The organism is Cyanobium sp. PCC 7001 (genome assembly GCF_000155635.1).
In the GTDB taxonomy this organism is placed as follows: Bacteria; Cyanobacteriota; Cyanobacteriia; order PCC-6307; family Cyanobiaceae; genus NIES-981.
This window is the reverse complement of sequence record NZ_DS990556.1, coordinates 1928670-1984864: the sequence shown is the minus strand read 5'-3', so window position 1 is coordinate 1984864 and position 56195 is coordinate 1928670. Positions and strand designations below refer to the sequence as shown.

Annotated in this window: 51 protein-coding genes and 2 pseudogenes (1 of these 53 only partly in view); 24 read left to right on the top strand and 29 right to left on the bottom strand. The window is 69.1% G+C overall.

Going from position 1 to position 56195, the window contains the following annotated elements; genetic code table 11:
• From thrC to CPCC7001_RS09795, 3 genes are all read right to left on the bottom strand, one after another.
• Positions 1 to 33: the beginning of a threonine synthase gene (gene thrC, locus CPCC7001_RS09805; protein WP_006909109.1), read on the bottom strand. Its footprint begins 1026 nt before the window's first position; only the first 33 of its 1059 coding nucleotides appear in the window; its start codon is at positions 31 to 33; its stop codon lies off the left edge, out of view.
• 86 nt (positions 34 to 119) lie between these two features.
• Entirely contained in the window at positions 120 to 740 is a 621-nt protein-coding gene (locus CPCC7001_RS09800; protein ID WP_006910030.1) for an alpha/beta hydrolase, read from the bottom strand.
• Between the two features lie 20 nt (positions 741 to 760).
• Positions 761 to 2836: an AarF/ABC1/UbiB kinase family protein gene (locus tag CPCC7001_RS09795; protein WP_006909112.1), complete on the bottom strand. Its 2076-nt coding sequence runs from the start codon at positions 2834 to 2836 to the stop codon at positions 761 to 763.
• 82 nt (positions 2837 to 2918) lie between these two features.
• Here CPCC7001_RS09795 and recN point away from each other — a divergent pair, with 82 nt between their 5' ends.
• From recN to CPCC7001_RS09780, 3 genes are all read left to right on the top strand, one after another.
• Positions 2919 to 4625: a DNA repair protein RecN gene (gene recN, locus CPCC7001_RS09790; protein WP_006910817.1), complete on the top strand. Its 1707-nt coding sequence runs from the start codon at positions 2919 to 2921 to the stop codon at positions 4623 to 4625.
• 130 nt (positions 4626 to 4755) lie between these two features.
• On the top strand, positions 4756 to 5697 hold the full coding sequence (locus CPCC7001_RS09785; protein ID WP_043369899.1) for an oxidoreductase: 942 nt from the start codon (positions 4756 to 4758) through the stop codon (positions 5695 to 5697).
• 9 nt (positions 5698 to 5706) lie between these two features.
• Entirely contained in the window at positions 5707 to 6234 is a 528-nt protein-coding gene (locus tag CPCC7001_RS09780) for a rhodanese-like domain-containing protein (RefSeq protein WP_006909319.1), read from the top strand.
• Between the two features lie 34 nt (positions 6235 to 6268).
• On the opposite strand, the gene CPCC7001_RS09775 is transcribed toward CPCC7001_RS09780, so the two are convergent.
• Positions 6269 to 6772: a hypothetical protein gene (locus CPCC7001_RS09775; RefSeq protein ID WP_006910863.1), complete on the bottom strand. Its 504-nt coding sequence runs from the start codon at positions 6770 to 6772 to the stop codon at positions 6269 to 6271.
• Between the two features lie 119 nt (positions 6773 to 6891).
• On the opposite strand from CPCC7001_RS09775, the pseudogene uvrA reads away from it, so the two are divergent.
• From uvrA to CPCC7001_RS09745, 5 genes and pseudogenes are all read left to right on the top strand, one after another.
• Positions 6892 to 9871: pseudogene (gene uvrA / locus CPCC7001_RS09770) on the top strand (excinuclease ABC subunit UvrA).
• Between the two features lie 462 nt (positions 9872 to 10333).
• On the top strand, positions 10334 to 12280 hold the full coding sequence (locus tag CPCC7001_RS15950; protein ID WP_156796743.1) for a calcium-binding protein: 1947 nt from the start codon (positions 10334 to 10336) through the stop codon (positions 12278 to 12280).
• Positions 12281 to 12426: 146 nt separating this feature from the next.
• Complete coding sequence (locus CPCC7001_RS09755) at positions 12427 to 13614, top strand: phospholipase D-like domain-containing protein (RefSeq protein ID WP_006909658.1); 1188 nt, start codon at positions 12427 to 12429, stop codon at positions 13612 to 13614.
• A 120-nt stretch (positions 13615 to 13734) separates the two neighbouring features.
• A complete protein-coding gene (locus CPCC7001_RS09750) occupies positions 13735 to 14094 on the top strand; it encodes a hypothetical protein (RefSeq protein WP_006911091.1) in 360 nt (119 codons plus the stop codon).
• 115 nt (positions 14095 to 14209) lie between these two features.
• The gene (locus tag CPCC7001_RS09745; RefSeq protein ID WP_006909314.1) at positions 14210 to 15694 is read left to right on the top strand and encodes an alpha/beta fold hydrolase; all 1485 of its coding nucleotides are present in this window, start codon (positions 14210 to 14212) and stop codon (positions 15692 to 15694) included.
• A gap of 42 nt (positions 15695 to 15736) precedes the next feature.
• Here CPCC7001_RS09745 and CPCC7001_RS09740 read toward each other — a convergent pair whose 3' ends face one another.
• Positions 15737 to 16609, bottom strand: a complete 873-nt coding sequence (locus CPCC7001_RS09740; protein ID WP_225867223.1) for an LCP family protein — start codon at positions 16607 to 16609, stop codon at positions 15737 to 15739.
• Between the two features lie 100 nt (positions 16610 to 16709).
• Here CPCC7001_RS09740 and CPCC7001_RS15915 point away from each other — a divergent pair, with 100 nt between their 5' ends.
• Positions 16710 to 16835: a hypothetical protein gene (locus tag CPCC7001_RS15915; protein WP_255347432.1), complete on the top strand. Its 126-nt coding sequence runs from the start codon at positions 16710 to 16712 to the stop codon at positions 16833 to 16835.
• 80 nt (positions 16836 to 16915) lie between these two features.
• On the opposite strand, the gene purT is transcribed toward CPCC7001_RS15915, so the two are convergent.
• The gene (gene purT / locus CPCC7001_RS09735) at positions 16916 to 18130 is read right to left on the bottom strand and encodes a formate-dependent phosphoribosylglycinamide formyltransferase (RefSeq protein WP_156796902.1); all 1215 of its coding nucleotides are present in this window, start codon (positions 18128 to 18130) and stop codon (positions 16916 to 16918) included.
• 121 nt (positions 18131 to 18251) lie between these two features.
• Between purT and CPCC7001_RS09730 the strand changes: the two genes are divergently transcribed.
• A complete protein-coding gene (locus CPCC7001_RS09730; RefSeq protein ID WP_006910360.1) occupies positions 18252 to 18413 on the top strand; it encodes a hypothetical protein in 162 nt (53 codons plus the stop codon).
• Between the two features lie 19 nt (positions 18414 to 18432).
• On the opposite strand, the gene CPCC7001_RS09725 is transcribed toward CPCC7001_RS09730, so the two are convergent.
• From CPCC7001_RS09725 to CPCC7001_RS09715, 3 genes are all read right to left on the bottom strand, one after another.
• On the bottom strand, positions 18433 to 18708 hold the full coding sequence (locus CPCC7001_RS09725; RefSeq protein WP_006909999.1) for a hypothetical protein: 276 nt from the start codon (positions 18706 to 18708) through the stop codon (positions 18433 to 18435).
• A gap of 68 nt (positions 18709 to 18776) precedes the next feature.
• Positions 18777 to 19880, bottom strand: coding sequence for a phospho-N-acetylmuramoyl-pentapeptide-transferase (gene mraY / locus CPCC7001_RS09720; RefSeq protein ID WP_006910843.1), 1104 nt, complete (start codon positions 19878 to 19880; stop codon positions 18777 to 18779).
• Between the two features lie 49 nt (positions 19881 to 19929).
• Positions 19930 to 20205: a DUF3134 family protein gene (locus CPCC7001_RS09715; protein ID WP_006911657.1), complete on the bottom strand. Its 276-nt coding sequence runs from the start codon at positions 20203 to 20205 to the stop codon at positions 19930 to 19932.
• Positions 20206 to 20338: 133 nt separating this feature from the next.
• Here CPCC7001_RS09715 and CPCC7001_RS09710 point away from each other — a divergent pair, with 133 nt between their 5' ends.
• Both CPCC7001_RS09710 and CPCC7001_RS09705 read left to right on the top strand, forming a co-directional pair.
• Positions 20339 to 20593 carry a hypothetical protein gene (locus CPCC7001_RS09710; RefSeq protein ID WP_006910960.1) on the top strand — a complete coding sequence of 85 codons (255 nt, stop codon included), beginning with the start codon at positions 20339 to 20341 and terminating at the stop codon, positions 20591 to 20593.
• An 18-nt stretch (positions 20594 to 20611) separates the two neighbouring features.
• On the top strand, positions 20612 to 21820 hold the full coding sequence (locus CPCC7001_RS09705; protein ID WP_043368908.1) for an argininosuccinate synthase: 1209 nt from the start codon (positions 20612 to 20614) through the stop codon (positions 21818 to 21820).
• Positions 21821 to 21858: 38 nt separating this feature from the next.
• On the opposite strand, the gene CPCC7001_RS09700 is transcribed toward CPCC7001_RS09705, so the two are convergent.
• The 4 genes from CPCC7001_RS09700 to CPCC7001_RS09685 all read right to left on the bottom strand — a co-directional run bounded on the left by CPCC7001_RS09700 (position 21859) and on the right by CPCC7001_RS09685 (position 24210).
• Positions 21859 to 22260: a hypothetical protein gene (locus CPCC7001_RS09700; protein ID WP_006911304.1), complete on the bottom strand. Its 402-nt coding sequence runs from the start codon at positions 22258 to 22260 to the stop codon at positions 21859 to 21861.
• A 90-nt stretch (positions 22261 to 22350) separates the two neighbouring features.
• Entirely contained in the window at positions 22351 to 22710 is a 360-nt protein-coding gene (rpsF, locus tag CPCC7001_RS09695; RefSeq protein ID WP_006909366.1) for a 30S ribosomal protein S6, read from the bottom strand.
• A 116-nt stretch (positions 22711 to 22826) separates the two neighbouring features.
• Positions 22827 to 23294, bottom strand: coding sequence for a Tic20 family protein (locus CPCC7001_RS09690; RefSeq protein ID WP_006909962.1), 468 nt, complete (start codon positions 23292 to 23294; stop codon positions 22827 to 22829).
• A 28-nt stretch (positions 23295 to 23322) separates the two neighbouring features.
• Positions 23323 to 24210 carry a shikimate dehydrogenase gene (locus CPCC7001_RS09685; protein ID WP_006911099.1) on the bottom strand — a complete coding sequence of 296 codons (888 nt, stop codon included), beginning with the start codon at positions 24208 to 24210 and terminating at the stop codon, positions 23323 to 23325.
• 127 nt (positions 24211 to 24337) lie between these two features.
• Here CPCC7001_RS09685 and dnaK point away from each other — a divergent pair, with 127 nt between their 5' ends.
• Entirely contained in the window at positions 24338 to 26251 is a 1914-nt protein-coding gene (gene dnaK, locus CPCC7001_RS09680; protein WP_006909232.1) for a molecular chaperone DnaK, read from the top strand.
• Between the two features lie 207 nt (positions 26252 to 26458).
• On the opposite strand, the gene pstS is transcribed toward dnaK, so the two are convergent.
• From pstS to psbQ, 3 genes are all read right to left on the bottom strand, one after another.
• Positions 26459 to 27466, bottom strand: a complete 1008-nt coding sequence (gene pstS / locus CPCC7001_RS09675; RefSeq protein WP_006909187.1) for a phosphate ABC transporter substrate-binding protein PstS — start codon at positions 27464 to 27466, stop codon at positions 26459 to 26461.
• 83 nt (positions 27467 to 27549) lie between these two features.
• Complete coding sequence (locus tag CPCC7001_RS09670; protein WP_006910905.1) at positions 27550 to 28677, bottom strand: FAD-binding oxidoreductase; 1128 nt, start codon at positions 28675 to 28677, stop codon at positions 27550 to 27552.
• A gap of 24 nt (positions 28678 to 28701) precedes the next feature.
• Positions 28702 to 29223 (bottom strand): photosystem II protein PsbQ, encoded by a 522-nt coding sequence (psbQ, locus tag CPCC7001_RS09665; RefSeq protein ID WP_006910760.1) that lies wholly within the window; start codon positions 29221 to 29223, stop codon positions 28702 to 28704.
• 112 nt (positions 29224 to 29335) lie between these two features.
• Between psbQ and CPCC7001_RS09660 the strand changes: the two genes are divergently transcribed.
• On the top strand, positions 29336 to 29596 hold the full coding sequence (locus CPCC7001_RS09660; RefSeq protein ID WP_043368905.1) for a sulfiredoxin: 261 nt from the start codon (positions 29336 to 29338) through the stop codon (positions 29594 to 29596).
• Between the two features lie 20 nt (positions 29597 to 29616).
• Positions 29617 to 30513, top strand: a complete 897-nt coding sequence (gene purU / locus CPCC7001_RS09655; protein ID WP_043369887.1) for a formyltetrahydrofolate deformylase — start codon at positions 29617 to 29619, stop codon at positions 30511 to 30513.
• Between the two features lie 47 nt (positions 30514 to 30560).
• On the opposite strand, the gene CPCC7001_RS09650 is transcribed toward purU, so the two are convergent.
• The 4 genes from CPCC7001_RS09650 to acnB form a co-directional block, all read right to left on the bottom strand.
• On the bottom strand, positions 30561 to 32126 hold the full coding sequence (locus CPCC7001_RS09650) for a radical SAM protein (RefSeq protein ID WP_006909271.1): 1566 nt from the start codon (positions 32124 to 32126) through the stop codon (positions 30561 to 30563).
• 131 nt (positions 32127 to 32257) lie between these two features.
• Positions 32258 to 32617, bottom strand: a complete 360-nt coding sequence (locus tag CPCC7001_RS09645; RefSeq protein WP_006910883.1) for a hypothetical protein — start codon at positions 32615 to 32617, stop codon at positions 32258 to 32260.
• A 60-nt stretch (positions 32618 to 32677) separates the two neighbouring features.
• Positions 32678 to 34120, bottom strand: a complete 1443-nt coding sequence (locus CPCC7001_RS09640; protein WP_225867222.1) for a chloride channel protein — start codon at positions 34118 to 34120, stop codon at positions 32678 to 32680.
• Between the two features lie 85 nt (positions 34121 to 34205).
• Complete coding sequence (acnB, locus tag CPCC7001_RS09635) at positions 34206 to 36821, bottom strand: bifunctional aconitate hydratase 2/2-methylisocitrate dehydratase (RefSeq protein WP_043368902.1); 2616 nt, start codon at positions 36819 to 36821, stop codon at positions 34206 to 34208.
• Positions 36822 to 36958: 137 nt separating this feature from the next.
• On the opposite strand from acnB, the gene CPCC7001_RS09630 reads away from it, so the two are divergent.
• Entirely contained in the window at positions 36959 to 38041 is a 1083-nt protein-coding gene (locus CPCC7001_RS09630) for a 3-deoxy-7-phosphoheptulonate synthase (protein ID WP_006911569.1), read from the top strand.
• A 204-nt stretch (positions 38042 to 38245) separates the two neighbouring features.
• Positions 38246 to 38569 carry a hypothetical protein gene (locus tag CPCC7001_RS09625; protein ID WP_006910516.1) on the top strand — a complete coding sequence of 108 codons (324 nt, stop codon included), beginning with the start codon at positions 38246 to 38248 and terminating at the stop codon, positions 38567 to 38569.
• Positions 38570 to 38608: 39 nt separating this feature from the next.
• Here CPCC7001_RS09625 and CPCC7001_RS09620 read toward each other — a convergent pair whose 3' ends face one another.
• The 4 genes from CPCC7001_RS09620 to CPCC7001_RS09605 all read right to left on the bottom strand — a co-directional run bounded on the left by CPCC7001_RS09620 (position 38609) and on the right by CPCC7001_RS09605 (position 43868).
• The gene (locus tag CPCC7001_RS09620) at positions 38609 to 39280 is read right to left on the bottom strand and encodes a diacylglycerol/polyprenol kinase family protein (RefSeq protein WP_006909793.1); all 672 of its coding nucleotides are present in this window, start codon (positions 39278 to 39280) and stop codon (positions 38609 to 38611) included.
• Positions 39281 to 39285: 5 nt separating this feature from the next.
• The gene (locus CPCC7001_RS09615; protein WP_050757105.1) at positions 39286 to 40269 is read right to left on the bottom strand and encodes a sigma-70 family RNA polymerase sigma factor; all 984 of its coding nucleotides are present in this window, start codon (positions 40267 to 40269) and stop codon (positions 39286 to 39288) included.
• 167 nt (positions 40270 to 40436) lie between these two features.
• Positions 40437 to 42584, bottom strand: coding sequence for a polyphosphate kinase 1 (ppk1, locus tag CPCC7001_RS09610; protein ID WP_006909896.1), 2148 nt, complete (start codon positions 42582 to 42584; stop codon positions 40437 to 40439).
• Between the two features lie 30 nt (positions 42585 to 42614).
• On the bottom strand, positions 42615 to 43868 hold the full coding sequence (locus CPCC7001_RS09605) for a tetracycline resistance MFS efflux pump (protein ID WP_043369883.1): 1254 nt from the start codon (positions 43866 to 43868) through the stop codon (positions 42615 to 42617).
• 142 nt (positions 43869 to 44010) lie between these two features.
• Between CPCC7001_RS09605 and CPCC7001_RS09600 the strand changes: the two genes are divergently transcribed.
• The 4 genes and pseudogenes from CPCC7001_RS09600 to CPCC7001_RS09590 all read left to right on the top strand — a co-directional run bounded on the left by CPCC7001_RS09600 (position 44011) and on the right by CPCC7001_RS09590 (position 48801).
• Positions 44011 to 46209: an HAD-IIB family hydrolase gene (locus CPCC7001_RS09600; RefSeq protein ID WP_006910259.1), complete on the top strand. Its 2199-nt coding sequence runs from the start codon at positions 44011 to 44013 to the stop codon at positions 46207 to 46209.
• A pseudogene (locus CPCC7001_RS15565) lies at positions 46190 to 47008 on the top strand (HAD-IIB family hydrolase); the annotation flags it as partial. The gene CPCC7001_RS09600 and the pseudogene CPCC7001_RS15565, both read left to right, overlap by 20 nt.
• 36 nt (positions 47009 to 47044) lie before the next feature.
• Entirely contained in the window at positions 47045 to 47554 is a 510-nt protein-coding gene (gene moaC / locus CPCC7001_RS15820) for a cyclic pyranopterin monophosphate synthase MoaC (protein ID WP_255347446.1), read from the top strand.
• The gene (locus CPCC7001_RS09590; RefSeq protein ID WP_006909391.1) at positions 47551 to 48801 is read left to right on the top strand and encodes a molybdopterin molybdotransferase MoeA; all 1251 of its coding nucleotides are present in this window, start codon (positions 47551 to 47553) and stop codon (positions 48799 to 48801) included. The genes moaC and CPCC7001_RS09590 overlap by 4 nt, the downstream gene beginning before the upstream one ends.
• Before the next feature lie 55 nt (positions 48802 to 48856).
• Here CPCC7001_RS09590 and CPCC7001_RS09585 read toward each other — a convergent pair whose 3' ends face one another.
• Together CPCC7001_RS09585 and CPCC7001_RS09580 are read right to left on the bottom strand one after the other, a co-directional pair.
• Complete coding sequence (locus CPCC7001_RS09585) at positions 48857 to 49309, bottom strand: molybdenum cofactor biosynthesis protein MoaE (protein WP_006910782.1); 453 nt, start codon at positions 49307 to 49309, stop codon at positions 48857 to 48859.
• 2 nt (positions 49310 to 49311) lie between these two features.
• Positions 49312 to 49602, bottom strand: a complete 291-nt coding sequence (locus CPCC7001_RS09580) for a MoaD/ThiS family protein (RefSeq protein ID WP_006910230.1) — start codon at positions 49600 to 49602, stop codon at positions 49312 to 49314.
• Positions 49603 to 49635: 33 nt separating this feature from the next.
• On the opposite strand from CPCC7001_RS09580, the gene moaB reads away from it, so the two are divergent.
• The gene (gene moaB, locus CPCC7001_RS09575) at positions 49636 to 50142 is read left to right on the top strand and encodes a molybdenum cofactor biosynthesis protein B (protein ID WP_043369877.1); all 507 of its coding nucleotides are present in this window, start codon (positions 49636 to 49638) and stop codon (positions 50140 to 50142) included.
• Positions 50143 to 50167: 25 nt separating this feature from the next.
• Here the strand turns inward: moaB and CPCC7001_RS09570 are convergent, their stop codons facing one another.
• The gene (locus tag CPCC7001_RS09570; protein WP_006909504.1) at positions 50168 to 51238 is read right to left on the bottom strand and encodes a GTP 3',8-cyclase MoaA; all 1071 of its coding nucleotides are present in this window, start codon (positions 51236 to 51238) and stop codon (positions 50168 to 50170) included.
• Positions 51239 to 51356: 118 nt separating this feature from the next.
• Positions 51357 to 52106, bottom strand: coding sequence for a molybdenum cofactor guanylyltransferase (locus tag CPCC7001_RS09565; RefSeq protein WP_083782621.1), 750 nt, complete (start codon positions 52104 to 52106; stop codon positions 51357 to 51359).
• Between the two features lie 61 nt (positions 52107 to 52167).
• Here CPCC7001_RS09565 and CPCC7001_RS09560 point away from each other — a divergent pair, with 61 nt between their 5' ends.
• Complete coding sequence (locus CPCC7001_RS09560; RefSeq protein WP_006910816.1) at positions 52168 to 53733, top strand: MFS transporter; 1566 nt, start codon at positions 52168 to 52170, stop codon at positions 53731 to 53733.
• Positions 53734 to 53931: 198 nt separating this feature from the next.
• Entirely contained in the window at positions 53932 to 56040 is a 2109-nt protein-coding gene (locus tag CPCC7001_RS09555) for a molybdopterin oxidoreductase family protein (protein ID WP_369699346.1), read from the top strand.
• Here the strand turns inward: CPCC7001_RS09555 and CPCC7001_RS14490 are convergent.
• On the bottom strand, positions 56019 to 56195 hold a 177-nt coding region (locus CPCC7001_RS14490; RefSeq protein WP_225867294.1), incomplete at its 5' end, for a nitrate reductase associated protein. The two genes, CPCC7001_RS09555 and CPCC7001_RS14490, sit on opposite strands and share 22 nt — an antisense overlap.

The window sequence follows — 56195 nt, the reverse complement described above, 5'->3', positions numbered from 1 at the left end:
GTAGGCCTCGATCAGGCCCGGCCAGTCCTGCATCACAGGACCACCGGAGCCAGGCCCCAAGCCCAGGCGTCGCAGGGATTGGAGCAGGGGCAAGGGGGAAGGGAGTGGCTGGAACGAATCTACGGCTCTGCAGTCGGCGGCGGGTCGCCGGAGGGGGGCTGGGCCGCCTCCTCACCGTTGTTGCCCCGCAGGCCATCGAGGGGCGACTCCGAGAAGAAGCGCACGAGTTCGCTGATCGAGCTGGCCTTCTGCATCACGGCCAGCAGGGCCGGGATGTTCACCTCCAGTTCCTGGGTGGGGTAGGCCTGGAGGAAACTGATCGCCGAGAGGGATCCGTCGCCATCGACCAGGCCCATCACCAGGGCCGAGCGCAGGGCTGGAATCCCCTGGTTCTGAGCCTTCAGCGGGTACACCACCTGGGCCAGACGCTGCAGCAGCGCCTCACCGATGCGCGTGTTGAGCAGCCGGCTCACCAGCGTGATGGGCAGGGCGATCGACTGGTTCAACAGCGAGGACACCGTCTGCGGGTCCTGATTGCTGATGCGGAGCACGTCGGAGAGCAGGCCCCGGGCTTCGCCGGTGGTGGCCAGATGCTCCAGATCGGCAACCGGGATGGAGCGGCGGAATGCGCCGCTCACGAACACCAGGTTCTCGGCTGCGAAGGCGGCAGGGGATCCAAGGCTGAGGCCGAGCCCCATCAGGGCCGCCAGCAGCTGGTTGCGGAGTGAGCGTGATGGCATCGGCCCACCCTAGGGGGATTTCAGCCCGTGACCACAGCGGTTTGGGGGAGTGCCCCCGGTGGTGTGATCACGTCCCGCAGCAGCCGCACCACCCCCCGTTCGGCCAGGCCCTTGGCCAGGTCGAGGCCCATGCGCCGCAGCTCCGGTTCCCCCAGCACCCGCGGCAACCGGCTGATCAGCAGCTGGGGCTCGAAGCCCGGCAGCGCCTGCAGGATCGCCACCAGCTGCTGGAGCGGGGCGAGGTCGAGCAGGGGTTCGCTGCTGCGCAGCAACGAGCGCTGACGCAGACCCGGCGGCTGCAGCCGTTCGGGCAGGCGCTTGCCGAGCCGCAGGGTGGTTTCCCAGGCCAGCCCATCCAGCTTCTGGACCAACGCATCCACCAGCTGGTGGCGCAGCATGCCGCCGTTGGGGGAGAAGAGGAAATCGAGCACCTGGTCCAGCAGGCTCTCGAGATCCAGATCCGCCCCCTGGGAGGCGCTGGCGATCAGGTTGTCGAGCCGCTGCCAGCGGAACACCTCACCATCGAAGAGCATCTCCCTGAGGCTCTCCCGCAGGCTCGGATCGGGATCCTCCATCAGGCGCCGGGCGAAGTAGGGATAGGCCGCCCCGAGGATCTTGAAATCCGGGTCCACGCTCAGGGCGATCCCCTCGAGGGTCACCAGCGAGCGGATGATCAGGGCGTAGTAGGGCGGCACCTGGAAGGGGAACCGGTACATCACCCCGGAGAGATCGTCGGTGACGGCCTTGAAGTCCATCCGGCTCACGCCCATCTCCAGGGCCTGGCCGAACACGCTCTCGAAGGCCGGAACGATCGGCTCGAGATCCACATCCTCCGCCAGGAACCCCAGACTCACGAAGTCCTGGGAGAGGCGCGAGAAGTTGCGGTTCACCAGGTGCACCACCGCCTGGATCAGGCCGGTGCGGGCCTCGCGGCTCACCGCGCTCATCATCCCGAAGTCCAGATAGGCGAGGCGGCCATCCGGCAGGGCCAGCAGGTTGCCGGGGTGGGGATCGGCATGGAAGAAGCCGTGCTCCAGCAGCTGCTGCAGGCTGCAGTTGACCCCCACCTCCACCATGTCGTCGGGGTCGATGCCGATGGCCCGCACCGCATCCAGGTTGGTGAGCTTCACCCCATCCATCCACTCCATGGTGAGCACCCGGCGGCTGGTGGCCTGGTGGTGGATGCGGGGCACGGCGATGCGGGGATTGTGCCGGTGCAGGGCGGCGAAGCGCTCGGCATTGCTCGCCTCGTTGAAGTAATCCATCTCCTCGAACACCCGCTGGCCCAGCTCATCGATCAGGGCCACCAGATCGCTGCGGATCAGCCCCACGTTGCGATTGATCCAGCCGGCGATGTTCCGCACGATGTACAGATCCAGGGTGATCTGCTCCCGCAGGCCCGGGCGCTGCACCTTCACGGCCACGGGCTCGCCGCTGAGGAGCCTGCCGCGGTGCACCTGCCCGAGGGAGGCCGCCGAGATCGGCTTCCGCTCGAGCTCGGCGAAGATCGCCTCCACCGGTGCCCCCAGGTCCTCCTCGATGCAGGCCATCGCCAGGGCCGGATCGAAGCCGGGCAGCTGGTCCTGCAGCTGGGCGAGCTCCTCCAGCAACAGGGGCGGCACGATGTCGGGCCGGGTGGAGAGGGCCTGTCCCGCCTTGATGAAGGCCGGCCCCAGGGAGGCGATCAGTTCGGCGGCCTCGCGGGCGCGGGCCCGGGCCCGCGCGGGGGTGCTGAGCTGCCCCAGCAGCCAGTCGAATCCGACCCCGGTCAGGTAGAGGCTGATCGGCATCAGGGTCTGCCAGAGGCGGCGGATCAGCCGCTGCGGATGGCCGGCATAGATGCGCCGGATCGCCAGCGGGTCGTAGGCGAGCAGTCCGGAGGCTTCGATGAAGTCGCTGAGTTCGTCGCGGTTGGAATGCCCCGGCGGCGGCTGCGAGGGGGGAGCCGCTGCGGCCGGGTGGCTGGTGATTGGGTCCGGGCTGCCGGCCTCGAGGGGCTGGGCACCAGCGGCCTCGCCCTGCACGGCCTGGCGCATGGCGGCCGTGGCCTGCTCGAGCGCCGTGCTGGAAGCTGATTCAGACGGACTGCTCACCATGGCTCGCCGATCGCCGCAGGCGGGACACCCCTTCTAAAGCAAACAGACAGCCGCTACGGTCTGCGCGACCGCCGGAGGCTGCGTGCTCACGGCCCTGCGCCTCGAGAACATCGCCCTGATCGAGCGCCTGGAGCTCGGCTTCAGCTCGGGCTTCACCGTGCTCACCGGCGAAACCGGCGCAGGCAAATCGATCCTCCTCGACGCCCTCGATGCCCTGCTGGGGGGTGCCCCCGGCAGCGCTGGTACCCGCCTGCTGCGCCAGGGCGCCAGCGGCGGCCGCATCGAGGCCAGCTTCACGCTCTCACCGCCGCTCGAGCGCTGGCTGACTGACCAGCAGCTCGAGGACGCTGTGCTGGAGGAGGACGCCCTGGTGCTCGCCCGGGACTGGCGGCTGAACGAGGGGCGGCTCTCCAGCCGCCATCGACTCAACGGGATCAGCATCAACCGCAGCCAGCTTCTCGAGCTGCGCCCCCTGCTGCTGGACCTCACCGTGCAGGGCCAGACCCAGCACCTGGCCCGCGCCGGCCAGCAGCGCCGCTGGCTGGATCGCTTCGGCGGGGCAGACCTGCAGCAGGCCCTGGCCGTTGCGGCCAGCGCCTGGGGCGCCTGGAAGCGGGCCGCCGCCGCCCTGCAGGAGGCCCGGGCGGCGTGGCACGAGGCCCGGCAGCGGCGGGCCGAGCAGGAGCAGTGCCTGGTGGAGCTGGAGGCCGCCGGCCTCGAAGACCCCCAGGAACTTGGGCGGCTGCAGCAGGAGCAGGACCGGCTGGCCCACGGCGTGCGGTTGCAGGAGGGCGTGACCGTGCTGCTCGGCCGGCTGGTGGAAGGGGCCGAGGGGGCCCCGTCGGTGCTCGATCATCTGGCGGCCTGCGAGCCCGAGTGGCAGGCCATGCGCCATTGCGATGGCTCTCTGGACACCCTGCATGGCCGGGCCGCCGAGGTGCTGGTGCTGGTTCAGGAGCTGGCGCGCGACCTCGACCGCTATGGCGCCAGCCTCGACAGCGACCCCGAGTCGCTGGCGGACCTGCAGGTGCGGATGCAGCAGCTCCGGCTGCTGGAGCGTCGCCATGGCCGCGACCTGGGCGAGCTGATCGCCCTGCGGGATCAGCTGCGCGGCCAGCTTGCCCCCGGTGGCCTCGAGGCTTCACTGCAGGCGCTGGAGCAGGCGGAGTCCGCGGCACGGCAGCAGCGGGATGGGGCGAATGCGGCCCTCTCGGCCCTGCGCCGCGAGGCCGCCGGCCGCCTCGATGCCCAGATGGTGGAGGCCCTGCGCCCGATGGGGCTGGCCAACGTGCGCTTCCAGGTGCAGGTGAGCCCGGCGGACCCTGGGGAGGAGGGGGCTGATGCCGTGCAGTTCCTGTTCTCGGCCAACCCCGGCCAGCCCCTGGCTCCGCTGGCCGAGGTGGCGTCAGGCGGGGAGATGAGCCGCTTTCTGCTGGCCCTGAAGACCTGCCTGGCCGCGGCCGACCCCCACGTGACCCTGCTGTTCGACGAGATCGATGCTGGGGTGAGTGGGCGGGTGAGTGGCGCGATGGCCTCCCTGCTGCGGCGCCTCGCTGCCCAGCGCCAGGTGTTCTGCGTGACCCACCAGCCCCTGGTGGCCGCCGCGGCCGACCACCATTTCCAGGTGTCCAAGCAGGTGGTGGCGGGCTTGACCCACACGCGGGTGTCCCACCTGCGGGACACTCGCGAGCGCCAGGCCGAACTGGCGGAGCTGGCCGGCGGCGACCACGGCCAGGCCCGCAGCTACGCGGCCAGCCTGCTGGAGCAGCGGGCGGCCGAGTCCGGCTGAGGCGAGCGCCGCTTCCCCGAGCTGCTCGGGGGCCTTGGGATGCAACCCCGGCCTGCCGGCTCCACATCGGCCCGCCACCGCCACATCACCGTAGAAGTTCTTTACATTCATGGCTCCAGCCGTGGCTCCCATGCCCTGGAACGCCGCCGACATCCCTGACCAGTCGGGGCGTCTTGCCCTGGTGACCGGGGCCAGCAGTGGACTCGGTTTCGAGACCGCCCGGGCCCTGGTGGGCAAGGGGGCCACCGTGCTGCTCGGCTGCCGGTCCAGGACCAGGGCCGAACAGGCCCGCCAGGCCCTGCTCCCCAGCGTGGCCGCCGGTGGGGCGGTGGATCTGCTCGACCTCGACCTCGCCGACCTGGCGGCCGTGGCGAGAGCCGCCGGCGCGGTGGAGGAGCGCTACGGCCGCCTCGACCTGCTGGTGAACAACGCCGGGGTGATGGGCCTCCCCCGCGCCCTCACCCGCGATGGCTTCGAGTTGCAGTTCGGCATCAACCATCTCGGCCATTTCGCCCTCACCCAGGCCCTGCTGCCGCTGCTGCGCTCCCGTCCGGGAGCCCGGGTGGTCACCGTGACCTCCGGCGCCCAGTACTTCGGCCGCATCGCCTTCGACGACCTGCAGGGAGAGCGCCGTTACGACCGCTGGCAGGCCTATGGCCAGAGCAAGCTGGCCAACGTCATGTTCGCCATCGAGCTGCAGCAGCGGCTGGATGCCGAGCAGGCCAGCGTGCTCTCCCTGGCGGCCCATCCGGGCGTGGCCCGCACCAACCTGCAGCCCGCCTCGGTGGCGGCCAGCGGTTCCTGGTTCGAGCCCCTCGCCTACCGGTTGATGGGCCCCCTGTTCCAGAGCGCCGCGATGGGCGCCCTGCCCCAGCTCTTTGCCGCCACGGCACCGGACGCGACCCCCGCTGGCCACTACGGCCCGGACCAGTGGGGCGGCATGCGGGGCTGGCCGAAGGCTGTGCCGGTGGCACCCGCTGCCCGCGATCCGGAGCAGCGGCAGCGCCTCTGGCAGCGCAGTGTGGAGCTCTGCGGTTCCGTGCTGAAGTCCAGCGTCCCGCTGCCGGTCTGATCGACGCCCATGCCCGTATCCCTCCTCGTCACCGCTCTGGCGCTGCTGCTCGGGGGCTGCGCGGGTCTGGTGGGAACCGCTCCGGCATCGGATGCCCAGCGGGCTCGGGCAGTGGAGCAGCGCTATGGGGCCTTCCGTGCGCGTCAGTTCGCCGAGGTGCCCGATCTCGGGGTGGACGACCTGCAGCGGGCCCGCAGGGAGGGCCAGCCCCTCGTGCTGGTGGATGTGCGTGAGCCGCGGGAACAGGCGGTGTCCATGCTGCCCGGAGCGATCAGTGTGGAGGCGTTCGAGCGGCGCAAGCAGCGCTACCGCTCCAGCCTGGTTGTGCCGTACTGCACCATCGGTCTGCGCAGCGGGCTCTACAGCCGCCAGTTGATCCAGGAGGGATTCCGCACCCGCAACCTGGCGGGAAGCCTGCTCGCCTGGGCCCATGCCGGCCTGCCGCTGGAACACCAGGGGCGACCCACCCGTCGCGTGCACGTCTACAGCCCCGCTTGGAATCTGCTGCCCGAGGGCTACGAGGCGGTGGTCGACTAGGCCGGCCGGCCGGCCGGGGCCCTGGCTCCTCGGCTCAGCACTCCTGCTGCCGGCAGATGTGGCCGTGGCGCCAGCACCACACCCACGGCGGCGTCTGCCGGGCAGCCTGCAGATCGGGCCGGTCGCGCAGGCTCACCGGAACGAACTCGGTGGCGTAGCTGAAGCCCTCGTTGCGCTCCGCCTGGTTGAGCACCAGGCTGCCCGTTTCCCCCGACACCGAGCGGTGGTAGGTGCCGAGCGGGATCTCCAGGGCCCCCATCGCCCGCACCAGATGCACCACGTGATGGGGCTGGGGCCAGCTGGGATTGAGCAGCGTGAAGGTGCGCTGGCCGTGCAGCACCAGGTTGTGGTCCACCTGATAGCGATGCAGGTAGTACTGCTCGAAGCACGGCTGGGCGGAGTCGTCATCGGGCGGCGACACCGCCGCGCCGCTGTGTTCCACGATGTCGCTGCCGTTGCTGCGGGGCACGCTGGCGTCGAAGAAGGTGACCTGCGGCGTCTCGCGGAACACATGGATCGGAATGAAGCTCAACCGCATGGCCCGCCGCCTCTCCCGCCGCCTCCGTTCTCTCCGGTCTAGCGCCGCCGCTCCCGGCAGGCCTTGCTCCCTGGGGAGGCGACCTCACTTCTAGAATCCACCGTTCTCCAGGCCGCCGCATGCCCCGCGCCAAGAGTTCGGCTCCGGCCGCCACCCTGAACGAGAAGGCGGCGCTGCAGGCCCTGCAGGGTGGAACCCTCGAGGATGTGATCCGCGTGCGCGGCGCCCGCCAGCACAACCTCAAGGACATCGATCTCACCATCCCCCGCAACCGCCTGGTGGTGTTCACCGGGGTGAGCGGCAGCGGCAAGAGCTCCCTGGCCTTCGACACCATCTTCGCGGAGGGTCAACGCCGCTACGTCGAGAGTCTGTCGGCCTATGCCCGCCAGTTCCTGGGGCAGGTGGACAAGCCCGACGTGGATGCGATCGAGGGGTTGTCGCCGGCGATCTCGATCGATCAGAAATCCACCAGCCACAACCCCCGATCCACCGTCGGCACGGTCACCGAGATCCAGGACTATCTGCGCCTGCTCTTCGGCCGGGCCGGGGAACCCCACTGCCCCGAGTGCGACCGCTCGATCCGGCCCATGTCGATCGACGAGATGGTGGACCAGATCCTCACCCTGCCGGAGGGCACGCGCTACCAGTTGCTGGCACCTGTGGTGCGGGGCAAGAAGGGCACCCACGTGAAGCTGCTGGGGGGCCTGGTGGCGGAGGGTTTCGCTCGGGTGCGCATCAACGGCGAAGTGCGCGAGCTGGCCGACAACATCGAGCTCGACAAGAACCACGCCCACCACATCGATGTGGTGGTGGACCGCCTCATCGCCCGGGACGGCATCCAGGAGCGGCTCACCGATTCGCTGCGCACCGCCCTCAAGCGCGGTGATGGGCTCGCCCTGGTGGAAGTGGTGCCCAAGGCGGGTGAGGAGCTGCCGCCGGGGGTGGAGCAGGAGCGCCTCTACTCCGAGAACTTCGCCTGCCCGGTGCACGGCGCCGTGATGGAGGAGCTCTCGCCGCGCCTGTTCTCCTTCAACAGCCCCTACGGCGCCTGCGCCGACTGCCACGGGATCGGTCATCTGCGCAAGTTCACCCCCGAGCGGGTGATTCCGGATCCCTCCCTGCCGGTGTACGCGGCCGTGGCCCCCTGGGCCGAAAAGGACAACGCCTACTACTTCTCCCTGCTCTATTCGGTGGGGGAGGCCTTCGGCTTCGAGATCAAGACCCCCTGGAACCAGCTCACCGCCGAACAGCAGCGGGTGCTGCTGCATGGTTCAGCCGAGCCGATCGCGATCCAGGCCGACAGCCGCTACCGCAAGTCCCAGACCTACGTGCGCCCGTTCGAGGGGATCCTGCCGATCCTCGAGCGCCAGCTGCGCGATGCCAGTGGCGAAGCGATCCGCCAGAAGCTGGAGAAGTACCTGGAGCTGGTGCCCTGTGCCAGCTGCCATGGGCTGCGGCTCAAGCCCGAGGCCCTGGCGGTGCGGGTGGGCCCGTTCCGGATCCACGAACTCACCAGCACCAGCGTGGGCGAGAGCCTGCGGCGGATCGAGCAGCTGATGGGGGTGGGTGAGAGCGAGGGATCCCGATCCCCTGCTGAGTGCCCGCCAGATCCAGATCGGCGATCTGGTGCTGCGGGAGATCCGCATGCGCCTGAAGTTCCTGCTGGATGTGGGCCTTGACTACCTCAGTCTGGATCGGCCGGCCATGACCCTCTCCGGTGGTGAGGCCCAGCGGATCCGCCTGGCCACCCAGATCGGCGCCGGCCTCACCGGGGTGCTCTACGTGCTGGATGAGCCGAGCATCGGCCTGCACCAGCGCGACAACGACCGCCTGCTGGCCACCCTGCTGAAGCTCCGGGATCTGGGGAACACCCTGATCGTGGTGGAGCACGACGAGGACACGATCCGCGCCGCCGACCACCTGGTGGACATCGGTCCCGGTGCCGGGGTGCACGGCGGCCACATCGTGGCGGAGGGTTCCCTGCAGAACCTGCTGGAGGCCACCGATTCCCTCACCGGCGCCTACCTGAGCGGCCGGCGGGCGATCCCCACCCCGGCCGAGCGGCGCAGCAGCGGCTCGCGCGAGATCTCCCTGGTGGGCTGCGGCCGCAACAACCTCGCGGGCTTCGATGTGCAGGTCCCCCTGGGACGGCTGGTGTGCGTCACCGGGGTAAGCGGCAGCGGCAAGAGCACCCTGGTGAACGAGCTGCTCCATCCCGCCCTCGAGCACAAGCTGGGGCTGAAGGTGCCCTTCCCCACCGGCCTGGCGGAGCTGCGGGGCATCAAGGCGATCGACAAGGTGATCGTGATCGATCAGTCGCCCATCGGCCGCACGCCACGGTCCAATCCCGCCACCTACACGGGCGCCTTCGATCCGATCCGCCAGGTGTTCGCGGCCACGGTGGAGGCCAAGGCCCGTGGCTACCAGGTGGGCCAGTTCAGCTTCAACGTGAAGGGCGGTCGCTGCGAGGCCTGCAGCGGGCAGGGGGTGAACGTGATCGAGATGAACTTCCTGCCCGATGTGTATGTGCAGTGCGACGTGTGCAAGGGCGCCCGCTACAACCGTGAGACCCTGCAGGTGACCTACAAGGGCCACACGATTGCCGAGGTGCTGGAGATGACGGTGGAGCAGGCCGCCGAGGTGTTCAGCGCCATCCCCCAGGCCGCCGACCGTCTGCGCACGCTGGTGGATGTGGGCCTGGGCTACGTGAAACTGGGGCAGCCCGCTCCCACCCTCTCCGGTGGCGAGGCCCAGCGGGTGAAGCTGGCCACCGAACTCTCGAAGCGGGCCACCGGCAAGACGCTCTACCTGATCGATGAGCCCACCACGGGCCTCAGCTTCTATGACGTGCACAAGCTGATGGACGTGATTCAGCGGCTGGTGGACAAGGGCAACTCGGTCCTGGTGATCGAGCACAACCTCGATGTGATCCGCTGCGCCGATTGGATCATCGATCTGGGCCCCGAGGGCGGTGACCGGGGCGGTGAGATCGTGGTGTGCGGCACCCCCGAGGAGGTGGCCGAGCACCCCAGCAGCCACACGGGGCGCTACCTGAGGCAGGTGCTGGCTCAGCACCCAGCTCTGGCATCAGCCGCATGATCCGTACAGGGTGTTGATGCAATTGAAAGACGATTTCAATTGCATACCGAAATCCCCGCCAATCCTGCGCCATCTTTGTAACTCTTGATACAGCCAGAGGGCGCATCCCGCAAGGCTTCTGGAGCAATTTCGACTCCTTTTGGCTGCGCAGAACCGGCAGTAGAAATGCTTTTTGACCGGGCAGTGCTAGACCAAAAGTAGGAACAGGGCAGGAGGTGATGCTTTGATGAAGTCACCCTCACCAGATCTCTTCGCTCCCAGGCTGCCTGCGTGTCGGCAGTGCTCTTGAGATCCATGTTCAACTGATCAGCCGGCTCGTCTCCTGAGCAGGGTTGGAGTTATTGGATAGCCCCTTGGATAGGGGCAGGGATTCCTGTGGCAATCCTTCGGTGGGTTGCTCTGAGGTGATGTGGCCAAGGCGGGCTGCATCGTGTTGGTTTCGTTCTGAATCAGGTGACGATCATGAAACTCTTCAATGGCTTTGACGTTTCAACCATCACTTTTGAAGATCCTCTGCTCTCCCCCGCTGAAGCAGCCGCAGGTGGCGGCGGCATGGGTGGAGGTGGCGGTATGGGTGGAGGCGAAGAGGAGTCTGCTGGCAACAATCTCTCCTTTCCGGTGATCTTCACCGATGGGGTGGGCCTGACCTTGCCAGGCTTGCCCGATGCCTTTGAATTCACCATTCCCTACGATCTGAACAATGATGGGACGATTACTCTGGATGACCAGATCAATGGTTACTATCTCTTTGCTCAGAAGACGCAGGGCAACACTTGGCAGGCTGATTCGGAATTGATCAGCGCTGACCAGGATCTGTCCACCAATGTCTTTGTCAGCACGGTCGACTGGGGCGACAGTCTGGAGGGAACAAGGCCCCTGGCGCTGGGCAGGCCCGTTCGGGTGGAGATCAGCTTCTACAAGGATCTGGCCACCTCCTTTGTTGGGGATGTAGCGCTGGATGCCGAGATGACGGCCTACCCGATGGAGCTGCTGGCGAACCCAAGCAGTCCTACGGAAGTGCAGGGGGCTTCGGCCAATGCTTACCCTATAGCGGGAAGTATTGATCCTCTTTCACCGCCCGATCCGCGCGTGCTCACGGAGGAATCCCCTCTGGCCTCGGTGTACTCCCAGAACGCCAAGCTGGTGATCCAGCATGTGGTGGGTACACCGGAACTGGGTGATTTCACCTGGAACGGTGATTACTGGGTGGATGCTGACATCACCGACGGCGTGACCATCGATGATCCTGTCCAGGGGCTGACCTTCGGTGCGGAGGTCACCGTGGCGGGCAAGGTGGTCTATGGCGTCTCCCAGGGTGGGTGGAGGCCCAGCCAGGCTGGTACCTACCGGCTCACCACGGCCTTTCCCACGGACGGCAACTTCCAGCTGGATCAGGCTGATATCCAGGTCAGCACCGAGGAGGAGGCCACCGCAGCGGCGGAGTCCGGAGCCCCGGCCACGGGTACAGGTGTGGCGAGCATCGATGTGCCCAACAACCTCACCTTCCTGGACATCCTGGTGGGTGGAAACCAGTTTCCATCGGTGGCGCCGATCACGCTGGTCAAAACAGAGGACGATCCCACGTTCAACGTGGATCTTCTCAGCCAGGCCACGGATCCGGAGGGTGACCCCCTCACCGTTGGCAATCTGACGTTGCAGGCGACAGACGGCACGAATCCTGTGACCCTCCCCTTGGACGCGGTTCAGGCCTCGGGATCCAGCCTCACGGTCAACCCGAGTGTCTTTGATTCTCTGCTTCAAGGCGACGTGCGCATCATTCAGGCCGCCTATTCGGTCAGCGATGGGGTCAACACGGTTCCCACCACAGCCACCATCACGATCAACGGGCTGGACGAGGCTGCCCCCCCGCTTCCGGGCGGCGAGGTGCCTGTGACTCCCCCCGCCAGCGGTGCTCCTGAGGATCAGGGTGTCACGATCATCAAGAAGAAGGGCCGGTATTTCATGACTGGGTCCTTCGGAAATGATGTGCTCCGGGGTGGGCGGAAGAAAGACCGCCTTTTCGGAGGGGATGGTGATGACCTTCTGATCGGCAAGAAGGGCAATGATCGCCTCTATGGGGGCAACGGCAACGACGTTCTCAGAGGTGGAGCCGGTCCCGACTGGCTGCGTGGTGGCTCTGGTCGCGATGTGCTGATCGGTGGCAGCGGCAAGGACACGTTTGTGCTTGAGCTCGACCCCGTCTCCGGGGCCCAGCCCGGTGGGGATCTCATTCGAGACCTTGAGATCAAGCGCGACAGGCTCCAGCTGATGGCACCCCTGAAGCCGCGCATGCTGAGTTTCTCGGGGAGCAATGTCTTTGCCACCTTCGGTGGTCAGACCATGCTCCTGGCCCAGCTGCAGGGCGTGAACGCCGAACGCCTGGCCGATCGCCTCATGGTCGTGGCCTGAGGATCCGGAGCCAGCTCCACCCGGAGCTGGCTCCTTCGCTCTGGCAACGCCATCGCCTCCGCCGCTGCACACCTCGACAGTTCGGTCGCGGTCCTGGCTGCGCCTAGCGTGGCCTTCTCTCGTGGGGGCCCAGGGTCTGTCTGCCCATGCTCGAGCCCTCTTCCCCGGGGTTTCTGCAGGAGCCGGATCCCCGGCCGCTGCTGCCGGCCTGGGCCCTGCCCTCCCGAGCGGTCTCCACCCTGGAGCCCACCGGCTTCGCCGCTGCCGCACCGGACGGCAGGGCGGAGGGGATCCGGGCATTACGGGCAACCCCCAGCGTGGCAGGCCCCCGCTCCAGCGATCCGATCACCGGTGCCGTCTTCGAGCGGCTGCAGGTGCTGCCCCGCGACGGCCGCAGGATCTACCGCAGGGCCTTTGCCCTGGCCGAGCGACAGATCCGGATCGAGATCTGTGTGCTGGAGGATCCGATCATCCTTGCCGGCCTTCGCAAGGCTCTGGATCGCGGTGTGCGGGTGCGGGCGATTGTCGATCGCGGCAAGTACGAAGCTCTGGACGCCGAGCAGCAGAACCTGGCTGGCGACTTCGTGGCCGCGGGAGGGGAACTGCATCTCAGCAATCCAATCTTTCCCCGCTCCTTCCCCAAGACGATCCTGATCGACGCCAAGCTGCTGGTGTACGGCTCTGCCTGTCTCGACAGCACCACCTTCGCCCAGTACCGCGATTTCGCTCTGGCCAGCACCGATCCCAGGGTTCTGCGCACCATCCGCAGGCTGTTCACCAACGACTGGGCGTTCTCGGCTCCGGTGGGTCAGCCGCCGCCACCGTTCAACCCCACACCGGCGGTGAAGCCCCGTGAGCTGCTGATCGCCCCGCGCAATGCCGCCTCAGGGATGGCCGACCTGTATCAGCAAGCCCGGAAGCGGCTGCTCGTGTACAGCGAAGAACTGGGCAATGCTGCCCTGGAGAGTCAGCTCGTTGGCGCGGTGAAGCGGGGGGTGCGGGTGCAGCTGGTCACACCGGCGCAGGTGAACGGGTTCACCGCAGAGCAGAACGCTCAGCATGCGTCCGCGATCGCCGCCCTGCAGGCGGTCGGCGTTGCGGTACGCACCAGTGGGCCTGACCAGAGTGCCGCCCAGCCCTACATGCACGCCCGTGCCGCCGTGGTGGACCACCGCCTCGCCTATGTGGGCTCGATCAGCCTCTCGCCCGATTCGGCAACGGTGAACCGGGAGATGGGGCTGATCAAGGACGACCCCAGGCTGGTGAAGGATCTCGCCCGGCGGTTCCGGAAGGATTTCCGCCGTCTTGGACCGTCCATGCCAAGCCACGGTTGACGGGCAGCAGCCCGGACATCAGCGATGGCGCCCCAGATCTGGTGCCAAGAGCACCCGCAAACGCTAGTCACAGTGTTCCGGCCCTAGGCTGACGGGGCTGCCCTGTTGCTCGGTCCACCCATGCGTGCCCTGGTGACATCCCTGGCCAACAGCCTGATTCTCGATCCCCTGCACGACCCCGAGCCGGCGCCCTGGGTCTACACGGCCGCGATCCATTCCTCCGCCGATCTGGTGGCCTCCCTCACCGGCATCGCCTGTCTCACCCGGGAGCTGGGCTTCACCCGGGATCCCGAAACGCTCTATGCCAAGGACGGCCGCAGTGCCTGCTACCACGCCGAGCACGGCCAGCTCCCCCTGGCCCTCACGGTGAACTGTGATCCGGTGCGGGAAACGGTGTCCCTCGCCCTCAGCGGACCCGGCCGCGACGAGACCCACACCTGGTTCGAACGGCTCGAAGCCGCCCTGTTCGGAACCTGCTGACCCCCGGGGCCGGCATGTCGGCCGTTGAGGATTTGCGCTGATGCTGATCCCCCAGGCGCCCGGGATGGAGCATCCTGAGCGGTATCCGTGATCGGCTGGGCCGTTCTCCAAACCGATGTTGCGCCGTTCTCTCTCTGCTCTGGCTTCCTTCGCGCTGCTGGTGGGAGCCAGCCCGGCCCGCGCCATCGACACGGTAGTGCTGCAGCTGCCCCTGCTCGATTTCGGCTTCACGGTGAAGCTCAGCGAGCTGGAAAATCCTGAACGCTTCTGGCGGGGCACCAGCGACCTGGCCGAACTCAACCGTGCCACCAACGGAGCGGTGGGGCGTCACATGCGGGAGATCTTCGACACACCGCTGCCCGTGGAGACCCGCCTGGTGATCAACCAGGCCGCCGGCACCCCATTGCTGCAGCAGGTGCTGCTGCTGGTGTCGGCGCTGGGCCAGGTGGAGGGACTGCCGACCGATCTCAGCGGCAACGAGCTCACCGAGGTGCTCAACCGCGCCAGCAGCAGCGGTGAGCTCACCCTCTACACGTTCCTGCGGGCCATTCCCGGCGAAGCGGTGACCGTGGATCTGCCCCAGGCCATCACCGCCCTGCAGCGCATGGCCGTGCAGCGGAAGCAGGCCAAAGCCGTGCTGGCCAGCCAGACCCCGGCCTCGATCGACCCGGCGTTGAGTGGCCCCGGCGGCAGGCTTCCGCAACGGCGGGTGGTGTCCATGCCGGCTCCCCACAGGAGTCAGCCCCTGGATGTGGTGCTGGTGGAGCCCGCCCTGAATCCCAACGGCCAGGTGGTGGTGATCTCCCACGGCCTCTGGGACAGCCCGGACAGCTTCGAGGGCTGGGCCAACCACCTCGCCAGCCATGGCTACACGGTGGCACTGCCGGTGCACCCCGGCAGCGATGCCGACCAGCAGCGGGCCATGCTGTCGGGCCAGACCCCTCCCCCGGGGCCGGATGAGCTGCGGTTGCGGCCCCTGGATGTGTCGGCGGTGATCGATGGCCTCAAGGCGGACCGGGTGGTGGTGGTGGGTCACTCCTGGGGGGCCACCACCGCCCTGCAGCTGGCGGGCACCCAGCCGACATCGCGGCGCCTGTTCGAGCGCTGCGCCGATCTCCAGGATCCGGACCGCAACCTCAGCTGGGTGCTGCAGTGCAGCTTTCTGGGTTCCGCCGACCGGGCCGGCTTGGCGGATTCCCGGGTGGTGGGCGTGCTGGCCGTGAGTCCTCCCATGCGCCTGCTGTTCGACTACGGGGCAGGCCAGAGCATGCAGGCCCGGGCGCTGCTGGTCACCGGCAGCCGTGACTGGGTGGTGCCGCCCGATCCGGAGGCCCTCCAGGCGGCAGCGGCGGCCCAGGGCTTCGGGCATCAGATCGTGATCGCCAACGGCGGCGACCACTTCAACCTCAGGGCTGCCGCCGGTGGCAACGGTGGCCCGCTGCGGGGTCTGGTGCTGGCCTGGACCCAGGCTGCCTTCGCCGCCGGCCCCGACGCCCGACCCGCTCCCCAGGCCGCTCCCCTGCTGGCCCCGCAAGGTTGGGGAGACAGCCTGATTCCCCTGGTGCTGGTGCCGCCCCCAGCCTCGCCCCCTTCGTCCTGAGGCCCGTTCTGTCTGAGGCCCGCTCTGCCAGCGAGGGCAGGCTCAGAGATGGCTTTCGGCCATGCCCAGGTCGCCCTCCACGGCGGTGGGGGCGGGGTAGTGCATGTTGCTGTCCGGCATCCAGTAGCTCAGGTCGTTGTGCCAGAACAGCCGGCCCGGCACCTGGGCCGAGCTGAGCCGGGTGTTGGTCATGGCCGACAGCAGCTGCCCCATCTCGATGGGGGAGAGGTCGGTCTGAATGTCCTCGCCGGCGATCCGGAGCAGCTCCGGCAGCTCGGTGAGCATGGATGGGCTCACCAGCTTGCGGAACACCTGGGAGAGCACCAGTTTCTGGCGCTCCATCCGGCCCAGATCGCCCATCTCGTCGTGACGGAAGCGCAGGAAGCCCTCCAGGGACTCACCCTTCAGCACCTGGGGACCGGGGTAGAGGTCGATGTAGAGCCCCTGGGCGTTGTCCACGTAGTACATCCGCTTGGGCACATCCACCTCGATGCCGCCCAGGGCATCGGCCAGCCGCTCCACCGCCCGCAGGTTGATGCGCACGTAGCGCTCCACCGGGGCATCCAGCAGCCGACCCACCTCCTCCTTCACGGCGTCAATCCCGCCGAAGGCATAGAGGGCGTTGGCCTTCACCACCCCCAGCCGCTCCGATTCCACGAAGGTGTCGCGGGGCACCTGGGTGAGCTGGGTGGCCCCGTCCTTCACCTGCACCGTGAACATCACGTCGGTGTTGTCGCCCACCCGGTCGGTGCCGAGCACCAGCACCTGGCGCTGGCCGTTGGTGAACGGGTTCACGATGGCGGCCAGTTTCTCCTTGGGTGCCTCCACCAGTCCAGCCAGGCTGCTGCCCAGCAGGTGAGGGATCGGCCCGGCGAGGGCGAGGCCGCAGACGATGCCCAGGCTGAAGGGGAGCACGGGCAGCCGGAGCCCCCGGGTCTGGCTCTGATGGCCCGGCTTCTTCTGGGGGGCGCTCGTGGGGCTCGTCGCTGGGCCCCCTGCTTGCGGCCCTGGCTCCATGCGGCCCGCGTGGGCGGCGGCCTGGCCGAGCACCGTGACGGTCCTGGATCCGGTGCGGACCTGGCTGGAACCCGCCTTCGAGCGCCGCAGGGGTGACCAGCCGCCCGAATCCCGTGCGTCCTGACGTGGCGGAACCGGTTGGGCCTGGGTCATGGGGGCTCCTGTCGGGCGCACCATAAGGGCCAGAACCCCTGCGCACCAGGGTCAGCCGGCCACCACCCGCACCTGGGCGGCGGCCCGGTCGGCCCGGCCCCGGGCGGTGTCCAGATCCAAGCCCCGGGCCAGTGCCACCCCCATGCGGCGATGGGGCCGGGCATCCGGCTTGCCGAACAGCAGCACCTGGGTGTCCGGCTCGCTCAGGGCCTCCGCCACCCCCTCGAAGCGCACCGCGTCCAGGGCGGCGTCGGCCAGGATGACGCGGCTGGCGGCGGGTCCGAGGCTGTGGATCGCCGGGATCGGCAGACCCAGCACGGCGCGCAGATGCAGCTCGAATTCACTGAGGTTCTGGCCTGCCAGCGTCACCAGGCCGGTGTCGTGGGGGCGTGGGGAGAGCTCGGAGAACACCACCTCCAGGCTGGACCCGTCGGCGGTTCCGCTGCTGCTGCCGTTGCCCCCCCGGCGGCACAGGAAGAACTCGACCCCGAACAGGCCGGCTCCCCCCAGGTTGTCGGTGACGGCCTGGGCCATGGCCTGGGCCTCGGCCAGTTCGGCAGCTCCGAGGGCCGCAGGCTGCCAGCTGCACTGGTAGTCGCCCCGCTCCTGGATGTGGCCGATGGGCGGGCAGAAGAGGGTGGGTCCGTTCCACTGCCGCACGCTGAGCAGGGTGATCTCCAGCTCGAAGTGGAGGAATTCCTCCACGATCACCCGGGTGCCGGAGCCCCTGGCGCCGGCCTGGGCTGCGCTCCAGGCGGCCTCGACCTGTTCCGGGCCCCGCACCACGCTCTGCCCCTTGCCGGACGAGCTCATCACCGGTTTCACCACCACCGGCCAGCCGAGGGGCGCTGCCGCCGCGGCCAGCTCCTCGGCGCTCTCCGCATAGGCGAAGCGGGCCGTGCGCAGCCCCAGATCGCTGGCGGCCAGGTCGCGGATCCTGTCCCGGTTCATCGTCACGGCCGTGGCGCGGGCCGTGGGAATCACGGTGATCCCCTCCTGCTCCAGCTCCGCCAGGGCATCCACCGCCAGGGCCTCGATCTCCGGGATCACCAGATCGGGCCGGTGGGTGCGCACCACCGCCTTCAGCGCCTCCGCGTCCGTCATCGGCACCACCTCGGCGTGGTCGGCCACCTGCATCGCCGGGGCGCCGGCGTAGCGATCCACGGCCACCACCCGGCAGCCGAGGCGCTGGGCGGCCAGCGCCACCTCCTTGCCCAGCTCGCCGCTGCCCAGCAGCATCAGGGTGCGGGGGAAGGAATGCTGCATCGAGCCGCCCATCGGCATGCCGGGAAGGTGAGGGCCACGATCCTCCCGCACCCGGCGTCCGGGGATGGGGCCCAACCCAGGGCGCTGCCTGCTAGAGAAGCTGCTCGCAGGGGCACGGGCCATGGGCAGGCTGATCGCATTCCGCACCGCCGGCGATGCGGCCGATGGCCTGCTGTTCGGCTGGGACATCAACACCCTGCAGAACGGCGTGCTCGTGTACCTGGGCGTCTCTTCCCTGGCCTTCGTGCTGGTGTGGGTGGTGGGCTATCTGCGCAGCCGCTGAACGCCTGCCCACCCCAGGCTCACGGGCCTGCCGGTCCCGTGGCCGCAGGGGGGGCCTCCCCACTCCAGAGGGTGAGCTGGCGCACCGGCGATTCCTCGCTGACGAAGCCGTAGGCCTCGAACACGCCGGGATCGGGGTGGGTGATCCGCTGACCCTCGGCCTGGAGTTCGAGCCGGAATCCCTCCGCATCCATCTGGCGCATCAGGGCCGCCGCTTCCTCGAACCGTGCCGCCATCGCCGCCAGGCTCGGGCAGTCGGCGGTGAGACCGGTTTCCTTCCAGGTGAAGTAGGCCATGGGGAGAGAGAACCGAGGCGGGAACTGCGGGAACGGATGCCGGTGTCGGTGTGGGGTCGCTGTGGCGTTCAGGGCAACAGCACCAGCCCCGCCACCACCAGTAGCAGGCTTGCGCCCCAGAAACGGATCACCACCTGTTCCTCGCCGAGGCCGCCCAGCTCGAAGTGATGGTGGAGCGGGGCCATCCGGAACAGGCGGCGGCCCTGGCCGTCCGGGCCCTTGGTGGCCTTGAACACCCACACCTGCAGGATCACCGAGACCGATTCCGCCAGGAACACACCACCCATCACCAGCAGGGGCCAGAGGCTGTTCGAGAGCAGGGCCACGGCGCTCAGGGCCGCTCCCATGGCCAGGGAGCCGGTGTCGCCCATGAACAGCCGGGCCGGATGGCGGTTGTGGGCCAGAAAGCCCAGCCAGCAGCCGGCCATCGCCACGCAGAACCCCGCCAGGGCCGGATCCCCCTCGTGGCCGCGCAGCATCAGCTGCAGCCCCAGGCCCGTGAACACCACTGCCCCACAGCCGGCGGCCAGGCCATCGAGGCCATCGGTGAGGTTGGTGGCATTGCTCTCCGCCAGGAACACGAACAGCCCCAGAGGCCAGATCGCCAGGCCCAGCGGCACCATCCAGCCGAACGGCAGGGCCACGTTGCCGGCCTCGCCGCCGCCCAGCCACTGGCCCTGGTAGGCCCACACCAGGAACAGCACCGCCGCGAGCCCCTGCAGCAGCAGCTTGCCCCGGGGCGTGAGGCCTGTGTTGGTGCTGCGGGTGAGGCTGCGCCAGTCATCGATGGCACCGATGGCCATGTAGGCCAGGGTGATCGCCGCCACCGCCGGCAGCCGCGGATCGGAGGGGCTGAGCAGGCCGCCGAGAATCACGCCCACGGGCACCACCAGCAGGCCGCCCATGGTGGGGGTGCCGGCCTTGCTGAGGTGGGCCTGGGGCCCGTCCTCCCGGATCACCTGGCCCAGCTTGAGCCGCCGCAGCCGGGGCACCCCCCAGGCCGTGACCAGGGCCGCGATCAAAGCCGCGGCCACCAGGGGCAGCGTGAGCATCGAATTGGCCACGTAGCGGTCGCTGGCTGCGCAGGCCGCGAGCAGGAGCAGGCCCAGCAGCACCGCCGCCCGGCGGCTGTTGCCGGGCCAGAGGCGTCGGGAGGAAGCGGTGGAGGTCAACGGGGCAGGGCGGGCCGGCGCCCCAGTTTCCCTGACGCCTCAGCCGGGCTCAGTCCTCCCAGGCCTCCTCCTGCTGCTCATCGGCCTGGTTGTAGTCCTCCTTCTCGCCCATCAGTGCGGAGAGCTCCTCCTCTTCCACCGTGCTCACCTCGGTGGAGGCGGTTTCCTCATCGGCCACCAGGCGTCCGCTGGACTCGAGCCAGGTGAGCAGGTCGGGTTCATCCCGCAGCGGCAGCACCGGAGCCGGCTCCTGGCGCCCGTAGCGGGTGAGGGAGGGATTGATGCTGTCGAGTCGGCTGATGCCGGTGGAGGGAAGCGTGCTCATGCGATCCGACGTCCGGGGGCTGGCTGGCGATGGAGGCAGGTCTGCTGTCTTGGGTCCGCCTGCTGGCGCGGAGGCCTTGATCAAGCGACGGGCCGATCGAACACCCTAGCGTCCTGTCGCCTGCTCCTCAGCCATGACCGCTCCAGCGGCCAGCCCCTCCAAAGTCCGCGCCCTGCTGAGGCTCTGGTCCCTGGCCCTGGCCCTCAGCGCCGCCCTGGTGGCCGCCGGTGAGCGCTGGCCCCAGCCCCTGAGGCCCGACCCGGTCACGGTGGCGGCCCTGGTGCTGGGCCTGCCGCTGGGGGTGGCCCTGCTGGTGCTGCTGCGCTGGCGCCTGCCGCCGCCGCCAGCGGGAGGGCCGGCGGGCCACAGGGGAGAATCGAGCGATTGAGCGCATGGAGACCAGGTGATGGGCCGGGCCAAGAAGGCTGTACTGGCGTACTCCGGTGGGGTGGACACGAGCGTCTGCATTCCGTACCTGAAGAACGAATGGGGCGTGGAGGAGGTGATCACCTTCGCCGCCGACCTCGGCCAGGGCGACGAGCTCGAACCGATCCGGCGCAAGGCCCTCGATGCGGGCGCGTCCCAGTCGCTGGTGGGTGATCTGATCGAGCCCTTCATCACCGAGTTCGCCTTCCCCGCCATCCGCGCCAACGCCCTCTACGAGGGCCGCTACCCCCTCTCCACGGCCCTGGCCCGTCCGCTGATCGCCCGGCGGCTGGTGGAGATCGCCCGCGAGGTGGGCGCCGATGCCGTGGCCCATGGCTGCACGGGCAAGGGCAACGACCAGGTGCGCTTCGATGTGGCCATCGGCGCCCTCGCCCCGGACCTCAAGGTGCTCACCCCCGCCAGGGAGTGGGGCATGAGCCGCGAGGAGACGATCGCCTACGGGGAGCGCTGCGGCATTCCTTCCCCGGTGAGCAAGGGTTCGCCCTATTCGATCGACCTCAACCTGCTGGGCCGCTCGATCGAAGCCGGACCCCTGGAGGATCCGGCGGTGGAGCCTCCGGAGGAGGTCTATGCCATGACCCGCTCGGTGCAGGACGCCCCGGAGGAGTCCCAGAGCATCACGATCGACTTCCGGCACGGCAACCCCGTGGCCATCGACGGTGAACCGCTGGATCCGGTGAGCCTGATCCGCCGGGCCAACGCCCTGGCGGGGCTGCATGGCTTCGGCCGGCTGGACATGATCGAGAACCGCGTGGTGGGGATCAAGAGCCGGGAGATCTATGAAACCCCCGGGCTGCTGCTGCTGATCCGCGCCCACCAGGAACTGGAGAGTCTCACCCTGGCGGCCGACGTGGTGCGCACCAAGCGCCAGCTCGAGCAGCAGTGGGCCGATCTGGTGTACCAGGGGCTGTGGTTCGGCCCGCTCAAGGATGCCCTCGACGGCTTCTTCGACCGCACCCAGCGCACGGTGAACGGCTCGGTGCGGCTGCGGCTGCACAAGGGCAACGCCACGGTGGTGGGCCGCCAGAGTGCCGCCAACAGTCTCTACGTGCCGGACATGGCCACCTACGGCGCCGACGACCGCTTCGATCACCGGGCGGCCGAAGGCTTCATCTACGTGTGGGGGCTTCCCACCAGGCTCTGGGCCGCGAGCCGCCGGCAGGGCTGATCCTTCGCCGGTGTCCCGCCTGGGGCTTCCAGCCCCGTTCAGGCCGAGCGGCGGGCCTCCAAGCCGAAGGCGTGCCGCAGGGTCTGAGCCAGGGACGCTCCGCCGCCACTGCCGGCCAGACGGGGACGGATTTGTCCGTCGGTGGCAGTGCCCTGAAGCTGGTGCATCTGCTGGCGCAGCGCCCCGGTCTGCTCCAGCAGCCGCTGCCGCTGGGTGAGCATGGGGGCGAGGCGCTCCTCGAACTTGCGCTCGAAGATCTCGGGCAGGGTGTCCACCAGCGAGCGCAGCTCATCGAGCTCCCGGCGGGTGGCACTGAGCTCCTGGTGCACGGCCAGACGCCGCGAGGCCTGGGGATCGCGATCCCCAGGCAGGATGTCCACGGGCAGGTGGCCGGTGAGCGGGCCGGTGCCAGGACCGTTGGTGCCGGGTTTCTGGAACATCGCGAGAACCTACGCCGCCCGGCCCTGAATGACAAGCCGCAGGATGGCGGTGAAGGCTGTCCGCTGGTCTGCCCGCATGCGGACCGCCGTTCAGACCGTGGCGGGCTGGGGCGCGGCGTCACCGGCGCCACCACCCACGGCGCGGGGAGCGGGCATCGGGCCGTCCTGCTTCACCGTGAGATAGCGGATCACGTCCTCGGAGAGGCGCATGGCCCGCTCCAGCGGAGCCACCTGCTGGCCGTCGCCGTTGTGGTTCAGCTGCACGTAGATGCCTTCGCGATGCTTGTCGATCGAGTAGGCCAGCCGGCGCTTGCCGCGCATCTGGCAGTCGAGCACCTCGCCACCGGCTTCGATCACCAGATCGCGGTACTTGGTGATGTGGCTCTCGACCTCCTCCTCCGGAATGTCCGGACGAAGGATGTACATCGTTTCGTAGTAGGGCTGCGTCATGGAGTCGCCTGTCGGAGAAGCCCGTACGGGCATGGGAAGGGCGGTGGCCGGTGGACAGGGCCTGTGCCTGGTCCACCAGCGACGGATCGCCCAACCTATCGCAGCGGCGTGGCTCCTCAGTAGAGCTGCATCCGCACGGCGGCGGAGACGGCCGGCAGGTCGGCCTCCTCGCCCCGCAGGCTCTGCACCACGCCGAACAGCACCAGCACCATCGCCCCCAGGAACACGGTGTTGCTCAGGGTGCGCAGGGCGAAGCCGACGCCCATCGGGGCCAGGAGAATGCTGAACACCAGTCCCACCAGCACCAACAGGATGTCGATCAGGATCGCCTGCAGCACGCTGAAGCGGATCAGGTAAGGCACCCGCGGGTTGCGCACCACCGCGAGGAACAGCACCAGGAACAGCAGGAACCCGCCGAACGGCACGGCCTGCTGCAGCAGGGCCACCGGCAGGGCCGGCAGGGTGAGCCACTGCAGCACCGGGAAGAGGCTGAACAAGCCCCTGCCGAAGCCCACCGCATCGGCCCAGGGCAGGAGATAGGCCAGGGCTGCCAGCAGTCGATGCCAGAGCGGGGCGCCTTGCATGGCGGGGAGGGTGTGGTTGCGGTGCAGGCTAGGCAGCCGCCAGGTGCCGCTCGGCGGCTTCCCGCATGGCCTCCACCGGCACGGCGGCGGTTCCGCTCCAGAGCCGCAGGGAGGCGGCCCCCTGCTGCACCAGCATCTCGAGCCCATCGAGCGTGCGGCAGCCCCGCCCCGCGGCCCTCCGCAGCAGCTGGCTGGGCCGCGGGGTGTAGATCAGGTCGTACACCCAGGCCTGCGGTGTCAGAGCGGCGAGGCCGGCCTCATCGAGCGGACAGGCCCGGGCGGCGGCCGGGTCGGTGGGCGAGGCCATGCCCACGGGGGTGGTGTTCACCAGCAGCTGGCAGCCCGGCAGCAGCTCGCCCAGCCGGTGCCAGGCATGAAGGCTCAGCTGGGGCGCCCAGGCCCGGCAGCCGGCGGCGAAGCGCTCCAGGTTGGCGGCCTGCCGTCCTGCCACCGCGATCGCCCCACAGCCCAGCTCCACCAGGCCGGCCACCACGGCCCTGGCGCTGCCCCCGCAACCCAGCACCACGGCCCGGCTGCCCTGCCAGGCGTGGCCCTCCCGCCGCAGCGGCGCCAGGAAGCCCTCCACGTCGGTGTTGGTGCCCAGCCACCCCCCGGCCTGTCGGCGCACCAGGGTGTTCACCGCGCCCACCCGGGCGGCCAGGGGGCTGAGTTCGGCGCAGCAGGCCGCCACCGCTTCCTTGTGCGGCAGGGTCACGTTGAGGCCGCGGCAGTCGAGGGCCTCCAGGGCATGCACCACCGCGGCCAGCTCCCCGGCGGGGGTGGGCAGGGCCAGGTAGATCCAGTCGAGTCCGAGCGCGGCCAGGGCGGCGTTGTGCATGGCCGGCGAGAGCGAGTGCCGCACCGGATCGCCCAGCACTCCCACCAGGGCCGTGGACGCGGAGATCGGCAGGGCCATCGCGGGCAGGGCGGCGGGACAGCCCCGGAACCGTAACCGTCTGTTCGGGAACCACCCCTCGCCTGGCTCCGTCCCCGCTGATGAAGATGCAGAGACGCAACTCGAACCACTGAGGAGGTGGGAACCCATGGGAAAGGTCGTCGGTATTGACCTCGGCACCACGAACAGCTGTGTCGCCGTGATGGAGGGCGGCAAGCCCACGGTGATCGCCAACGCGGAAGGGTTCCGCACCACCCCCTCGGTGGTGGCCTACACCAAGAACCAGGACCAGCTGGTGGGCCAGATCGCCAAGCGCCAGGCGGTGATGAATCCCGAGAACACCTTCTACTCGGTGAAGCGTTTCATCGGCCGCCGCGTCGATGAGGTGAACGAGGAATCGAAGGAAGTGAGCTACGGCGTGGAGAAGGCCGGCTCCAACGTGAAGGTGAAGTGTCCGGTGCTGAACAAGCAGTTCGCTCCGGAGGAGGTGAGTGCCCAGGTGCTGCGCAAGCTGGCCGAGGACGCCGGCAAGTACCTGGGTGAAACGGTGACCCAGGCGGTGATCACCGTGCCCGCCTACTTCAACGACTCCCAGCGCCAGGCCACCAAGGATGCCGGCAAGATCGCCGGTCTCGAGGTGCTGCGGATCATCAACGAGCCCACGGCGGCGGCGCTGGCCTATGGCCTCGACAAGAAGAGCAACGAACGCATCCTGGTGTTCGACCTGGGTGGCGGCACCTTCGACGTGTCGGTGCTGGAGGTGGGCGACGGCGTGTTCGAGGTGCTCTCCACCTCCGGCGACACCCATCTGGGCGGTGACGACTTCGACAAGGTGATCGTGGATCACCTGGCCGACACGTTCAAAGCCAACGAAGGCATCGACCTCCGCCAGGACAAGCAGGCCCTGCAGCGCCTCACCGAGGCTGCCGAGAAGGCCAAGATCGAGCTCTCGAGCGCCACCCAGAGCGAGATCAACCTGCCCTTCATCACAGCCACCCCGGAGGGTCCGAAGCACCTCGACCTCACCCTCACCCGGGCCAAGTTCGAGGAGCTGGCCAGCAAGCTGATCGATCGCTGCCGCGTGCCGGTGGAGCAGGCCCTCAAGGACGCCAAGCTCTCCTCCTCCGAACTCGATGAGGTGGTGATGGTGGGTGGCTCCACCCGCATCCCCGCAGTGCTGGAGCTGGTGAAGCGCATCACCGGCAAGGACCCCAACCAGACCGTGAACCCCGACGAGGTGGTGGCCGTGGGTGCCGCCATTCAGGGCGGTGTGCTCGCCGGTGAGGTGAAGGACATCCTGCTGCTGGATGTCACCCCGCTGTCCCTGGGCGTGGAGACCCTGGGCGGCGTGATGACCAAGATGATTCCTCGCAACACCACCATTCCCACCAAGAAGTCGGAGGTGTACTCCACTGCGGTGGATGGCCAGACCAACGTGGAGATCCACGTGCTGCAGGGCGAGCGCGAAATGGCCAGCGACAACAAGTCGCTGGGCACCTTCCGTCTCGACGGCATCCCCCCCGCTCCCCGCGGCGTGCCCCAGATCGAAGTGACCTTCGACATCGACGCCAACGGCATCCTCAGCGTGACCGCCAAGGACAAGGGCAGCGGCAAGGAGCAGAGCATCTCGATCACCGGGGCGTCCACCCTCAGCGACAACGAGGTGGAGAAGATGGTCAAGGACGCCGAGGCCAACGCCACGGCCGACAAGGAGAAGCGCGAGCGCATCGACCTGAAGAACCAGGCCGAAACCGCCATCTACCAGGCCGAGAAGCAGCTCGGCGAACTGGGCGACAAGGTGAGCGCCGAGGACAGGGAGAAGGTGGAGAGCTCCAGCAAGGCCCTCAAGGAGGCTGTCGAGAAGGAGGACTTCGCCACGGTGAAGACCGAGCTCGAAGCGCTGCAGAAGGCCCTTTACGCCGCCGGTGCCGCCGTGTACCAGCAGGCGGCCGGTGCGGATGCCGCCGCGGCCGCGGCAGGAGGCAACGGCGCCAGTGCCGAGGCCGGCAGCGGTTCCGCCAGCGACGATGTGATCGACGCTGAATTCACCGAGAGCAAGTGACCGCCCAGCCCTGAGTGGCCCCACTTCCGGCGCTCTGACGCTCAGGCGCGCCTTGTGAGCCCTGGCCCCCTTCGGGGGGCTTTTTTGTTGCTTGTCCTCGGCATGCTCAGACGAAGCGACAGCAGGATCAGCCATGAAAAAAGCCCCCGGCAGGGGGCTGGCTGAGGCCCTGCCGCAACGGGCAGAGGCCTACCGGGCAAACCAGGTTCAGGGGCTGATCCGGGCGACGGCGGCCATGGATTTCTCCACCACGCCGGAGGGCATGGTCACGTAGCCCAGTTCCGGGGCCAGGGCCTGGTTGGGCTCGGAGAGCATCGTGTTGAAGACCTTCTTGAGCAGTTCGGTCTTGTCGCCGTTGCCGGTCTCGTAGGCCAGGATCCAGGTGAAGGTGACGATCGGATAGCCCTTGGCGGGGTTGGGATCGCCACCGATCAGATCGGGGCCGAGATCGATGGCGCCGAGCGCCTCGCTTTCCGTTTCGTTGGTGGGCTTCACGATGTCGCCGGAGGCGTTCTCCAGCGCCGCCGCCTGGAGCGGGTCCTTCACGTAGGCCACTTCCACGTAGCCCAGACCTCCCTCCACCTGACCCAGCTGGGCCGCCACGCCCTCGTTGCCCTTGGCACCGACGCCGGTGGGCCAGTTCACGGATTTATCGGCCCCCGGGCCAGCCTTCCACTCCGGGCTGATGGCGGCGAGGTGCTTGGTGAAGTTGTAGGTGGTGCCGGAACCGTCGGAGCGGTGCACGATGGTGATCTTCCGGTCGTCGCAGCCCAGCTCGCTGTAGTTGGTGATCTTGCCCAGGAAGATGTCAGCCAGTTGCTTCTGGGTGAGCTTGAGCTCGCAGCCGGGGTTGTTGTAGGCCACGGCAATGGCGCCGGCCGTCATCGGGATCTGCAGCACACCCCGGGGCACCTTGGCGATGTCCTCGGCCTTCATCGGCGCGTCGGAGGCGGCGAAATCCACCGTGCCGGCCTGGAACTGGCGCACCCCGGCACCCGAGCCCACCGACTGGTAGTTCACGTTGATGCCCTCCCCGCTCATGTCCTTGAACCAGCGCTGGTAGATGGCGGCTGGGAAGGAGGCGCCGGCACCGTTCAGGGTGCCGGTGAGCCCTGTGCCGGTCTCCCCGCCGCCGCAGGCGGCCAGGGACAGGGAGAGACCCGAGAGGGCCAGGGCGGCGGCGGTGCGGCGGGGCAGGCCGGAAAGCAGCGTCATGTCTGTGGTGGCGGTGATGGGAGGTAACGACGTCACCGCCTCGACCGTACGCAGCAGGGGTGCCCTTCCGCCATAACGGCGTCTTAACGAGGCTCGCCGCTGGCCTCCACCTGGTCGACCACCCATTCGGCGCTGGCCGGGGCCAGCAGCACCCCGTTGCGGTAGTGCCCGCCGGCCACCAGCAGCCCGGGCTCCAGCTGCTCCAGCACCGGGGCCGGCCGGCCCTCGGGCCTGGCGCGAAGCCCCTGCCAGTGCCGCTCCACCCGGGCCGTCGCCAGCCAGTCGAGCCCGGCGGTGCCCCAGCCCAGCAGCTCGGCCAGCGCGCCGGGATCCGCCGCCGCGCCGGGTTCCAGGGTGGCGCCCAGCCAGAGGTCGCGGCCGCCCGGTCGATCGGGCCTGGGCACCAGATTGCGTCCACGCCACACCACCACCCCTGGCCAGGTCCAGCTGGGGGGGGCTGTCAGACGGAGCTGCACGGCCTGGCCCAGCACGGGACTCATCGGCATCGGATGACCCAGGTCCTGCAGCAGGTCCGTGCTGGCCAGTCCCGCCGTGAGCACCAGCCAGGGCGTGTCCGCCAGCGGCTCGCCGTCCTCTCCCACCAGGCGCCAGCGGCCGCTTCCCTGGCGGCGGATCGCCACCACCCGCTGCGGCAGGCCTTCCAGGCCAGCGGCGCGGGCGTCGGCCAGCAGGGCTGCCACGGCGGCCTCCGGGTCCAGCTGCCCATCCCTGGGGGAGACGAGGCCGCCGATGGCGTCGGCGGGCACCGATGGCGTCAGCGCGGCAAGGCGTTCCGGGCCCCACCACTCCAGCGGCAGTCCCATGGCCTGCCGCTCCTGCACCAGGTGCTGCTGCCTCAGCCGTTCGTCGTCATCCGCCGCCAGCCAGAGCAGGCCCTCGCGCCGGGGCAGCCGGTGCCCTTGCCCTTCGAGCTGCAGAATCCAGCGTTGCCACAGCGCCAGGCTGCGCTGCCGCAGCCGCCAGGCACGGCCCCGGCTGCGGTGGAACATCTGGGCCATGAGCACCCCGAGCGCCGCCCGGCTGCCGCTGCGCGGCTCGGGCGGCGTGGCTCCTGTCTCCGCACCGGTGGCGTCGTCCCCTGCGGAGGGCTCAAGGGCCGGATCCACCAGCAGCACCGAGTGGCCCCGCCGCTGCAGCAGCCAGGCGCAGGACAGGCCCACGATGCCTGCCCCCACCACCACCACCTTCATGGGCTGCGGGTGGGGTGGGGGGCTTCAGACCTGCTTGAGATCGGCCTGGACCTGCTCCGGCAGGATCTGGGCGTAGCGCCCGAAGCCGCTGGCCACCTGGATGTAGGCCTTCCGCAGCTTCTCGCCGTCCTGGAGGCGGGCGGCCTCATCGAGCTGGGCCATGGCGGTCTTCAGCTGGCTGGCCAGCTTGTCGGCTTCGGGGCGGTCGGCCGGCAGCAGCCGCTGGTTGATGTAGAGCATCTGGCGGCCCACTTCCTGCATGGGGCCATGCAGCAGGTTGCGGGTGAAGGTCCAGTCGCGCTCCTTCACCAGGGTGGCCAGTTCGGGCAGACGGTCGCGGGCGGCCAGGAAGCCTTCCGCCTGGCGCTCGATGGCCGCGATGTCGTCGGCACTGAGGCTGGGGGGCTTGGCCTGGCCGCCGCTGCAGGCCGTGAGCCCCACGCAGAGCAGGGCCGCCAGAGCGAACGAGGCGAGCCGGCGCACGGTTCCGCCGCAGGCCCTCAGCAGAGCGGCGAAACGAAATCGGACTGGCGAACCGGTGGCCATCGCGGAAAGCATGTCGAGGCGGGACCTGACTGTATCCACCACGCGGGGCCCTGACCCGGAGCCCGTTGCGGTTCTTGCCTAGAACGGTGGCCCCGGGAGCGCGACCTGATCCATGCGTGTGGACATCCTGCCGCTGGCGGCCATCCGCCGCCCCCTGCAGCGGAGCCTGGATGAGCAGAAGGTGCGCAGCCTCATGGCCTCGATCGAAGCCGAGGGCCTGCGCGAGCCGATCGAGGTGCTGGAGGTGGAGGGCCGATTCTGGGGCTTCAACGGCTGCCATCGGGTGGCCGCCCATGAACGTCTGGGTCTCAGGACGATCCGGGCCCGGATCCGGCGCGCCACCCCGCAGGTGCTACGGATGCATCTGCTCTGATGGCCCTGCAGCCCGCGCCGATGTCAGCACCGACGGCCATCCTGCAGCTGATCTGTACGGACCGTCCGGCACTGGTCAGTGAACTCTCCGGCTGGGTGGCCGCCAACGGCGGCAACATCCGCCATGCCGATCACCACACCGACCTGGGAGCCGGCCTGTTTCTGAGCCGCATCGAGTGGGCTCTGGAGGGATTCGGGCTGCCGCGCGAGGCGATCCCGCCGGCCGTCTCGGCCCTGGCCCGCCGCCTGGGCGGGGAGGGGGAGCTGCACTTCTCCGACGCCATCCCCCGGGCGGCCATCTTCGTGAGCCGCCAGGACCATGCCCTGGTGGATCTGCTCTGGCGCGTGCGCGCCGGGGAGCTGCCGATGCAGGTGCCGCTGGTGGTGTCAAACCATCCGGACCTCCAGCCCGTGGCGGAGGGCTTCGGGGCCTGCTTTGTCCATGTGCCCGTGTCAGCGGCCAGCAAGGCGGAGGCGGAACGGACCCAGCTGGAGCTGCTGCGGCAGCACGGCATCGAGCTGGTGGTGCTGGCCAAGTACATGCAGGTGCTGAGCGCCGGGTTTCTCGAGGCCTTCCAGCGGCAGCCCTCCCAGGCCGGCGGCGGGGTGGGCGGCAGCCCCCGGGTGATCAACATTCACCACTCCTTCCTGCCGGCGTTCCAGGGGGCCCAGCCCTACCACCGGGCCTGGGAGCGGGGCGTGAAGTTGATCGGCGCCACAGCCCACTACGTGACCGAGGACCTGGATGCCGGACCAATCATCGAGCAGGCCACCGTGCATGTGAGTCACCGCGACGAGGTGGAGGATCTGATCCGCAAGGGCCGCGACACCGAACGGCTGGCGCTCGCCAGGGCCGTGCGCCTGCATCTGCGCCGCCAGGTGATGGTCTACCGCGGACGCACGGCGGTGTTCGACTGAGCGCCCAGTCCTCCCAGCGCCCGATCCTGATCCGCCCGCGGGGTGGATCAGGCCGCCCCCAGCAGACTTCGCCTGGCGTGGTCGCCCAGCACCGCCTTGCTCAGCGGGCCGCGCAGGTGGTCCCAGGGCAGCACCCGCTCCACGCTCCAGGTGGCGTGGATCACGTCCTCCCACGGGGGCGGCGGCGGCATTCCCGCCGGCCGTTCCACCTCGCCGGCCAGCACGGCGCGGTAGGCCCGTTTCCATCCACCCAGGCTCTCGTGCTGCCCCCGGGCGGCGGCGATCACCGGCGCCAGGCGCCGGTCGCTGCGGGAGAGCAGGGCCTGGATCACGCTCCAGCCGTAGCTCTCGGGGCGCAGCTCCACCCCCTTGGGCCGGAGCCGCTTGGCCAGCAGCTTCAGGCGTTTCTCGGCCTCCGGCCGCACCCCCTGCCACTGGAACGGCGTGTGGGCCTTGGGCACGAAGGTGCTCACCCCCAGGCTGAGCCGCAGCCCTGGTGTGGCCTTCTTGAGCTCCAGCAGCAGGGAGGCGGTGGCCTCGATGTCGGCCTCCTCCTCGGTGGGCAGGCCGGCCATGCCGTAGAGCTTGAGGCCGGTGAGTCCACCCTCCTTTGCATAGCGGGCGGCGGCAAAGATCTCCTCGGTGGCGAGCTTCTTGTTCACCAGCTGCCGCATCCGCTCACTGCCGCTCTCGATCGCGATCGTGAGCGATTTGCTGCCCCGCCTGGCCAGGATCCGGCCCAGCTCCGGCGTCACCGTGGCCGCCCGCACCGAGCTCACGCTCACCCGGGTGTCCGCGAAGCGGTCCTGGTCGAGCCACTGGAGCAGGTCGGCGAACTGGGGGTGCTGGGTCACCGAGGCCCCCAGCAGTCCCAGCCGCCGGGTCACGGTGAGCCCCTTCTCCACGGCGGGAATCAGGCCGTCGTCGAGGGAGGGCGTGCGGAAGGGCAGGGTGAGGTAGCTGGCCAGGCAGAAGCGGCAGAGCTCCGGGCAGCTCCGCACCACCTCCACCATGTGGATCGAGGGCCAGGCGGCCTCCGGGGTGACCACTGTGGAGTGGCTGAGGGTGTTGCCCTGCCAGGTCTGCTTGGCCACGCTGGCGGGCAGATCAGGGTGCACCGGGCTCACCGCCAGCAGGCTGCCGTCAGCGGCGTAGTCGGGACGGTAGAGCGCGGGCACGTAGATCCCCGGCACCGTGGCCAGATGGGCCAGACGCTCGCCCCGCGGTGCCTGGCGGCAGGCCTGCAGCGCGTCGATGAAGGAGGGCAGCAGCAGCTCCCCATCCCCGAGCAGCACCGCATCGAGGAAGGGGGCCAACGGTTCCGGGTTGGCGGTGAGCACCGGCCCGCCGCCGAACACGATCGGATCGTCGTCGCCCCGTTCGCTCGCCCAGAGCGGAATCCTGTTGCGCTCAAGCAGATCCAGCAGCACCGGGCCATCCAGCTCCCAGCTCAGGGAGAGGCCGAACAGGTCGCAGCGGCGATGGGGTGGGTCCCCCTGGTCGGTGAACAGGCGCCGCACATCCACATCCGCGCGTCGAGCCAGGGTGGCCCACACCACCTGGTACCCCAGGCTGGTGATGCCCACGCTGTACGTGCTGGGAAAGGCCAGCACCGCCCGCAGGGCCCCGGCCTCGGGCTGGGCGGGGTCGAACAGCAGGGTTTCCTGGTGCAGGGCTGCAAGGTGCGGTCGGCTGCCTCCAGCGTCTCACCCGGTGGGGCGCCTGCTCCCGGCGGGCCCCGGTCTCACTGACCGACCAGAGCCGAGAGCGGGCCCATCAGCCCCGAGACCGCCGAGGACGCCTCCGCCTTGGTGGGATCGCTGCCGTCCACCATCTTGATCAGCCTCTGGGCGGCGTTGTCGATGGCTGGCCACTTGTCCCCTGCCAGGGGCTGGATGACCGGTGACGCCTTCTGCCACAGCGCCGGGAAGCCTCCCAGGGTGTTGAGCGCGGCCTGGAGGTTGCCGCCGTTGATCTGGGATTCGCCCTGCTTCAGCAGATCCAGCACCGGGTTCACCGCCGGGGCCGTGGTCAGCACCGGCCAGCTCGGCCGCCGCCGCGGTGCCCGCCGGCTGTCGCTGGACCCGGGATCTGCCGTGCGCATGGGGGCTTCTCCAGTGTTTCCTGCGAACCTATGCAGCCCGGAACGCTGTGTCCACCCCGCTCAGGGGTCTGTGGCACGGCTGGTTCCGTGCCCGGTCTCGCTGCCCGGTTTCTCCTCGGGGCGGGGGCGCAGCGGCATGGAGCTGAGCCGGATCGGGGCCGGGCTGGAGGCCCCATCGCCGGGGCCGGCAGGAACGGGAAGCATCAGCCGCTTGAACAGCGACTGCCGGTGCAGCACCCGGGCCATCACCAAGCTGCCCAGGCAGGCCACCAGCACGGGCCGGAGGATCAGCAGATCCTTGGTGACGGTGAAGGTGAGGAAGGTGGCGCTGATCGGCGCCCGGGCACTGGCCGCCATGAAGGCCCCCATGCCGGCGAACACGGCGGTGGTGGGGGCGGAGGGTCCCAGCTGCTCCACCCCGGCGGCCGCGGCCAGGCCCAGCGCTCCGCCCAGGGTGAGCATGGGCGCGAACAGGCCGCCGGGGGTGCCTGCCGCCGCTGCCATGCCGGTGGTGAGGAACACCACCAGAAAGATCGCCAGCGCCTTGGCGAGGTCCACATTGCCCTCGGCAACGGCCTGGCGGATGCCGGCACGGTTGATGAAGTCGGGCGGGAGCCAGGCATCCACCAGCCCCAGCAGGCCACCGGTGGCCGTCATCGCTCCCGCCAGGGGAATCCGCCAGCGCAGGCGCAGGCGCTGCAGCTCCACCACGTAGCGGCAGTAGAGCTCGGCGGCGATGGCCACGAGGATGCCCAGCAGCAACAGCCACAGCAGGTCGATCGGACGCACCACCACGAAGGTGAGAACCTGCCGCTGCAGCTGGAAGGTGCTGGGGGAGCCCCCCAGGTTCGACTCCGGTTCGAGATTCACCAGCCGGGCCAGCCCGAGCAGATCAGCCCAGGTGTCGGCCCAGAAGGTGGTCACCAGCACCAGCAGCATCACCACCGGTCTGGCGCCCTGCAGCAGTTCCTCCAGGGTGTAGAGGAAGCCGCCGATCGGTGCCCGGAACACCGCCGCGATGCCGGCACCGCCTCCTGCGGCCACGATCAGCCGGCGGAAGGCGTTGGGGGCCCGCAGCAGCCGCGCCATCTCCCAGCCCACCGAGCTGCCCATCTGCACCGAAGGGCCGGAGGGACCCAGCGGGAATCCGCTGCCGATCGCCACGATGCCGGCCACCAGCTTCACGGCACCCACCTGGAATCCCATCGGAATCGGCTGTCGGCGCAGGAACTGCATCACCTGGGGAATGCCGGAGCCCTGGGCCGTGGGGGAGAGCAGCTGCACCAGGGATCCCGCCAGCAACCCGCCGCCTCCTCCGATGGCCGGCAGCACCAGCCAGCGGGGGCCCAGCTCCAGCATGTGAATGCGCCAGCGTCCGAGCCCATCGAGGCCGCTGCGGAACAGCAGGGCGGCGGTGGTGGCCCCCAGCCCCGTGACGATCAGGGCGAGCACCACCACCAGCCAGCGATGTTCCAGCAGCTGGCGGATGGAGGTGCTGTGCACCGGCTCCGGCCGCGGCAGGCGCAGCGCGGAGGAACCGGTTGGACGTGGTTTCAGCCTCAGCGGACCCAGCATCGGGCCGCCTCCTTCAGACCTCGGCCAGCACCTTCGCCTCCGCTTCGGCGCTCACCACCCGGCCGGAATCCTCGAACCCCTCGATCTGATCGAAGTTGAGATAGCGGTAGAGCTCATCGCCGAAGGGATCGATCTTCTCGGCGGCGATCGCCAGGTATTCCTCCTTGCTGGGGATCCGGCCGAGCTGGGCACACACCGCCGCCAGCTCGGCGCTGCCCAGGTACACCTGGGCGCCGTTGCCGAGACGGTTGTTGAAGTTGCGGGTGCTGGTGGAGAACACCGTGGTGTTGTCCTCGACGCGGGCCTGGTTGCCCATGCAGAGGGAGCAGCCGGGCATCTCCATGCGGGAGCCGGCCGCCTCGAAGATGGCGTAGTAGCCCTCCTCTTTCAGCTTCTCCTCGTCCATGCGGGTGGGGGGGCAGACCCAGAGGCGCGCGGCGTTCTCGCCCTGGTCCTTGAGCACGTTGGCGGCGGCGCGGTAGTGGCCGATGTTGGTCATGCAGGAGCCGATGAACACCTCATCGATCCGATCGCCCGCCACGTCCGAGAGCGTCTTCACGTTGTCGGGGTCGTTGGGGCAGGCCAGGATCGGCTCGGTGATCGCATCGAGGTCGATCTCGATCACGGCGGCGTACTCCGCGTCGGCATCGGCCTCCATCAGCTGGGGATCCGCCAGCCAGGCCTCCATCGCCTTGATGCGGCGCGCCAGCGTGCGGGCGTCGCCGTAACCGCGGGCGATCATGTTCTTCAGTAGCGCCACGTTGCTGCGCAGGTATTCGCTCACCGTGTCCACGCTCAGCTTGATCGTGCTGCCGGCACAGGAGCGCTCGGCGGTGGCGTCGGTGAGCTCGAATCCCTGCTCCAGCTTGAGGTCTGGGAGCCCCTCGATCTCCATGATGCGGCCGTTGAACACGTTCTTCTTGCCCTCCTTGGCCACCGTGAGCAGGCCCTGCTGGATGGCCACGTAGGGAATGGCGTTCACCACATCGCGCAGGGTCACGCCGGGCTGCAGCGAGCCGGTGAACTTCACCAGCACCGATTCGGGCATGTCGAGCGGCATGGCACCGATGGCGGCGGCGAAGGCCACCAGGCCCGAGCCGGCCGGGAAGGAGATGCCCAGGGGGAAGCGGGTGTGGCTGTCGCCGCCGGTGCCCACCGTGTCGGGCAGCAGCATGCGGTTGAGCCAGCTGTGGATGATGCCGTCGCCGGGCCGCAGGGCCACGCCGCCGCGGGAGCTGATGAAGTCGGGCAGTTCGGCGTGGGTCTTGAGGTCCACCGGCTTGGGATAGGCGGCGGTGTGGCAGAAGCTCTGCATCACCAGGTCGGCGCTGAACCCGAGGCAGGCCAGCTCCTTCATCTCGTCGCGGGTCATGGGCCCGGTGGTGTCCTGGGAGCCCACCGTGGTCATCAGGGGCTCGCAGCTGGTGCCGGGGCGCACGCCCGGCAGGCCGCAGGCCTTGCCCACCATCTTCTGGGCCAGGGTGAAGCCCTTGCCGGTGTCGGCCGGGGCGCTGGGGCGGATGAACAGCTCGGACGGGGGCAGACCCAGCTGGGCGCGCACCTTGTCGGTGAGTGCGCGGCCGATCATCAGCGGGATGCGCCCGCCGGCCCGCACCTCGTCGGTGATGGTGCTGGGCTTGAGCTCGAAACGGGCCACCACCTCGCCCGCGTTCGGCTCGCCGGCGGCCCGCTCGATCGTGCCGGCGTAGGGGCGGATCGTGATCACGTCGCCGGAGCTCAGCGCCGTCACGTCGCACTCGATCGGCAGGGCGCCGGAATCCTCGGCGGTGTTGAAGAAGATCGGCGCGATCTTGCCGCCCAGCACCACACCACCGCTGCGCTTGTTCGGCACGTGGGGGATGTCGGTGCCGGTGTGCCACAGCACCGAGTTGATGGCGGACTTGCGGGAACTGCCGGTGCCCACCACGTCGCCCACGTAGGCCACCGGATGGCCCTTCTGCTTGAGCTCGCCGATCAGCTCGAGGCCGCCGGGCATGCGGGTCTCCAGCATCGCCGTGGCGTGCAGAGGAATGTCGGGCCGGGTGGTGGCGTGGGTGGCCGGTGACAGGTCGTCGGTGTTGGTCTCGCCCTCCACCTTGAACACCGTCACCGTGATTTCGGCCGGCAACGCGGGTTTGGCGGTGAACCACTCGGCGGCGGCCCAGCTGTCCACCACCTTCCGGGCCCAGGGGTTGGTCTCGGCCAGCTCCAGCACGTCGTGGAAGGCGTCGTACACCAGCAGCGTGCGGCTGAGGCCCTCGGCGGCGGCGGCGGCGATGGCGGCATCGCTGCTGGAGAGCAGCTCGATCAGGGCACCCACGTTGTACCCGCCGATCATGGTGGCCAGCAGCCGCACGGCTTCCACCGGGCTCACCAGCGGGCTGGTGGCGGTGCCCTTGGCCACGCCGCTCAGCCAGCCGGCCTTCACGTAGGCCGCCTCATCCACCCCGGGGGGGATGCGCTCGCTGAGCAGATGCAGCAGGAAGCGTTCCTCCCCGGCCGGCGGGGCCTCCAGCAGCTCGGTGAGAGCCTGGGTCTGCTCGGCGGTGAGGGGAAGGGCCGGGATCCCCAGGGCTTCACGCTCCGCGGCGGCGGCGCGGTAGCTGGCGAGAAAGGTGTCTGCGGCCATGCCCAACAAAGTCGTTCCTACATCCATTGTTCTGGTCAGCGCTGCCGGTTGTTGGTGTGCGCTGCTGCAAATGGCCCCTGACTAGGGTGGGTGATCCTGCCGTCCACCCAGCGCTGTACCCAGCGCTGCGCCGTCCCATGCCTGCCACCACCAGCGATCTTCATGTGGTGGAAACGCGCCCCCTGGTGGCGCCCGCCCTGCTGCACCGGGAGCTGCCGATCGGTGAGCGTTCCGCCACCACCGTGCAGCAGGCCCGGGAGCGGATCAAGGCGATTCTCCATGGCCGCGACAGCCGGCTGCTGGTGATCGTGGGCCCCTGTTCGGTGCACGACGTGACGGCGGCGAAGGAGTACGCCGACCGGATCGCCGCCCTGCAGCAGCGCCACCGCTCCGAGCTGGAGGTGGTGATGCGGGTGTATTTCGAGAAGCCTCGCACCACCGTGGGCTGGAAGGGCCTGATCAACGACCCCCATCTCGACGGCAGCTACGACATCAACACGGGACTGCGGCTGGCCCGGGAGCTGCTGCTGCATGTGTCGGAGCTGGGGCTGCCGGCGGCCACCGAGCTGCTCGACCCGATCGTGCCCCAGTACATCGCCGATCTGATCAGCTGGACGGCCATCGGTGCCCGCACCACCGAAAGCCAGACCCATCGGGAGATGGCCTCGGGGCTGTCGATGCCGATCGGCTTCAAGAACGGCACCGATGGCACGATCGCCACCGCCGTGAATGCGGTGGAGGCGGCGGCCCGCTCCCACCATTTCCTCGGCATCAACCGGGACGGATATGCCTCCATCATCACGACCACGGGCAACCCCGATGGCCACCTGGTGCTGCGCGGTGGCAAGGGCGGCACGAACTACCACCCTGAGGCGATCGAAACGGCTGCTGTGGCGCTGGAGGCCGCCGGTCTGCCCAGCCGGCTGATGGTGGACTGCAGCCACGGCAACTCCAACAAGGACTACCGCCGCCAGACCGAGGTGGCGGCCCAGGTGGCCGATCAGGTGGCGGGCGGCAGCCGACACGTGATGGGAGTGATGCTGGAAAGCCATCTGGTGGCTGGTCAGCAGAAGATCCCCTCGGATCTGGCCCAGCTCACCTATGGCCAGAGCATCACCGATGCCTGCATCGATCTGGACACCACCGAGCGGGTGCTGGCGCAGCTGGCGGAGGCCGTGCGGGCCACGGTGGCGGGTGATGTCCCCATGGTGCTGGCCTGAGGCCTGGGCCGGAACAACAGCAGCACTGGGCGCCGCTGAACGATCGTTCGGTGCGACTCAGCGCGTGGGACTTGCCAGCTTCGGAGATAACTGGCACTCGCAATCTTCGAGTGCCAAGTGTTGCACGTGCAACGAACTGTTCCTGCTGAACGGATTCCTTTGTGAGGATCCATAGGGTTAACGCTGATGTTTCGGAGGTCAGTCGTGACCTACCTCCTTCAGTTCTGCGGTCTGAGTGATCCCCTGCAGTTGTTCTACCTGGAGCAATCGCGTGGCCCGGCGTTCGCCGGCTTCCGGCCGTTTCAGCTCGATGAGCTGCTGAGCTGGGCCCAGGCGATCGGGGAACAGCGGGCGTGGGATGGCGGCGCCCTGCACAACACCGTGCTTCAGACCTGGATGGAGCGGGCCGATCTGATCCGGCAGTGGCAGCTGCGGCTGCGGGATGAGCCCAAGGACCGGCTTCTGGTGGCGGGCCTGGGAACGCCGGCCGACTGGGAGCGGCGCTGCGAAGATCTCCTCACCGCCTGAGGGCTGCTCCTGCTGAGTCCCTCCCAGGCCGAGTCGCGCCTAAGCGAGGGTCTGCCACAGCCAGGCCACACCCAGGGGCACGGTGAGATTGTCCACGCCGGCCACCCCCACCTGCTCCAGCAGGGTGGCGGCCAGGGCGATCCCCACCAACGCGGGCCAGGCCGGTCCGCCCGCCAGCGAGGCCAGCAGCGCCAGCACGAGGCTGCTGGCGGCGGCCATCACCCCCGTGCCCAGCAGGGAGCGCCGCTGGCCGAGCACCGCCCAGCTCGGTGAGCTCCACACAGGACCCAGCAGCCCGGCCAGACCGTCCCCCACGGCCATCACCAGCACGCCCGCCGTGGCCGTGGCGGCATGGTCGGGCCAGCAGGCCCAGAGCAGCACGGTGATGGCAGCGCCGTAGGCCACCGTGCCGTAGCTGTGACGGCCCACATCCTCCACGGCCGGCAACACCCGGAAACGGTGGTTCACCGCCGCCAGCAGCGTCACCAGGGTGGCCGCCGGGAGGGCGATCTCGCGGGCGATGCCCATCCCCCAGGCGATCGGCACCACCAGGCCGGTGCCGATGTGCACCAGCTTGCGGCTCCATTCCCGCCGGCCTGGGTTGGCCTCCGCATCCCAGCGCCGGCGCAGCCGGATGGCCGCAGCGGCCAGCACCGCTAGCCAGCCGGCGACCGCCAGCACGCCGGCCAGCTGCTGCTGCCAATCCAGCACGCAGATCAGGCGGCCTGCTGGTAGTTGCTCATCAGCCGCAGTTTCATGATCGCCTTGGCCTCCAGCTGCCGCACCCGCTCGCGGGAGACGTTGATCAACCGGCCGATCTCGGCAAGGGTGAGCGGCTCGGAGCCCTCCAGCCCGAAGCGCAGCTTGATGATTTTTTGCTCGCGCTCGTTCAGCTGGGACAGCCAGGCGCCCAGGTGCTCCTTCTGGATGTGGCGGTCCATCGAGTCGAAGTGCTCGTTGCTGGCCGGATCGGCAATCAGCTCGCCGAGGGTGCTGCGATCCTCATCGCCGCGGGCGTGGGCATCGAGCGAGGCACAGGGGGCGCTCTGGGCCATCAGTTCCTCGAGTTCCTCGGGCCGCATGTCCATGGCGTGGGAGAGCTCCAGCCGATTGGGCTGCCGGCCCAGGCGGTGGGAGAGCTCCCGTGTGATGCGCCGCATCTTGGAGAGCTTCTCGCTGATGTGAATCGGCAGACGGATGGTGCGGGCGCTGTTGTCGATGGCGCGGGTCATCCCCTGCCGGATCCACCAATAGGCATAGGTGGAAAATTTGTAGCCCATGGCGGGGTCGAATTTATCGACGGCCCGCTCCAGACCGATGGCACCTTCCTGAACAAGATCCAGCAGTTCCAGGCCCTGGTTCTGGTATTTCTTCGCCACGCTCACCACCAATCGGAGGTTGGCGGCCATCATGCGATCGCGGGCCCGCTGGGCCATCCGGATCTGACGCTTCTGCTTCGGGGTCAGTTCCTCAAGTGGAACCTCCTGCAGCCGCTTGCCAGCCTGTACGTGATGCGCTAGCTCGATTTCTTCGGCCGGTGTGAGAAGTGGCACACGGCCGATGTTGCTGAGATACCAGCCGATGGAATCGGCGCTCAGTCGACCAGTGTTGCGTGGTCCCGTGCTGCGGGAGCCAGAAGCAGAAGTAGATGATGCGGCCTTCTTGACGTTCACAAGCGAAACGCCAGAGGCGGACTGCATAGGCGTCCCCACACCCGTGCCTCCGAATTGGAATGTGCGCGGAATGTAGCACTCCTGGCCAGGGTGGAACGGTATGAATTGGAAGACTTCCTGAATCGCCTCTTTTGTGGCGATTTTGGTGTCAATCGCTGCGTTTTGTGTGTTTAATCACATCACAAGCGTGTGGCTCAACGCACACCCGTCAGGCCGCCCCGCCACTGGCGCATGAGCGTGGCCTGGGCCCGCTGCCCCTCGTCGTCGGTCTGCTGCTGTTGCTCGAACCGCCCGTCGGGCTGCATGTGCCAGGCCCCGGCATCGTTCAGGTACAGGGCCAGCACGCCCTCGAGGTGCTGGCGCAGGCTGGGATCCTCCACCGGCGCCACGGCCTCGACGCGGCGGTCCAGATTGCGCGTCATCCAGTCGGCACTGCCCAGATAGAGCTCCGGTTCGCCGTCATTGCCGAACCAGAACAGGCGCGAGTGTTCCAGCAGCTGGCCGATCACGCTCACCACGTGGATGTGTTCGCTGATGCCGGGGAGTCCGGGCCGCAGGCTGCACATGCCACGCACCACCAGTTCGATCGTGACCCCGGCCTGGGAGGCCTCGTAGAGCAGGGCGATGATCGCCGGATCCACCAGCGAGTTCATCTTCGCCTGGATGTGGCCTTCGCGACCGGCGCGGGCGTGTTCGATCTCACGCCGGATCAGCGATTCCATTCGGCTGCGCAGGCTCACCGGTGCCACCAGCAGTTTGCGGAAGCTCTGCTGTTTGGAGAAGCCCGTGAGGTAGTTGAACAGCTCCACCAGATCGGCTCCGAACTCAGGCCGTGCCGTGAGCAGGCCGAAATCGGTGTAGAGGCTGGACGTCTTGGCGTTGTAGTTGCCGGTGCCGATGTGCACGTAGCTGTTGAGACGCTCCTTCTCCTTGCGCACCACCAGCAGGATCTTGGTGTGGGTCTTCAAGCCGATCACCCCGTACACCACGTGCACCCCGGAGCCCTCCAGGCGCCGGGCCCACTGGATGTTGTTGTCCTCGTCGAAGCGGGCCTTCAGCTCCACCAGAGCCATCACCTGCTTGCCGTTCTCGGCGGCCCGGATCAGGGATGACACCACCGCCGAATCCTTGGAGGTGCGGTAGAGCGTCATCTTGATGGCCAGCACCGAGGGGTCGTCGGCGGCCTGGCTGAGGAATTCCTCCACGGAGGTGGAGAACAGGTCATAGGGGTGCTGCAGCAGCACATCGCCGCGGCGGATCACCGAAAAGATGCTTTCGAACTCCTCGGCCTTGATCGAGCCATCCTCCAGCAGGCTCTTCTGGGCCCTGGCCAGCACAGGGGCGGTGCGCCCCTTGAACGGGGGGGCCTTGAGCTGCGGCAGGGGCACCGCCATCAGGCTCATCAGATCGTCGAGGCCGAGCGGACCGTTGATCCGGTACACGTCCTTGGCCTCCACGGTGGTGCCTTCCATCAGCAGGTCCACCACCGATTCCGGCATCTCGTCGGCCACCTCCAGCCGCACCACCTCGCCGCCGCGCCGACGCTTGCGCAGGCCCTCTTCCAGGGCCTCCATCAGATCGTCGGCCTCCAGGTCGCGCAGCTCCAGATCGGCGTCGCGGGTGACGCGGAAGAAGTAGTGCCCCTCCACGCTCATGCCCGGAAACAGCAGGGCCAGGTTGAAGGCCACCACCTGCTCGAGGGGCACCGCCGTGAACACCGGCGCGGGATGGCGCGCGCTCAGCTCGGTGGGAATCGCCACGAACCGCGGCAGGTTCTTCTGCGGCACCTTGACCCGGGCGAATTCCTGCTGGCCCGTGTCCGGATCCCTCACCAGGGCGGCCACGTTGAGGCTCAGGTTGCTGATGAAGGGGAAGGGATGGGAGGGATCGACCGCCAGGGGGGTGAGCACCGGAAAGATGGCGGTGCGGAAGTACTCATCCACCCACTGGCGCTGGGCATCGTTGAGATTGGCGTAGTCGAGCAGCAGCAGGCCGTATTCGGCCAGGTGGCTCTTGAGCGAGTGGCGGTAGTGCTGCTGCTGCAGCTCCAGCAGCGGCCGCAGCTTGGACTGGATGGCCTGCAGCTGCTCCTGGGGGGTGAGCCCGTCGTCGCTGAGGCTGCTCACGCCGGCCTCCACCTGCGACTTCAGGGAGGCCACCCTCACCATGAAGAACTCATCGAGGTTGTTGCTGAAGATCGCACTGAACTTCGCCTGCTCCAGCAGGGGGGTGCGCTCATCGAGGGCCTGGGCCAGTACCCGGTAGTTGAAGTCGATCCAGCTCAGCTCCCGGTTGATGTAGAGCTCAGGGGGAACCGTGGGAGCGGATTGGGCAGGAACCATCCGAGCAACGTAGCAATCGTGGTCGGTGTCTCAGGTCACCTCGCCCCGGGGCCCTGACTGGCCCGGCAGCCCCCCCGCCACCAGCGCCACCACCCCGGCCATCAGGGTGATGCCCAGCCAGAACGGACTCTTCCAGCTGACGGTTTCGTAAACCAGTCCCGCCAGGGGCGGACCGATGAATCCCGCCAGGCTCTGGAGCCCCTGCAGGCTGCCCAGGGCCGCACCCTGGCCGGCGTCGCTCAGCCGCCGCGACACCAGGGCCCGCAGGCAGGGGGTGACCAGACCGGTGCCCAGGGCGAGCAGGGCCACCCCGCTGAACACCAGCAGCTTGGCCGTGGCCGGTGCCGCCACGGCGATCAGCAGGCAGCCGGCGATCACGAACCCCAGGCCCGCCAGGCTGAGCCGCCATTCGCCCAGCCGTTTCACCAACGGACCGATCAGGCCCCCCTGCACCACGGTGGCCACCACTCCCACCACCAGAAAGGCGGCGCCGGCCAGTCCGGGCCCCCAGTCGAAGGCCTGCTTGAAATAGAGCACCAGCACGGCCGTGAAGCCGCTGAAGCCCAGAAAGAAGAGAAAGAAGGCGCTGCACAGGCGGCGCACCCGGGGGTCGCGGAACACCCGGGCCAGGGGACCGAAGGGCTGCAGATCCCGTTTGCGGGGCAGCGGCAGCCGTGCCTGGGGCGGATGGGTTTCCGGCAGCACGCCCACCACCAGCAGCAGGTTGAGCACGGCGATCGCCACCGCGATCAGCAGCGGCAGCATCACGTTGATCCGCCCCAGCAGTCCTCCCATGGCGGGGCCGAGGATGAACCCCAGCCCGAAGGCCACGCCGATCAGCCCGAATGCCTTGGCACGGCGTTCCGGCGGCGTGATGTCCGCCAGCACCGCACCGGCGGTGGCGGCGGTGCCGCCGCTCACGCCATCGATCAGCCGGCCGAGGAAGAGCAGTCCGAGCGGCAGGCTGCTGCCGGTGACCCAGGCCACGGCCGACCAGTCGATCGAGAGGGTGAGGGCGAACAGCCCCAGGCCCAGCACCGATCCGGCCACGCAGCCGGCGATCACCGGTTTGCGTCCGTAGTGGTCGCTGAGGGCACCGATCAGCGGGGTGAAGCTGAACTGGGCCAGGGCATAGCTGCCGGCGAGCAGGCCGATGATGCGGCCGTCATCGCTGAAGCTGGCAAGCAGAAAGGGCAGCAGCGGAAAGATGAGCGACTCACTGAGGCGATCGTTCAGCAGGGTGAGGAACGCGCAGAAGAGCGTGGAGGACCGTGAGCGCTGCAGGCGGGCCACAGAGGCGGGCAGGGGGGATCTCACCCTCCCACGCGCGCGGGTCAGCAGACCCTGGAACCGCCGGCTCACCGGCTTGCCGCCACCGCCGGACTCCTTCAGGCTGGCCTCAGCCTCACGCCCCGCTGCCATCGCCTTGCCCGCACCGGCCTCAGCCGCCTCCGCGCCGGCGCCCGTCCCTGCGCCTGCCGAGCAACGCCTGCACCTGCTGCTGATCAGCGTGCACGGTCTGATCCGCGGCCACGACCTTGAGCTCGGCCGTGATGCCGACACCGGTGGCCAGACCAAGTACGTGGTGGAGCTCACCAAGGCCCTGGCCCGTCAACCCCACGTGGCCCAGGTGGATCTGGTGACCCGGCGGGTCTGCGATGCCGCGGTGAGCGACGACTATGCCCAGCCCGTGGAGCCGCTGGGCCCCGGGGCCCGGATCGTGCGGATCGATGCCGGCCCCGCGGAGTACCTGCGCAAGGAGGAGCTCTGGGACCATCTCGACAGCTTCGCCGACAACCTCTTCGGCTGGATCCAGGACCAGCCCAGCCGGCCCCACCTGCTCCACAGCCACTACGCCGATGCCGGCTACGTGGGCGTACGGCTCTCCCACCGCACCGGCCTGCCGCTCCTGCACACCGGCCATTCGCTCGGACGGGACAAGTACCGCCGGCTGATCTCCATGGGGCTCTCCCTCGACGACATCGAGACCCGCTACAGGATCAGCCGCCGCATCCAGGCCGAGGAGGAGGTGCTCAGCTCAGCCGCCCTGGTGATCACCAGCACCCGCAATGAGATCGAGGACCAGTACGAGCTCTACGACTGCTACACCCCCGCCAAGATGGCCGTGATTCCTCCGGGCACCGACCTGGAGAATTTTCACCCTCCCGGTGGGGACGATCCGCTGGATTGCGCGGCGCTTTTCCAGGCCAGCCTCAAGGCGGCGCTGCAGGAGCCCCAGAAGCCGATGATCCTGGCCCTCTCCCGCCCCGATCTGCGCAAGAACCTGATCACCCTGGTGGAGGCCTACGGAGAATCCCCCTCCCTGCAGCAGCTGGCCAACCTGGTGATCGTGGCCGGCAACCGCGACGACATCCGGGACCTGGACGAAGGTCCCCAGGCGGTGTTCACGGAGCTTCTGCTGGCGATCGACAGCTACGACCTGGTGGGAAGGGTGGCCTTGCCGAAGCACCACAGCGCGGCGGATGTGCCGTTGATCTACCGGTTGGCGGCGGCTTCCAGGGGAGTGTTCATCAACCCCGCGCTCACGGAGCCATTCGGGCTCACGCTGCTGGAGGCGGCGGCCAGTGGCCTGCCGGTGGTGGCCACGGAGAACGGCGGCCCGGTGGACATCCTCGCCAACTGCCGCCACGGTCTGCTGGTGGACCCGCTGGACCGCCGGGCCATGGCCCAGGCCCTGGAGGCGATCCTGGCGGACCCGCAGCAGTGGGAGCGTTACGCGCGCCAGGGAGCCCGGCTGGTGGCCCGTCACTACTCCTGGGATGCCCACGCCGAGGCCTACCTGGCCAGGGCGCGCGCGCTCGTGGCGGTGAAGCCGTCCCAGGAGGTGCCCCAGCCCACACCGCAGGCGGAGCAGCGGGGCAGCCGCGGCCGCACCAAGGCCCTGTTCACGGCGATCGACAACACCCTGCTCGGTGATCGCGAAGGGCTGGAGCTGCTGAGCGCCCTGATCAATGAGCGCAGCAAGGAGTGGCTGTTCGGGATCGCCACCGGGCGGCGCCTGGATTCGGTGCTGGCGATCATCCGCGAGTACGGCATCCCCGTGCCCGACATCCTGATCACCAGCCTGGGCTCGGAGATCTATTACGCCCCCAACTGGCTGCCTGACCTGGCCTGGGCCAGGCACATCAACCATCTCTGGACCCCCCAGGTGCTCCGCACCCTGATGCAGGAGCTGCCGGGCGTGAACGCCCAGTCGCGCCGCGAGCAGAGCGCCTTCAAGCTCTCGTACCACTACGACGCGGCCCTGGCCCCATCGGTGGATCAGATCCGGGCGCTGCTGCGCCATCACGATCTCTCCGTGAACCTCACCCTCTCCTTCGGCCAGTTCCTCGATCTGGTGCCGGCCCGGGCCTCCAAGGGTCAGGCCCTGAGGTTCGCGGCGGAGCGGTGGCGCATCCCCCTGGACCGGATCCTCGCCACCGGGGGCTCCGGCGGTGACGAGGACATGCTGCGCGGCAATACCCTGGGAGTGGTGGTGGCCAACCGCCACCAGGAAGAGCTCTCGTCCGTGCTGGGCGCGACCGAGCACGTGTACATGGCCAGCCAGTCGCACGCCCGCGGCATCCTTGAAGCCATCGCGCACTATGACTTCCTCGAGCTCTGAGGGCCCACCGGCGCCTCCCCGGCGCCTGCTGCTGTGCACTGATCTGGACCGCACCCTGCTGCCGAACGGTCGCCAGGCGGAGTCGGCCGGGGCCCGCAGCCTGTTCGCCCGGATGGTGCAGCGGCCGGAGGTGACCCTGGCCTACGTGTCGGGGCGTGATCCGGCCCTGGTGGCCGAGGCCATCACCCAGTACGACCTGCCCAGGCCCGCCTGGGTGGTGGCCGATGTGGGCACCTCCATCCTGGCCGTCACCGGTGAGGTGTGGGAACGCGATGCGGGCTGGGATGGGCTGATCGCGACCGACTGGGCCGGCCGGGCGGCCGCGGATCTGCTGCCGTTGCTGGAGGGGGTGCCTGCCCTGACGCTGCAGGAACCCCACAAGCAGGGGCGGCACAAGCTCAGCTTCTACGTGCCGCTCGAGGCCGACGCCCAGTCCCTGCAGCAGGAGCTGGAGCGCAGGCTCCGGGAGGAGGGCCTTGCGGCCAGCGTGATCCACAGCATCGACGAGGCGGCCGGGGTGGGGCTGGTGGATGTGCTGCCGGCCTCGGCCACCAAGCTGCATGCCGTGCAGTTTCTGATGGCCCGCCTGGGCTTTGACCGGGGCAACACGATCTTCGCCGGCGACAGCGGCAATGACCTGCCCGTTCTGCAGAGCGATCTGGCTTCCATCCTGGTGGCCAATGCCGACCCCCACCTGATCGAGCGTCTCGGATCGGGCGGCGACGGCGGCCGCCATCTCTACGTGGCCCGCGGCGACTTCATGGGCATGAACGGCAACTACAGCGCCGGGATCGTGGAGGGTGTGCTGCACCACTGCCCGGGTGCGGCGGCCTGGCTGGAGCCGCTGCCCCACCTGAACGGCCGGGGTGAGGTGCGCATGGTGGAGGTGGGCGACCGGCCTCACACCCTGCGCCAGGCCACGGCGGAGGGCCTGATCACCATGGCCCCCGCCGTGCTCCAGGCCGTGATGGAAGGCAGCAGCGTGAAGGGTGATGTGCTCGCGGTGGCGCGGGTGGCGGCGATCCAGGCGGCCAAGCGCACCTCCGAGCTGATTCCCCTCTGCCATCCCCTTGCTCTCAGCGGGGTGGACGTGGCCATTGCCCCGCAGCAGGGCCGAAGTGCGCTCCGCGTGGAGGTCACCGCCCGCACCACTGGCCCCACCGGCGTGGAGATGGAGGCACTCACGGCGGTGCAGGTGGCCCTGCTCACCCTCTACGACATGGTCAAGGCCCAGGATCCGGCCATGACCATCGGCCCGGTGCGGCTGCTGCGCAAGGAGGGCGGCCGCCATGGGGCCTGGTCGCACCCTGCGAGCGCCCGGAGTGCCCTGTCGGTGGAAGGATGAAGGCGGTGGCCGAACCCTTTCCCCCGGAGGGACTGACGCTGGAGCAGGCCCGCCGAGAGGTGCTCGCGGCCCTGACGCCCCCTGAGGGGCGAGAAACGGTTCCCCTGGTCGAGGCCCTGGGGCGGGTCACGGCCACCGTGCTGCTGGCCCAGGAGGCGGTTCCCGGTTTCCGGGCCTCGATCATGGATGGCTTCGCCCTGGGAGGGGATGGGGCAATCCCGGCGGAAGGCCGCCGCTGGCGACTTGTGGGCCGATCCGCTCCAGGCGCCCCCTTCGGACGAGCGCTGCGGCAAGGAGAGGCGGTGCGCATCCTCACCGGTGCCCCAGTTCCGGCCGGTTCAGCCCGGGTGCTGCCCCAGGAGCTGGCGGAGCAGGGGGACGGCGACACGCTGCGCTTGCGGCAGCCGGTGGGGGCCAATCTGTGGATCCGTGCCGCTGATGAGGAAGCCGCTCCGGGACAGGTGCTGTGCGAGGCGGGCCATCGCCTCGGCCCGGCGGATCTGGCCCGTCTGGCCAGTTGCGGCCTGCCCCGGGTGCCGGTGCGCCCGCGCCCGCGGATCGGGGTGTTGATCAGCGGTGATGAGCTCACGCCGGTGGGCGAACCGCGGCAACCCGGGGCCATCTGGGAGAGCAACGGCACTCTGTTGGAGGCCCTGCTGGCGCGCCTGGGCTATGGCGTGACGGTACGGCTGGTGGTGGCCGATGCGCCGGAGGCCCTGCGGGCCGCCCTGGAACAGCTGGCCCGCGCCTGCGACGTGGTGGTGAGCACCGGAGGGGTCTCCGCCGGCGACAGTGACTGGATCCGCCCGCTGGTGGCCGAGCTGGGGGGGGTGGAGTTCTGGAAACTCTTCCTGAAACCTGGCCGCCCCTTCGCCTTCGGCCAGGTGCGGGGGCGACCCTTCTTTGGCCTACCGGGCAACCCGGTGGCGGCGGCCGTGACGGCCCTGCAGCTGCTCTGGCCTGCTCTGCAGCGGCTGGAGGGAGCGGAGGTGCAGCTGCTGCCGCGGCTGCCTGTGCAGCTGGCCGCTCCCCTGCAGCGCTCGCCCGGCCGGCCCGAGCTGGCCCGGGCGTGGCTGGAGGTCGGCCCCGCCGGGGAACTGCAGGCCCGGGTAGACGGCAGTCAGGCGTCCTCGAGGATCGGCTCCCTGCAGGGAGCCGACCTTCTGCTGGAGTTGCCGGCGGCCAGTGGTTCCCTTGAGGCGGGTGCCACCGTGTGGGCCCAGCTGCTCAGGCTGCCGATCTTCTGACGCTCGTGGGGCAGGCTCCCGTGGAGGCTGGGGCTCTGGGACCACCAACCGGCTGTCAGTAAGCGGTGTTCCCCTCCACCCAGCGGCCACCGCCGCTGGACAGATGCTCCCGTTTCCAGAAGGGGGCGTCGTGCTTGAGGGCCTCGAGCAGGGCCTGGGCACAGCGCTGGGCCTGGCCCCGCCGGTCGGCGACCACCGCCACCAGCACGATCGTCTCCCCGGGCAGCACCGCTCCCACACGGTGCCGGATCAGCACACCAGCCACCCCATGCACCTCGCCGAGCTGCCTGGCCTGCCTGTGGAGGCAGTGCTCCGTCATGCCCGGATAGTGTTCCAGCTCCAGGGCCGCCAGGGCTTCGCCCCCGGAGCTTTGACCACGTACCCGGCCGATGAAGACGGCCTCGGCCGCAGGAGCTCCTCCGGCATGCTCCTGGAGACCGTGCTGCCATTCCTGCAGCACCTGCAGGGGATCAAAGGCTTCGGCGTGGAGGGCGATGCACAGCTGCATGCTTAGCCCCCGCTGATCGGCGGCAGGAACGCCAGCTCATCGCCGGGCTGGAGTGGTTGATCCGGTGGAGCGAACTGCTGGTTGATGGCCACGCGCACGCCAGCCGGCAGTGTGCCCTGCCCGTTGAGCTTCAGCTGCCGCCAGATGTCGAGCGGTGTGCTCACCCCAGCGGCGGGGAGGGGCCAGCGCCGCTCCCCCCAGCCCGCCTCCTCCCGCAGCCGCGCGAACAACCTCACCTGCAGGCTGGAACTGGCCTTGTCAGGGAATGGCCCGATGGCGGGAGTGTGGCGCATCGGGCTCACAATGGCGGTTTCCCTGGGGTTGTGGTGGGTCTGGCCATTGCTCTGCTCACGGTTTCGGATACGCGCAGCCTGGCCGAGGATGGGGCCGGCGATGCCCTGCAGGAGCGCCTCGTCGCCTGTGGCCATCGTCTCGCCGCCAGGCAGCTGGTGCCCGACGACCGCTACCGGATCCGGGCGGTGCTGAGCGCCTGGATCGCCGATGCCGGGGTGCAGGTGGTGATCACGTCGGGCGGAACGGGGCTCACGGGCCGTGACGGCACCCCCGAGGCGGTGGCGCCTCTGCTCGATAAAACGATCGAGGGGTTTGGTGAGCTGTTTCGCGTGCTCTCCTTCGAGACCATCGGCACCAGCAGCCTGCAGAGCCGTTGCCTGGCCGGGGTGGCCAACGGCACCGTGGTGTTCGTGCTGCCGGGGTCGCTGGACGCCGTGCAGACCGCCTGGGACCGCCTGATCAGCGCCCAGCTGAGCGCGGAGACCAGGCCATGCAACCTGGTTCAGCTCCTGCCGCGACTCACCGAACCCCCCTGCTGATCGCCTCCAGCTGATCGCCGTGCCGCTAGCCCCCCAGGTAGGCCATCTCGGCATGGGGGCGGGACGGCCCCCCAGGATGGGTGGCCCGCTCTTCGCTGGAGCGGTCGTGCCGCTGTCGCCACAGGCCGGCCAGAGCAGCCACGAGTCCCGCCGGGTCAGGGGCAGGTCGCAGCCAGGGCCGCAGGTCGGTACCCCGTTCGGCGAACAGGCAGGTATAGGCCTGGCCGTCGGCCGTGACGCGCAGCCGGTTGCAGTCGCCGCAGAAGGGGGCCGTGATCGAGGCCACCACGGCCAGGTGCAGGCCGTCGGCGCGGTCGCGGTAGCGCCAGCGACTGGCCGTGCCGTTGGGGGCCCGTCCCACCGGATCCAGGGGCCAGTGGCCGTGAATCCGCTCCACCATGGCGGCGGCGGGCAGCACCCGCTCGGGGGTCCAGCCGTTGCGGTTGCCCACATCCATGAACTCGATCAGGCGCAGTTCCACGCCCAGCCGCCGTGCCAGGGCGGCCAGGGGCACCACCTGGTCGCCATTGCGATGGCGGTCGATCACCGCATTGAGCTTGAGCTCACCGAGCCGCGGATCGAAGCCCGCTTCCCTGGCATGGGCGAGGGCCTCTTGGACCCGCTGCAGCAGCGCCTCCCCCTCGCTGCTGCGGCCCGTCATGCGGCCCACGCTGGCGCCATCGGCACCGTCCAGGCTGATCGTCATGCGGTCCAGGCCCGCCTGGCGCAGGGCCCGGGCCCGGGCCGCCGTCAGCAGCACCCCGTTGGTGGTGAGGGCAATGGTCCGCAGCGAAGCGGGCCCGCCCCGGCGCCTCAGGGGCTGCACGGCCTGCACCAGATCCTCCAACCCCCGGTGCAGCAGCGGCTCGCCGCCGGTAAGCCGCAGGCAGCGGAAGCCCAGGCTGGCGGCGGCCTCGATCAGGGCCAGCCGCTCCCGCAGGTCGAGGAGGCCTGGGGGGTCAATCGCGTCGGGACAGCAGTAGGGGCAGGCCAGGTTGCAGCGGGCCGTGAGCGAGAGGCGCAGCACCCCCGTTGGCCTGCCCAGCCGATCGAGCGGCAGGGCGGCGGCGGCTGCATCCAGGGGGTCAGGCACCACGGTGAGGGACGGGAAAGACCGGGGAGAAGAAGGGAACCAGCACGTGGAGAGCCAGGACGATGGGAAGCTCGGCCGTGTTGCTCAACCCCCGAGCCGGGGAGGTGGCCGACCCTTGCGCTCAGCCTGGCGTCCGCTCCTGCAGACTGGCGAATGCGCCTTGGCCCTGCACCGGCTGGCCTTGTACCGGTGTCCAGTCCCCCAGGCGATTGCAGTTGCGAAGGGCCTGCGGGTTGAGGGTCACCTTCTGGAACGGCTGAAGCGCCAGCCAGTCCAGCAGGCTGCGACGTCCCCCGGCCAGGAAGCGGGCCAGGCTGCGCCGGTGCTGGAGGGTGGCGGGGTAGATCCCAGGCAGAGGCTGCAGCCGCTGCCCATTGCAGGCCACCAGCAGCAGGCCAGGTGTCTGGTGCCCGGCCGCCACCAGGGTGGTGAGGCTGGCGGCATCGAGCCAGGGCATGTCAACGGCGCAGAGCAGCAGCTGCTCGCCAGGGTGCAGGTCCATCAAATGGTGCAGGGCGCTGAGGGGACCCTGCCCCGGTGGGGATTCCTGGGTCAGCGTGAGCCCCTTCGCGATCGGTGGCAGCAGGCCCTCGACCTGCTGGCGGTGAAGCGGATGGTGGCTGCACAGCGTGATCGGAGCCTGGAGAGTCGCCAGCTGCCTCAGACTGTGGCTCAGCCAGGTTCCCCCGGCGGGGTGAGGCAGGAGCGCTTTGTCCACCCCCATGCGGCGGCTTTGGCCACCGCTGATCAGGCAACATCGCAGCCGGCAGGTTCCGGGGCCCGGTCCGGACGGTGCTGTCCCCGGAGTCTCGGTAGCTTCAACGACAGACGGGTTGTTCAATCGATGATTGCTTGGGTCGGTGGCTTGCATGAAGCGCCGCTTTCAGATCCGGCTCCTGCGTTTCGAAGCCTGATCGCCAACAGTAATCTCCATGCTTGGTGAACTCTGGTCGCTCCAGGGGAGATATAAGACACTGCATCTCACCTGGTTCGCATTCTTTCTCACGTTTGTCGTCTGGTTCAACCTGGCGCCGCTCGCTACAACGGTCAAGGCAGATCTGGGACTCACCGTTCCCCAGATCCGCACCCTGGCCATCTGCAACGTGGCCCTCACGGTTCCAGCCCGCATCCTGATCGGGATGCTTCTCGACAAGTTCGGGCCGCGCGTCACCTATTCCACCCTGCTGGTCTATGCAGCGATCCCTTGCCTGATGTTTGCCTACGCGCAGGACTTCAGCCAGTTGGTGATCGCCCGCCTGCTTCTCTCCATCGTGGGAGCCGGCTTTGTGATCGGCATCCGCATGGTGGCCGAATGGTTTCCGCCCAAAGAGATTGGTCTTGCGGAGGGCATCTACGGCGGCTGGGGCAACTTCGGCTCCGCTTTCTCTGCGCTCACCCTGGTTTCTGTCGCGGGTTGGCTCTCCTTCAGCGGTGGCTTCGAGATTGATGGTGTGGTGCTCAACTGGCGCGGTGCCATCGCCCTCACCGGCATCATCTCGGCGGTGTACGGGCTCCTGTACTTCTTCAACGTCAAGGACACCCCTCCGGGCAAGACCTATCAGCGACCTGATAAAACGGCCGGCCTCGAAGTTACCTCTATGCGTGACTTCTGGGGTCTGATCGGCATGAATGTGCCTTTCGCAGCCATCCTGGCGGTGCTGGCCTGGCGCCTCCAGAAGGTGAAGTTCCTCACGGGTTCCGGCTACACCATTGCCCTGCTGCTGGTGCTGGCTTTCTTCCTGGCTCAGACCTGGGGCATCATCCGCACCAACAAGGACCTCCTCACCGGCCGCAAGACCTACCCCAAGGAAGACCGCTACGAGTTCAAGCAGGTGGCGATCCTGGAGCTCACCTACATCGTGAACTTCGGTTCCGAGCTGGCGGTGGTGTCGATGCTGCCCACCTTCTTTGAAACCACCTTCGAGTTGCCGAAGGCCACGGCCGGGATCCTGGCATCGGCCTTTGCCTTCGTGAACCTGGTGGCACGCCCCGGCGGCGGCCTGCTCTCCGACAAGCTCGGCTCCAGAAAATCCACAATGGGTTTCCTCACCGTAGGTCTCGGGATCGGCTATCTGGTGATGAGCATGATCAAGCCGGGAGCCTTCACCGGAACCGCCGGCATCGCCCTGGCGCTGGTGATCACCATGGCCTGCTCCTTCTTCGTGCAGGCCGGAGAGGGCTCCACCTTCGCCATCGTGCCGCTGGTGAAGCGGCGGGTCACCGGCCAGATCGCCGGCATGGTGGGGGCCTACGGCAATGTGGGCGCTGTGGCCTATCTCACCATCTACAGCCTGCTGCCGCTGTGGATGTCAGGGGGCGCCGCCGACGCCGATCCCACCCCTGCCGTGATCGCGGCCTCGAACAGTGCCTTCTTCCAGGTGCTGGGCATCGCGGGGCTGATCGTGGGCTTCCTCTGCTACTTCGTGCTCAAAGAGCCCAAGGGTTCCTTCGCCGATGAGCATGAAGGGGAGGTGGCCGCCACCGTTCCCCTGGCCTGATCCCTCCGCGGCGCTGCGGATTCAGGCGCCGTCGTCACCGGGCAGGCCCAGGGCCTGCCCGTTTCCATTGCTGTCGGCGTCTCCCGCCGGTGTGAGTTGTGCAGGGCCATGGCTGATTCCCACGTTGCATCCGATTCCCGCGATGGGTCCGTGCGTTCCCAGTGCCCGTACTGCGGCGTGGGATGCGGCCTTGAACTGATGGCTCCGGCGGCCAAGGGCCAGCCCACCCGGCGGGATGCCGAGGGCCTGCCGGCCTGGGGCGCGCGGGGGGACCGCCGCCATCCCTCCAGCCTGGGCCAGGTGTGCATCAAGGGGGCCACCGTGGGCGAGACCCTTCAGGGCGGGCGCCTCACCCGGCCGCTGGCCCGCGACCGCCTGGATCAGCCCCTGCGGCCGATCAGCTGGGAGGCGGCGCTGGAGCGGATCGTCGCCCGCATCCGCGCCACGCTGGCGAGCCGGGGAGGGGGCGGCATCGCCATGTATGGCTCAGGCCAGTTTCACCTCGAGGACTACTACGTCGCCCAGAAGCTGCTCAAGGGGGCCATCGGCAGCAACAGTTTCGATGCCAATTCCCGCCTGTGCATGAGCTCGGCCGTGGCGGGCTATGCCCGCAGCCTCGGCTCCGACGGTCCGCCCTGCTGCTACGAGGACCTGGACCACTGCAGCGTGGCCCTGCTGATCGGCACCAACACCGCCGAGTGCCACCCGGTGCTGTTCCAGCGGCTGATCAAGCGCAAGCGCCGCCAGCCGGAGAGCCTCACCATCGTGGTGGTGGATCCCCGCGCCACAGCCACCAGCGATGCGGCTGATCTGCACCTCGCCATCCGCCCGGGCACCGATCTGGTGCTGCTGCATGGCGTGGCCCATCTGCTGCTGCGCCGGGCCGCCGTGGCCTTTGAGTTCATCGAAGGGGAGACCGAGGGCTTCGCTGACTACGCCCGGCTCGTGCAGGCCTGGACGCCTGAGCGGGTCTGCAGGCTCTGCGGCATCGCCGAGGAAGGCCTGCGCCGGTTCGCCGAACTCTGGGAGAGCGCCGGCGGCGTGCTCAGCCTCTGGTCGATGGGGATCAACCAGAGCGTGGAGGGCACGGCCAAGGTGACTGGCCTGATCAACCTTCACCTCCTCACCGGCCAGATCGGCAGACCGGGCGCCGGGCCCTTTTCGCTCACCGGCCAGCCGAATGCGATGGGCGGGCGAGAAGCCGGCGGTCTGGCGCACCTGCTGCCGGGCTACCGCAGCGTGACCCATCCCGAGCACCGGGCCGAAGTGGAGGCCGCCTGGGGGTTTCTGCCGGGTGCCATCGCCCCTGAGCCGGGTCTGGATGCCTGGCGACAGGTGGAGGCCATGGAGGCGGGTGAACTCGAGCTCTGGTGGGTGGCCGCCACCAACCCTCTGGTGAGCATGCCGAATCTGGATCGGGTGAGAGCCGCTATGGCCCGCTGCCCCCTGGTGGTGCTCAGCGAGGCCTACGCCGACACCGAGACCGCCCAGTACGCCCATCTGGTGTTGCCGGCTGCCCAGTGGAGCGAGAAGGCCGGCGTGATGGTGAATTCAGAGCGGCGGGTCACCTACTGCCCCGCCTTTCGCACCCCGCCCGGTGAGGCGCGACCGGACTGGCGGGTGTTCGCCGACGTGGGCCGGAGGCTGGGGTATGGCGAGCAGTTCAGCTACGGCTCGTCAGCGGAGGTCTATGCCGAGTTTGCAGGGCTCACCGCGGGGCGGCTCTGCGACCATGCCGGCCTCAGCCACCCTCTCCTGGCGGCCGAGGGTCCCCAGCAGTGGCCCTTCCCGCGGGGGGCCGCGCCCTCCACGGCCTCCAAGCGCCTCTACACCAATTTCCGTTTCGCCACACCGAACGGCCGGGCCCGCTTCATTGCCGAAGAACCCATGGGCCTGGCGGAGCCCCCCTGCGAGGCCTACCCCCTGGTGCTCACGGTGGGCCGTTACCTGGGCCAGTGGCACACCATGACCCGCACGGCCCGGGTGCCACGGCTCACGGCCATGCATCCCGAACCCCTGCTGGAGATCCATCCTGACGATGCCCGGGCGCTCGAGCTGGACGACGGTGGGCTGGCCGCCATCCGCTCCCGTCGCGGCGAGGTGTCCGCCCGTGTGCGGGTGACCGAGCGCATCCGCCCCGGCACCGTGTTCTTGCCGATGCACTGGGGCTCCATGCAGGAGCCGGCCTGCGAGGCCAACAAGCTGTTGCACGAGCAGGCCTGTCCGGTCTCGCGTCAGCCGGAACTCAAGGCCGCGGCGGTGTGCGTCACGACCCTCGCGGCGGCTCAGCCTGCTTCCGAAGCCTGAGCGCTGGCCCCCGTGGTCCCGAACAGCTCGGTCAGGGCCGGTGCCAGGTTGTGATGGTCGTGCCCGGGCCGGGCCAGCTTGCAGAGAGCGAACCGCTCCAGTTCCGACAGCTCCGACCACTGGGCCCCGGTGAGGCTGAAACCCAGCGGCGCGGC

Coding starts and splice junctions, on each gene's coding strand:
- CPCC7001_RS09800 (WP_006910030.1), bottom strand. CDS start 740: ATGCCATCACGCTCACTCCGCAACCAGCTGCTGGCGGCCCTGATGGGG.
- CPCC7001_RS09795 (WP_006909112.1), bottom strand. CDS start 2,836: ATGGTGAGCAGTCCGTCTGAATCAGCTTCCAGCACGGCGCTCGAGCAG.
- CPCC7001_RS09785 (WP_043369899.1), top strand. CDS start 4,756: ATGCCCTGGAACGCCGCCGACATCCCTGACCAGTCGGGGCGTCTTGCC.
- CPCC7001_RS09780 (WP_006909319.1), top strand. CDS start 5,707: ATGCCCGTATCCCTCCTCGTCACCGCTCTGGCGCTGCTGCTCGGGGGC.
- CPCC7001_RS09775 (WP_006910863.1), bottom strand. CDS start 6,772: ATGCGGTTGAGCTTCATTCCGATCCATGTGTTCCGCGAGACGCCGCAG.
- CPCC7001_RS15950 (WP_156796743.1), top strand. CDS start 10,334: ATGAAACTCTTCAATGGCTTTGACGTTTCAACCATCACTTTTGAAGAT.
- CPCC7001_RS09755 (WP_006909658.1), top strand. CDS start 12,427: ATGCTCGAGCCCTCTTCCCCGGGGTTTCTGCAGGAGCCGGATCCCCGG.
- CPCC7001_RS09750 (WP_006911091.1), top strand. CDS start 13,735: ATGCGTGCCCTGGTGACATCCCTGGCCAACAGCCTGATTCTCGATCCC.
- CPCC7001_RS09745 (WP_006909314.1), top strand. CDS start 14,210: ATGTTGCGCCGTTCTCTCTCTGCTCTGGCTTCCTTCGCGCTGCTGGTG.
- CPCC7001_RS15915 (WP_255347432.1), top strand. CDS start 16,710: ATGCGGCCCGCGTGGGCGGCGGCCTGGCCGAGCACCGTGACGGTCCTG.
- purT (WP_156796902.1), bottom strand. CDS start 18,130: ATGCAGCATTCCTTCCCCCGCACCCTGATGCTGCTGGGCAGCGGCGAG.
- CPCC7001_RS09730 (WP_006910360.1), top strand. CDS start 18,252: ATGGGCAGGCTGATCGCATTCCGCACCGCCGGCGATGCGGCCGATGGC.
- CPCC7001_RS09725 (WP_006909999.1), bottom strand. CDS start 18,708: ATGGCCTACTTCACCTGGAAGGAAACCGGTCTCACCGCCGACTGCCCG.
- CPCC7001_RS09715 (WP_006911657.1), bottom strand. CDS start 20,205: ATGAGCACGCTTCCCTCCACCGGCATCAGCCGACTCGACAGCATCAAT.
- CPCC7001_RS09710 (WP_006910960.1), top strand. CDS start 20,339: ATGACCGCTCCAGCGGCCAGCCCCTCCAAAGTCCGCGCCCTGCTGAGG.
- CPCC7001_RS09705 (WP_043368908.1), top strand. CDS start 20,612: ATGGGCCGGGCCAAGAAGGCTGTACTGGCGTACTCCGGTGGGGTGGAC.
- CPCC7001_RS09700 (WP_006911304.1), bottom strand. CDS start 22,260: ATGTTCCAGAAACCCGGCACCAACGGTCCTGGCACCGGCCCGCTCACC.
- rpsF (WP_006909366.1), bottom strand. CDS start 22,710: ATGACGCAGCCCTACTACGAAACGATGTACATCCTTCGTCCGGACATT.
- CPCC7001_RS09690 (WP_006909962.1), bottom strand. CDS start 23,294: ATGCAAGGCGCCCCGCTCTGGCATCGACTGCTGGCAGCCCTGGCCTAT.
- CPCC7001_RS09685 (WP_006911099.1), bottom strand. CDS start 24,210: ATGGCCCTGCCGATCTCCGCGTCCACGGCCCTGGTGGGAGTGCTGGGC.
- dnaK (WP_006909232.1), top strand. CDS start 24,338: ATGGGAAAGGTCGTCGGTATTGACCTCGGCACCACGAACAGCTGTGTC.
- pstS (WP_006909187.1), bottom strand. CDS start 27,466: ATGACGCTGCTTTCCGGCCTGCCCCGCCGCACCGCCGCCGCCCTGGCC.
- CPCC7001_RS09670 (WP_006910905.1), bottom strand. CDS start 28,677: ATGAAGGTGGTGGTGGTGGGGGCAGGCATCGTGGGCCTGTCCTGCGCC.
- psbQ (WP_006910760.1), bottom strand. CDS start 29,223: ATGGCCACCGGTTCGCCAGTCCGATTTCGTTTCGCCGCTCTGCTGAGG.
- CPCC7001_RS09660 (WP_043368905.1), top strand. CDS start 29,336: ATGCGTGTGGACATCCTGCCGCTGGCGGCCATCCGCCGCCCCCTGCAG.
- purU (WP_043369887.1), top strand. CDS start 29,617: ATGTCAGCACCGACGGCCATCCTGCAGCTGATCTGTACGGACCGTCCG.
- CPCC7001_RS09645 (WP_006910883.1), bottom strand. CDS start 32,617: ATGCGCACGGCAGATCCCGGGTCCAGCGACAGCCGGCGGGCACCGCGG.
- acnB (WP_043368902.1), bottom strand. CDS start 36,821: ATGGCCGCAGACACCTTTCTCGCCAGCTACCGCGCCGCCGCCGCGGAG.
- CPCC7001_RS09630 (WP_006911569.1), top strand. CDS start 36,959: ATGCCTGCCACCACCAGCGATCTTCATGTGGTGGAAACGCGCCCCCTG.
- CPCC7001_RS09615 (WP_050757105.1), bottom strand. CDS start 40,269: ATGCAGTCCGCCTCTGGCGTTTCGCTTGTGAACGTCAAGAAGGCCGCA.
- ppk1 (WP_006909896.1), bottom strand. CDS start 42,584: ATGGTTCCTGCCCAATCCGCTCCCACGGTTCCCCCTGAGCTCTACATC.
- CPCC7001_RS09590 (WP_006909391.1), top strand. CDS start 47,551: ATGAAGGCGGTGGCCGAACCCTTTCCCCCGGAGGGACTGACGCTGGAG.
- CPCC7001_RS09585 (WP_006910782.1), bottom strand. CDS start 49,309: ATGCAGCTGTGCATCGCCCTCCACGCCGAAGCCTTTGATCCCCTGCAG.
- CPCC7001_RS09580 (WP_006910230.1), bottom strand. CDS start 49,602: ATGCGCCACACTCCCGCCATCGGGCCATTCCCTGACAAGGCCAGTTCC.
- CPCC7001_RS09565 (WP_083782621.1), bottom strand. CDS start 52,106: ATGCAAGCCACCGACCCAAGCAATCATCGATTGAACAACCCGTCTGTC.
- CPCC7001_RS09560 (WP_006910816.1), top strand. CDS start 52,168: ATGCTTGGTGAACTCTGGTCGCTCCAGGGGAGATATAAGACACTGCAT.
- CPCC7001_RS09555 (WP_369699346.1), top strand. CDS start 53,932: ATGGCTCCGGCGGCCAAGGGCCAGCCCACCCGGCGGGATGCCGAGGGC.